The organism is Mycobacterium sp. GA-1841, from assembly GCF_001954135.1.
Lineage (GTDB): Bacteria > Actinomycetota > Actinomycetes > Mycobacteriales > Mycobacteriaceae > Mycobacterium.
Map to the genome: position 1 here is coordinate 1 of NZ_MBEQ01000094.1, position 54958 is coordinate 54958.

Sequence of the window (54958 nt, forward strand, 5' to 3'; positions counted from 1 at the left end):
GTTTTCACACTTTTTCCGAGGGCACCAACATTCGGGCCTGGCTGTTCAAGATTCTGACGAACACCTGGATCAACTCCTACCGCACGGCGCAGCGTCGGCCCGAGGAGGTGCTGACGGAATCGGTCACCGACGCCCAGCTGGCCGCGGCGCTGGCGGGTTCTCCGATCGAGTTGGCCTCGGCCGAGCTGGCCGCGCTGGAAGCCATGGGCGACGACGAGGTGCGCCACGCGATGGAGGCACTGCCCGATTTTCAGCGGGTCATCGTGTACTACGCCGACGTTGCGTGCTTCCGGTACAAGGAGATCGCCGAGCTCATGGATATTCCGGTGGGCACCGTGATGTCGCGGTTGCACCGGGCGCGTCGCAATCTACGGAAGCGGCTCGCCGAAGCTGCCGTTGCCAGAGGCTATTTGGGCTCCGGTCAGGACGACGGGACAGCGGCCTGATCCGTACTGGTGTCCCGGCCGATGCCACGATCGCGCGCCACGTCGGCGAGCAACTCGCGCAGCCGTTTACGCCCGCGGGCCAGTCGGGACATCACGGTGCCGACGGGAGTTCCCATCAGGGAGGCGATTTCGCGGTAGTGATAGCCCTCCACGTCGGCGAAGTACACGGTCATCCGGTTGGCCGCGGGGATCGCGTCGAGTGCGTCGGCGATGTCGTCGTCGCGCATCGCTTCGAGGGCTTCCACTTCGGCTGAGCGCAAGCCGGTGGACGTGTGCCGGCCCTCGGCGGACAACTGCCAATCGGCGAAGTCTTCGCAAAGGTGCTCGCTCACGGCCCGTTGGCGGGCACGGTAGCTGTTGATCCAGTTGTTGTACATGATCCGAAACAGCCACGCGCGCGCGTTGGATCCCGGGTGGAAGGTGTGAAAACCGCTGTAGGCCTTGAGAAGTGTCTCCTGCACGAGGTCTTCGGCGTCTGCGGCGTTGCGTGTGTATCGCCGTGCGGCCCCATAGAGTTGATCCAACAGCGGCAGCGCGTCGCGCTCGAACCGCTCCACCCGCCCGTCGTCGTTCATACCTGCAGCATCACATCTGAACGTAACTTGAGGTCAAGCGATTTTCGGACACGTGACTGCCGCGGCCGGACACTGACGGCAATGCAACGCACGCATCACGCCGTCACCTTAGGCTCATCGGTTATGAATCGACTCGATCGCTTCTTCGAGATTTCGGCCCGTGGTTCGACGGTCCCCTCCGAGATCCGCGGAGGCCTGGTCACCTTCATCGCGATGGCCTACATCATCGTGCTGAACCCGGTAGTCCTCTCCGGCTCGGCTGACGTCGACGGCAACAAACTCGAATTCGCCCAGGTGTCGGCCACCACCTGCCTGGCGGCCGGTGTGATGACGATTCTTTTCGGCATCGTCGCGCGGTTGCCGTTCGCGTTCGCCGCCGGCCTGGGCATCAACTCGTTTCTGGCCACCACCGTGGTGGGCACCCTCACCTGGCCCGAAGCCATGGGCCTGGTGGTCATCGACGGCATCATCATCGTCGCGCTGGCGGCCAGCGGTTTTCGTCGTCTCGTGTTCGACGCGGTCCCGATGCAACTCAAACTGGCGATCACCGCCGGTATCGGCTTGTTCATCCTGTTCATCGGCCTGGTCGACGCCGGATTCGTGGGCTCGACCGGGCTGCCGTCTCCCCCGGTCGGGCTGGGCACCGGCGGCGTCGGATCGATCAACACCGTGCCCACCGTCGTCTTCGTGTTCACCTTGCTGGTGACCGGCATCCTGGTGGCCCGGAAAGTCCGCGGCGGCATCCTGATCGGTCTGGTCACCGGCACCGTCGTGGCGGTGATCGTCGAGGCGATCTGGCATCTCGGGTCGGCACAGGACAAGCCCGGCGGCTGGGGGCTGTCGGTGCCGACCCTGTCCGGCTCACCGTTCGCGCTGCCGGACCTGTCCCTGGTCGGTGAGGTCAGCATGGGCAGCTTCAGCCGGATCGGCGCGCTGGCGGCGATGATGTTGGTGTTCACCCTGGTCTTCGCCAACTTCTTCGATGCCATGGGGACGATGACGGGACTGTCGCGTGAGGCCGGGCTGTCCGACTCCGAGGGGAACTTTCCGCGACTGCGCTCGGCACTGATCGTCGAGGGCGCCGGTGCCGTCGTCGGCGGGTCCGCCTCCGCCTCGTCGAACACCGTCTTCATCGAATCCGGCGCGGGTATCGAGGAGGGTTCGCGCACCGGCTTTGCCAACCTGATCACCGGGCTGCTGTTCCTGGCGGCCATGTTCGTCGCGCCGGTGGCCTCCATCGTGCCCACCGAGGTCGCCGCGGCCGCGCTGGTGATCGTCGGCGCGATGATGGTCTCGCAGCTGCGCCACATCGATCTCTCCGAGTTCTCAATGGCCCTGCCCGTGGTCCTCACCGTGGCGACGATGGCGTTCAGCTATTCGATCGCCAACGGCATCGGCGTGGGCTTCGTAGCCTGGGCCGTGCTGCGGTCGGCCGCAGGCAAGGCCCGTGAGGTCAGCCCACTGTTGTGGATCGTCGCGGCCGGCTTCATCCTGTACTTCGCCCGCGGCTGGATCGAGTCACTCATCGGCATGTAGGGGCCGGTAGCCTTCACGGTCATGGGGATGGCAGAAAAGTGAGCGCCGGCCTGTTCGGCTTGCTCGACGACATTGCCGCGTTGGCGCGGCTGGCCGCGGCGTCCATCGACGACATCGGCGCCGCGACGGGCAAGGCCACCGCCAAGGCGGCCGGTGTGGTGATCGACGACACCGCGGTGACACCGCAGTACGTCCACGGCATCACCGCCGACCGCGAGCTCCCCGTCATCAAGCGCATCGCGATCGGATCGCTGCGCAACAAGATCGTCTTCATCCTGCCGGCGGCATTGCTGCTGAGCCAGTTTGCGCCGTGGCTGCTGACCCCGATCCTGATGGTCGGCGCGACCTATCTCTGCTATGAGGGCGCCGAGAAGGTCTGGGGACGCTTCCTCGGCCACGGCGGGCACGGTTCGCACGGCGAGCCGGCCACGACCGTCGGCGGCGACGCCGAAAAGTACATGATCACCGGCGCGATCCGCACCGACTTCATCCTGTCCGCCGAGATCATGGTGATCGCGCTCAACGAGGTGGCCAACCAGACCTTCGTACCGCGACTGATCATCCTGGTCGTCGTCGCGCTGGTGATCACCGCGGCGGTGTACGGCGTGGTGGCCGGCATCGTGAAAATGGACGACATCGGCCTGTTGTTGGCCCAGCGCTCGTCGAAGGTTTCGCAGAAGATCGGCCGCGGCCTGGTGGCCGGGATGCCCAAGCTGCTGTCCGCGCTGTCCACCATCGGTACGGTCGCGATGCTCTGGGTCGGTGGACACATCCTGCTCGTGGGCACCGACACCTTGGGCTGGCATACCGTCTACGGCGTGGTTCACCATGCTGAAGAAGCCGTCCGTCACGCGGTGGGCGGCGGGTTCGGTGGCGTGCTGGCCTGGCTGACCAACACCGCGGCATCCGCGGTCATCGGTCTGGTGGTCGGCACCGTGGTCGTCGGGATCATGCATGTGCTGCCGTTCGGCAAGAAGAAAGACGCGCACTAGGCCCGTCGCAGGCCCGGCCGCAACCGCTCAGCGGCGATCTCGTGCCCGTCGCGCACATCGTCGATCAAGGACCGCGCCTGGCCGATCAGCCCGTCGACATCGACGTCGTGCGGCGCGGGTCTCGGTGTCTCACCGAGCCGTTCTGCCGCCCGCGCCAGCACCGTGAGCGCACCCGTGGGATTGCCGCGCTGAACATGGGTGATGCCCACCGCGAGCTGCGCCAATCCCTGCCACATCGCGCGGTGCGCATCCGGGGCCTGCTTCCACGCCACTTCCAGTACCTCGTGGGCGTTGAAGGCCAATCCGCCGTCGAGCAACTGTTGTGCGTAGGCAAGTGAGTCGTCGGGCGACAGCGTCAGATCGTCGGGGATGCGCGGTACCCCCTGGCTGCCATGCGGCAGCGGCCGGCCCAGTGCGTCGCGGGGCCGGCTGTTGCGGGCCTTGCCCGACTCGTCACGATCCCGATCGGTCATTTCTCGATTCTCCGCGACGCCGCGGTCGCCGCTTGCCTGCCCCGCGAATTCCATGAGCCGTCAAGAACATTTGTGTGCCTGGCGACTTCCCGTGCAATACTGAGCCCGGACGTTTTTGGTACGTCCGGATTCACAAGAGAGAAGTAAAATATGGCACAGGGAACTGTGAAATGGTTCAACGGCGAAAAGGGCTTCGGCTTCATCGCTCCTGACGGCGGCGCCGCTGACGTCTTCGTTCACTACTCTGAGATCACCGGAAGCGGATTCCGCTCCCTCGATGAGAACCAGCGCGTCGAGTTCGAGATCACCCAGGGTGCCAAGGGCCCCCAGGCAGTGGGAGTCACGGCGATCTGATCGCCCCCAAGATCTGACAGTGGGCTGGTACGGATGACTTCCGTACCAGCCCATCTGGTTTCAGACGACGTTTCGAGCGGCGGTCAGGCCGGTCACGATGACGGCGCATCGGCATGAGGCTGCGGTACCGCACGATCAGAGAAAACCGGTGCCTCCACCGGTTCGCTCGAGGCCTCGGCCACCGGCATCTGCAGCCGCTGGTCAGAGTGCGAAAATAATTCGGACGAATCCATAAAAGTGGTCCTTGCGAGGTGCGGAACTACCGCACAGGTATGAGAAACCAAGCGACGGATAATCACTGGCTGTCTTCGAATCTACACCCCGGTCAACTCAGCGCGACCGGCTGCCGGAGAACCGCGCGCCGACGTCAATCGCCGGCGACGCGCACCGCGGGCAAAATCAGTGTGTCGATGACATCCCGGATGAATGTCGCATCGACGCCCTGTCCACCGATCACCCGCATCAGGCACATCCCGGTCATCACGTCGGCTACCAGCGACCAGTCCTTCTCGGGCGACACCTCCCCGCGAGCGGCGGCCTGCACCAAGATTGCCGTCACCACTCGCCTGCCCTTGAGCAACATCAGATCGTCGAGGGCCGAGGCGAGATGGGGATCGTGGGTGGCCTCTACCGCGGCCCGGAGCACGAGGTCGTAGGAGAAGCGCTCCTCGTCGTTGCGCACCGCCCGCCGCACCAGTTCGTCGAAATCGCCTTCCAGACTGCCGGTGTCGGGCGCGTCGTCAGCCAGCAGGTCGGGCCGCCAGTACACCAGGGCATCGGTGATCAACGCCGCCTTCGAGCACCAGCGCCGGTAGATCGCCGCCTTTCCCACTCCGGCCCGCGCGGCGATGTCGTTCATGTTGGTGTTGACATAACCGTTCTCGGCCAACGCCGCCAACGCCGCGTCGAGGATGGCGGCGTCACGCGATCGGTCGAGACGTCCGTCGGTGCGCCGCCGCAACTTCGAGCGTGCGTCCGGCGAATGGTCCTGCTCAGCCATCACGTTCACGCGTTGTGCGGCGGAATCGGTGCGGTGTTGTCGTCGACAGCACCGACCGCCGCGGCCTGCTTCCGCTCACGTTCGAGGCGCCCCTGCCGGGTGATCTCAAAAGTGTTGAGCGGCCACCAGAACCAGCGGCCCAGCGCCGCCGCGATCGAGGGCGTCATGAACGAGCGCACGATCAGCGTGTCCACGACCAGGCCGATACCGATGGTCATACCGAGTTGGCCGACCACGCGCAGATCCGACACGATCATCGACATCATGGTGAAGGCGAACACCAGGCCGGCCGCGGTGACTACGCGTCCGGTCGCCCCGATCCCGCGGATGATCCCGGTATTGAGTCCGGCGTGTATCTCTTCTCTGAAGCGCGAGACCACCAGCAAGTTGTAGTCCGACCCGACTGCCAGCAGGATCACCATCGACAGCGGGATCACGATCCACTGCACGCCCAGGCCCAGGATGTCCTGCCAGAGCAGCACCGACAAACCACACGCGGTGCCCAGGGATGCGGCCACGGTGCCCACGATCACCAAGGCGGCCACCACACTTCGGGTGATGATCAACATGATGCTGAAAATGAGGATCATCGCCGCGATCACCACGATCATCAGATCGGTTACCACGCCATCCTGCATGTCGCTGTACATCGATGCCGTGCCGGCAAGCGAAACCTTCGCACTGGCCAGCGGGGTGCCCTTGAGAGCATCGGCGACAACACCTTTGAGGTCACGGACATGCTCGATGCCGTCCACCGAGGCCGGGTCGCCCTGGTGGGTGATGATCATCCTGACCGCCTTGCCGTCGGGCGACATGAACATCTTGACCGCACGATTGAAGTCAGGGTTTTCGAACACATCCGGCGGCAGGTAGAACATGTCGTCGTTCTTGGCCTGATCGAAGTACAGGCCAATCTCCGTCGCGCCCTTCGCCGCCTCCTGTTGCGCGGCCTGGGTGCCGGCCATGGTGCTGTGCGTCGCGATCATGAAATCGCGCATCCGCTTCATCGTCCCGATGGTGTCCTGCAGAACCGGCAGCATCTGCGGCAGCAGTTGGTCCAGCCGATCGAGATCTACTGTTAAGCCTTGAATTTGGTCAGACAGTTTATCGATACCGTCCAGCGCATCGAATATGGACCGCAGGGACCAGCAGACTGGAATGTCATAGCAGTGCGGTTCCCAATAGAAGTAGTTACGCAGCGGCCGAAAGAAGTCATCGAAATCCGAGATGCTGTCTCGCAGTTGCTTGGTCGTTTCCACCATCTCATGGGTCCGGCCCACCATGCTATGGGTGGTTTCGGTCATCTCCTTCGTAATGGCGTACATGCGTTCCATGCTGGCGACGGTCTTGCTCATCTCGTCGGCTTGTTCGAGCATCTGCGCGGAGTTGTCGTTGTTGAACTTGGCGGACTGCAGCGTGCTGGCGTTCTGCGCACCAAGCAGGAACGGGATCGAGCTGTGCTCGATCGGCGCACCCAAGGGCCGGGTGATGGTCTGCACCCGCTCGATGCCCCGCATGTGCATCACGTTCTTGGCGACCTTTTCGATGACGAGCATGTCCGACGGGGTACGCAGATCGTGATCGGCCTCGAGCATCAGCAACTCAGGGTTCATCCGGGCTTGTGAGAAGTGCCGATCAGCAACGCCCATGGCGAGGTTCGCCGGCATATCGGCGGGGGTGAACTGCTTGTCGTTGTACTGCGGTACGTAGGTCATCAGGGCGACGAAGCCGATGACGGCGATCACGCTGGTGACGAAGACGATCGGGATGGGCCAGCGCACCACCGACGTGCCGACCTTGCGCCACCCCGGTGACGCGATCTTGTGCTTGGGATCGAGCAGACCGAACTTCGACGCGATGGTCAGGACCGCAGGCGCCAATGTCAGTGCGGCGATGATGATCACCAGAACCGAGATGGCGCAGGGCAGACCCATGGTCTGGAAGTAGGGCAGCGTGGTCATGGTGAGGCACAGGCAGGCCCCGACGATCGTCAACCCGGAGCCGAGGATGACGTGCGATACGCCGCTGTAGGCCACATAGAACGCGTCTTCGCGCTCCAGGCCCTTCGATCTCTCCTCGTGATATCGACCCAGGAGGAAGATCACATAATCCGTGCCGGCAGCCAGGGCCAGCATGGTCACCATGCTCACCGCGTATGGGGTCAGACCGATGATGTTGAAGTATCCGGCGGTTGCTGTAACACCCTGTGCAGCAAACAATTCCAGAAGAATGACAACCATCGAAATGAGCAACGTGACGATGGAGCGGTAGATGGCGAGCAGCATCACGATGATGACGGCGACCGACACCAACTCCATTTTCGCCATACTTTGATGGCCTGCCACGCTGGTGTCGGCGTTGAGCACGCTGTTTCCGGCGACGTGGGCCGTGATGCCTGGCGGGGCGGGCACCGAGGCCACGATGTCACGCACGGCAGCGACGGACTCGTGACTCCTGCTGGTGCCCTGGTCCCCGGCCAGGAAGATCTGCACATAGGCGGACTTCCCGTCCACGCTCTGCGAGCCCGCCGCGGTCATCGGATCGCTCCAGAAGTCCTGGACATTCTGGACGTGCTCGGTATCGGCCTTCAGTTTGGCGACGATCTCGTCGTAGTACTTGTGCGCGGCCGCACCGACAGGTTCCTCGCTCTCCAGCACGACCATCGCTGAGGAGTCCGAATCGTACTGCTGGAACACCTTGCCGATGTTGAGCATCGCCTTGTACGAGTCCGAGGTGGTGGGACTCAGCGGCACCGACCGGGATGCCGCGACCTCGTCGAGCGACGGGACAAGAGCTCCCAGGGCAACCGTGAGCAGCACCCAGAACACGATGATCGGCAGTGAGAAGACCCGGACCATGTGGCCCAGGAAGGGACGATGGGGCTTCGAGTGCGCAGTGCCCATTCGCTCGCTCCTCTTCGCAGTGCTCATACGGATTTCACCAAGCAGTAGATGAACGGTTTGAAGGTGTCGGTGCTCGTCCGGTCATCGCGCACGTCGTCGTCGACAGTCACCCGGCAGCCAAGACCGCTAACGTCGCCCTCACCCTGCGCCATGATGTTGGCCGACATGGACGGCAGCGTCGTCACGATCGTGAAAGACCATGGCAGCGGCGCGTTTTCGATGAGATTCGGTTGACCGTACTCGTCGAGGTAGTTGATATTAGCCGTCCCCCCGGAGCCAGTGATCTCGTACTTGATGTGCTTCGGATTGAAGTTCTCGGTGATTCCGGAGCCCTCCGCCAAGTTCGGCCCCTGCTTATCGGTCTCCCGAATTCGAAGGATCGCGTACGCGCCCAGGCCGACGACGACCACCAGCACAATCGGTATCCACGCTTTCTTGAGCAACTTGAACACCGTTGCGCCTCCCCGACGTGCCACTTCACGAAAATTTACCCAGACGGAACCCCGGTTCCGCCCAAGAGGACGCTCCGTACTGTACTCGCCCGCTCTTCGATCGGCGATTCGGCTCTACCTGTTCAAGTACCGCTCGAGGCCGGCGATGACGATGTCGAGGTTGAAGTTGAAGTCGAAGTCTCCGGCCGCGACCACATCGATGCCACGCTGCGCGACGACGCCACCGAGCAGTGGAAAGTCGCTTGAAGCAAGATCTTTCAGAGCACGCTCGACCTCGGGCGTCTGATGATGCAGTCGCGATTGAGCCGATCCGAGGACATCGTGGGCAGCCGACATCGCCAGCCCGGCCACCAGGGTGAGCACCCGCCCGGCGTCGTCGACGTGGAATCCGGCCGCGGTCAGGGCCACGAGCACCTGCTCGGCGAGGGCCAGGCCGGCGGCACCTCCGGTACCGCTCAACCGGAAACTGGTCGCCGTCACGCCGAGTTTGAGAACCCCCTGACGAATGGCGCAGCCATAGGCCCGCAGGATCTCCTGCCAGCTCGCATCCTCGGGCAACTTGATCGCCCGTAACTCGTTTTCGAACAGGTCGGTCACGACCAGCTCGAGCAGACCATCGCGATCGCCGACGTAGTAGTGCAACGTCGTGCGGTCCACGCCGAGGGCATCGGCCACCGCCTGCATCGTCAACGCGCCCGGGGCGATGGCGCGTGCCGCGGCAACGATCTGCTTCTGATCGATCCGCGGTGGCCGGCCCCGTCCCCGACGTGGCGCGTTTTCGGTGCTCACGCAGCAAATTCTAGTTGTCCACGACAGAAACGACCGCGCACTCTTCCTTTTTTCTCACGGGCGTGGAAAACTGCCCGAAACCAAGGAAGGGAGCCACCGCCGTGTCGCAGACTTCTCCATACCGGGTGGTGCAGTGGACGACGGGAAACGTCGGCAAGAGTTCGGTGGCGGCCATCGTGAAGAACCCGACCTTGGAACTGGTGGGGTGCTACGCCTGGTCGCCGGACAAGGCCGGAAAGGATGTCGGTGAGCTCGTCGGCATCGAGCCCACGGGGATCACCGCCACCAATGACGTCCAGGCGCTGCTGGCCCTCAAACCCGATGTGGTGGTGTACAACCCGATGTGGATCGACGTCGACGAGCTGGTCGAGATCCTGTCGGCCGGCGTCAACGTCGTCGCGACCGCTTCCTTCATCACCGGACACAACCAGGGCGAGGGTCGCGACCGGATCGCCGAGGCCTGCCGCAAGGGCTCCTCGACGATGTTCGGGTCCGGTATCAGCCCCGGTTACGTCAACCAGCTGGCCATCGTCGCGGCCGGCATCTGCGACCGGGTGGACAAGATCACCGTCAACGAGGCCGCCGACACCACGTTCTACGATTCGCCGGACACCGAAAAGCCCGTCGGGTTCGGCCAGCCCATCGACCATCCCGATCTTCAGGCGATGACCGCACAGGGCACCGGGGTGTTCGGTGAGGCGGTGCGGATGATCGGCGATGCACTGGGCATCGAGTTCGACGAGGTCCGCTGCGACGCCGAATACGCCCAGACCACCGAGGATCTCGATCTCGGCTCGTGGACGATTCCGGCCGGCGGCGTCGCCGGGGTGTTCGTCAGCTGGAAGGGGATCGTCGGGGGTGTTACGCGGGTCGAGCTGACCCTGCGGTGGCGCAAAGGCCAGACCTTGCAACCTGATTGGCAGATCGATCAGGACGGCTGGGTGATCGAGGTCGCCGGACGCCCCACCGTGACGATGAAGGTCGGCTTCCTGCCGCCCCCGGACTTCGAGGCCACCACCCTGGAGGAGTTCATGGTGCTCGGCCACATCATGACCGCGACTCCCCCGATCAACGCGATCCCGGCTGTGGTCGATGCCGCGCCCGGTATCGTCACCTACAACGATCTGCCGTTGATCCTGCCGCGCGGAGTGGTGCCGGCAAGTTAGGCGGTCATACCCCGGCCGACACAATGTAACGACGAGCCTCGTATCGCTGACACTGTGCAAGGCTCCTAGCGGTTCTCCACACCTCAGGATTGGTCCATCCGTCGAACGCAACCGACGGCATCGATCAACGACGATTGGACAGAACCGTGGACTCGTTGCGCGCCAACCCCATTGAGCCGCAGATTCAAGACCTACAGGCCGGGGTCGTGGTACCCAACCGATTGCTGGACACCAAGGCGCTCGACGAACTGGCCGGTGACGCGATCGCGGTGAACCTGGACCGAGCCGGCACCGGCGACAGCCGGCTTCGTTTCGCTCTCGCCGCCGTCACCCCCGTCCCCCTGCGCCGGATGCTGCCCGCACTGCAGAGCCTGGACCTGGAGGTGCTCGAAGAGCAGGCCGACATCTGGACGCGACCGGACGGACAGGTGTGCCACGTCTACCACCTGGTGCTGCAGCCCGGCCCCGATGTGGCCGAGGCGCTGGCGGAGCAACAGGAAGGCGCGCTTGACCGGATCCGCGAGACGTTCCAGGCGATCTGGGCCGGCCGGATCGAAGCCGACGGGTTCAACGCACTGATCCTGCGAGCCTCGTTGAACTGGCGGCAGGTCAGTGCGCTGCGCAGCTACAGTCGCTATCTGCGCCAGCTGCCACTGCCGTACGGCCAGTCACGAATCCAGCGGGTGTTGCTGGACAATCCGCGCGCGGCCCAGGCCTTGCTGGCGTTGTTCGAGGCCCGGTTCGACCGCACCGGGCAGCCCGCCGACAGCGCTCCTCGCGTCGACCGCATGGCCGAGGCAGAACAGTTGGTGGCCGCCGAGATCGACCAGGTGCTGCACATTGATGCCGATCGCATCCTGCGCGCGTATCACAACCTGATCAGGGCCACCGTGCGCACCAATGCCTTTGCTCCCGACGCCCTCTCGGTCACGATGCCCTATCTGGTGCACAAGCTGGCGGCGCAGTCGATCGACGAGCTGCCCCAGCCTCGTCCGGTTTCCGAAATCTTCGTCTACTCACCGGAATTCGAAGGGTTGCACCTGCGCTTCGGGCTGGTCGCCCGCGGCGGGCTGCGCTGGTCGGACCGCCACGACGACTATCGGACCGAAGTCCTGGGGTTGGTCAAAGCACAGGCGGTCAAGAACGCGATGATCGTGCCCGCCGGCGCCAAAGGGGTGTTCGTCGTCAAGTCCCGCTCCACCGCGGGCGGCGAATCCGCGCGCGTCCAGGGCCTGCGGTGCTACCGGCAGTTCGTCGGCGCACTGCTCGACGTCGTCGACAAGGACCCCGACGTCGGCTCCGATGACCGCCCCCGCTTCAGCGGCGTGGTGTGCCACGACGGATCCGACCCCTATCTGGTGGTGGCCGCCGACAAGGGCACCGCGACATTCTCGGACTCGGCCAACGCGGTGGCGCTCGATCGCGCGTACTGGATGGGCGACGCGTTCGCCTCGGGCGGGTCGGCCGGCTACGACCACAAGACCATGGGCATCACCGCGCGGGGTGCGTGGGTCAGCGGCGACAGCCACCTCGCCGAGCTCGGTATCGACTCGAACGCCGACGAGTTCTCCGCGGTCGGAATCGGCGACATGAGCGGTGACGTCTTCGGCAACGGGATGCTGCTGCGGCGAGGCCTGCGGCTGGTGGCCGCATTCGATCATCGGCACATCTTCGTCGACCCCACCCCGGACACCGCGCTGGCCCGCAAGGAACGGCAACGGCTGTTCGAGCTGCCGCAGTCGTCGTGGGATGACTACGATCGTGCCTCGATCAGCCCCGGTGGCGGGGTGTGGCCGCGCACCGCCAAGACCATCACCACCACGCCGGAGATGCGCGCCGCGCTCGGCATCGCCGCCGATGCAGTGCGGGTGACCCCGAGCGAATTGATCGGCCACATCCTGCGGGCCCCAGTGGATCTGCTGTTCAACGGCGGCGTAGGCACCTACATCAAGGCCAGCGATGAGCAGCACGCCGATGTGGGCGACAAGGTCAACGATTCACTGCGGATCGATGCCGACAAGGTCCGATCCCGGGTCATCGTCGAAGGGGGGAATCTCGGCCTCTCGCAACGTGGCAGGATCGAGTTCGCCCACCGGGGCGGGTTGGTGAACACCGACGCCATCGACAACGCGGCGGGAGTGGACTGCTCCGACCACGAGGTCAACATCAAGATCCTGCTGAATACCGCCGTACAGTCCGGCGTCATCACCGGCACGGCCCGCAACCGCCTGCTCGCCGAGATGACCGATGAGGTGGCCCAGCTCGTCCTCGCCAACAACACGGCCCACAACCGCCTGCTCAGCGATGCCCGCTCGAATGCGGCTCAGATGGTCGATGTGCACGCCCGGATGACGGCCGATCTGGAAACCCGACGGGGGCTGCATCGCTCGCGCGAGAACCTGCCCAGCCCAGGGCAGTTCGCCGACCTGGCCAAGGACGGCCGGGGATTGACCTCCCCCCAGCTGGCCACCCTGATGGCGCACGTGAAGCTCGACCTCAAGGCCCAATTGCTCGCCGGTGAGATGTTCGACGACCCCTACTTCGTCGCCCCCCTCAACCAATACTTCCCGGCGGCGTTGCGGTACCAACTCGGCGAGCCGCTGCCCGAGCACCCGTTGCGCCGGGAGATCGTCACGACCGCGATCGTCAACCGCGTCCTGGCCACCTCGGGTGTGACGTTCGCCTTCCGCCTCGCGGAGGAAACTGGAGCCGCCGCAGGCGATGTCGTGCGGGCCCATGCGGTGGTATCCGAGGTGTTCGACCTGGACTCGCTGTGGTCGGACATCTACTCCGCGGGTCTGTCGCCGGAGCTGACCAACGCCATGATCATCGAAGGGCGCCGTCTGCTCGATCGGGCCACGCGATGGTTCGTGCTCAACCGGCCGCAACCGGTCGACGTCGAACAGGAGATCGCGCGTTTCGCCGACCGGGTGGCCCTGCTGCGGGGCCGGCTGGGATCCATGTTGCGCGGGCAGGAACGCGATACCGTCACCGCGGCGTACGACGATCTCGTCGTCCGCGGAGTTCCGGGACACATTGCCCGAAGGATCAGCGAATCCCTCTACGCATTCAGCCTTCTCGACATCATCGAGGGTTCACATCTGTGCGGTGAGGACGCCGCGGCACTGGCCGAGATCTACTTCGAGCTGTCCGACCGGCTCGGGGTGGACCGGCTGCTGCTGGCGGTGTCGTCGCTTCCCCGCGGCGGCCGCTGGCATGCGCTGGCGCGGCTCGCGCTTCGGGAGGATCTGTACCGCTCGTTGCGCGATCTCACCATCGACGTCACCACACTGGGCGCCGACGGCCCCGCCGGAGAACGGATCTCGGATTTCGAGGTCTGCAATCGTCCGCGGCTGGACCGGGCCAGGCGCACGCTGGACGAGTTCCTCGACGCCGACGAGCCTGATCTGGCGGCGCTGTCGGTGGCCACGGCACAACTGCGCAGACTGCATCGGTGAGCTAGCCGGCCGCCGGCGGAGACGCCAGACTGGATGCCGATATGACTACGCATCTGCATTGGCTCACCCACCCGGAGACCGACTCGGACGTTCCGACCGTCCGCCGGATCAATCTCGCCGCGTTCCCGACCCCAGAGGAGGCCGATCTCGTCGACACTCTCCGCGCCGATCCCGGATGGATCAACGGACTGTCGATGCTTGCGACGGCCGAGGACGGGGAACCGGCGGGCTACGCGTTGCTCACTCGGTGCCACATCGGCGACACCGCCGCGCTGTGCCTCGGACCGTGCGCAGTACTACCCGAGTATCAGCGCACCGGGGCCGGATCCGCAGCGATCGGTGCCGTTCTCGACGCGGCCAGGCAGCGGGGTGAACGCTTCGTGACCGTCCTCGGGCACGCGGCGTACTACCCGAGGTTCGGTTTCACCCGGGCCTCGATCCACGGGGTCGCGATGCGCGACGCGGTTCCCGACGATGCGCTCATGGTGCTCGCCCTCGACGGAAGTGCGATCCCCGCGGGCGTCATTCGGTACGCCGCACCGTTCGGTGACATCTGAGGACACCGAACCGCATGTTCATGCGCCGTTCGGTGCGGTCACGGTGGGTTCAGCGCCCACCGGGAAGTTGACCGAGTTGGCGATGAAGCACATCCGGTGGGCTTCGTGATGGAGTTCGGTGGCCTCACCGACCTGCTCTGGGTCGGTGATGGCCACCTCCGGCCGTAACGTGACCTCGGTGAAAACCCCGCTGCCTTCGGCGTTCTCGCTCATCGTCCCCGACGGACGATCACGGTAGGCGGTCACGGTGATGCCGTCGCGGGCGCACAACGCCAGGTACCACAGCATGTGGCACTGCGACAGGCTGACCACGAGTAGCTCCTCGGGGTTCCAGCGCTGCGGGTCGCCCCGGAAGGCCGGATCGGCGCTGCCCGCGATCACCGGCTTGCCCGGCTCGACACCCGTCACGTCGTGGTCGCGGGCATAGTCGCGGTAACCACTGGTCCCCGACCCCGTGTTACCGGTCCAGGTGACCACTGCCTCGTATCGGTGCGTCCGGTTCGCCATGCGCGCGACGGTATCAACTGACGGCGACGTCTTCGCGGTACACCATTGACACATTGGCACGGATAACTAGACTTTGTGCCATGTCTATTGGCAGCGCGGCCGACACAGACGTAGTACGACCGCAAGTGCTCGCTGATTTCCGCAGGCACTCCGGCAGCATCCTGGGCGGCGCCTTCGGTGCCGCGGCGTTCGACGAAGTGGCCCTGGTTCCCGTGGCCGCGGCGGTGGACCGCAGCGGCCGCTTCGAACGCAACTTCCTCGATCGCGGTGTGCGCAGCGGTTTTTCGGCATTCCTGGCCATCTGGGGTGACGCCGAGGACCGTGCCGCCGAGGGCCGCCGGCTACAGACCATGCACCGTGATGTCCGCGGGCACGGCAAGGACGATTTTGCCGACGTCCGCTACAGCGCGCTGAACCCGCAGCTGTGGAACTGGATCGCGATCAGCGGGATCTTCGTCGTCCTGCGCTCGTTCACCCCGGCGACGGGCATCACGATGAACGCTGCCGAGCACGAGGCCGCCTACGCCCAACTGCTCGACGCGTTTCGCTCCCTCGAACTCCCGGGCGCCTCGGCGAAGCTGCCGCAGACCTATGCCGAGGCCACCTGCTACTACGACGACATGGTGGAAAACCAGTTGTCGGACAACGAATTCCTGAGCCGGGTGACCGACGGGCTGACCCGGTTGCCGTTACCCACGCTGCTGCTCCCCGCACCCCTGCGGGCAGCGCTCACGCCGCCCTGGATGGTGGTTCGGCCGCTCGCCGGCCGGGTGATCAAGGTGTGCTCATTCGGAATCATGCATCCGGGGGTCCGCGAGCTCACCGGGTTCCACTGGCAATCCCGCCACGACCGCGAATTCGCCGTGTACACCCGGTTACTCCAGCTCGCCTGGCGCCTCCTGCCGGACCGCCTCCTGCTGGTGCCGCTGGCCTACAACCGGCTGCAATACGAGAAGCTGGTGCGCCTGCACCGGTCGGTGGGTCTGGATTCCTTCGCACCGCTGGGCTGCCCGGCGGCGGGCTGACACACTGGTATCGATGCCCCGCAGCAACGCCAGCCAGTCCGAACAGGAAGACGCCATCCTCAAGGCCGCCGCCGAGGAGGTGTCGCTCGTCGGGTTGGGCCGCGCCAGCCTCGATGTCATCGCCAAACAGGCCGGGGTCAGTCGCCGCACGCTCTACCGCCGGTTTCCCACCCGCGATGCCTTGATCACCGAACTCGGCCGGCGCACCTTCGACCTGGCGATGGACCGGTTGCACACCGTCGCAATCGATTCGGGCCCCAGCGAGGCCGCGGTCGCCGCCTTCTGCGAGGGCCTGCGGCTCCTGACCACCGAGCCGTTGATGCGCCGATTCCTGCGGCTGGACACCGATTTCACCGCGGTGGCCGGCGCGTACCACGAGGCCACGGTGTTTCTGCGCCATGCCTCGACCGCGATGGCGAAGGCGCTGCGGGCGGCCGGTGCCACCATGCCCGATGACGAGTTGCTCGCCGTGGCCGAACTGCACATCCGCCTGGCCTGCTCACTGGCCCAGGTGCCCTCGCCGGTGCTCGATGTCAACGACGACGCGGCGGTTCGCGCCTACGCGCGTCTGCATCTGGCACCGCTGGTGCACTAGCCCCGTCCGCTCGACTTCGGCCGACCCCGCAGCCCGACAGTCGCCGCGCGGACCGCGGCGGTGATCGCCTCGACCATCGGACTGTCCAGCTTCCAACACTGCCAGTACAACGGCACGTCCAGATACTGGTCGGTGATCCGGACGAAGGCGTCGTCGACGAGTTCCTCGGGATACATTCCCCAGCCCAGGCCTGCCCGTACCGCGGCGCCGAAGCCCTCCGCGGTCGGAATGTAATGCGTCGGCCTGACGATGTCCTTGCGGAACACTTTGCGCACCAACCGGTCCTGCAGGGCATCGTCCCGATTCCAGGCCAGTGACGGCGCCACCGACGCGGCCTCGCGGGTGAATCCGGCGGGCAGATGACGACGCACGTACTGCGCACTGGCCACCGGTACGTAGCGCATCGCCCCCAGTGGATACACCCGACAGCCCGGTACCGGCCGTCGCTCGGTGGTGACCGCGCCCATCACCACGCCTTCCCGTAACAGCCGTGCCGAAAGATCCTGATCCTCGATCCTGATGTCGAACAGGAACTCCGAGGCGCGGGTGAACACCCCGGTGAACCACGTCGCCATCGAATCGGCGTTGACCGCCAGCGCGATCCTGGTGCGCTGTGCCGACCCGCCACCCATCTCCGCGAGGGCCTCGGACTCCAGCAATGCCGTCTGCGCCGCCAGCCGCAGCAGCGGGATACCGGCAGATGTTGCGGTGCAAGGCTTTTCGCGCACCACGAGGACCTGACCGAGGCGTTGTTCGAGGGCCTTGATGCGTTGACTGACCGCCGACGGCGTCACATGCAGCCGCTGGGCGGCCGCATCGAAACTACCCAGCTCGACCACTGCGGCGAAAGCAGCCAGCTGGTGGCCGTCGATCTGCACGTGACGATCCTAATCGCGTCACGCTCACCTGGTCCCATGGTCGGTGCAGTTCTCCTACCACGGTCGTACGTCAAGATCAGAGCGCAGCGCGATGCGTCCTGACCTGCAGGCTTCATAGCGTCGAACCATGACACGAGCACAGCGTTCCCCCGCGATCTCGATAGCGAATTCGATGACAGGCGTCGCCCGTGGATGGTCCGGGAACGACGCCCTCGTCGCCCGGCCGGCCGGGTGGCGGCGCGCGATCGCCGCGATCCGCGCGGCACTGGCGGCCGCGCCACGTCCGCAGTGGAAACAGCCCTACTACCCACCGTTGCGGGAAGGTTTCATCGAGGACGCCGCGATGGCCCGAGAGATGTGGCGACTCTGAGGTGTTTGCGGGTTGCGAACATCCGGCCCCGAAAAATCCAACCCTGGTAGGAGGCGCGGCACCCGCTTGACCTTCTACGATCACACCATGCTCGGTGGCATCGCACGCGACATACGGGCGCACGTGCGCCGGCGGGGTAACGCCCTGCCGGTGGGCTACAACTGGGCCATCGTGTTGTCGTTCGACGCCACGGTGATCGGGGTCGGTGTGGTCGCCATGCTGCAGCGGCCGGGCGCAGACGCGCCTGCGGGCCTGCTGGCGCTGGCGGTCTGCGTCGCCCCGTTCGCGTTGTTCTACCTTGCCGGCATCGAGTTCAAGGCGCCGATCGTGTGGGCCACCTGGTCCGTCGGCGCGGCGGTGTTGTTGTTCGCCACCGCCACTCCCGTGGCCAATGATTTCGCTCCCCTGATCGCCGTGCTGATGGTCGGTGAGGTTGCTTCGCTGACCGGGGTATGGGGTGGATTTCTGGCATCGCTGTCGGGTGCCACCCTGCTGCTGATCGCCGCGGCACAGCACCGCCTCGACGCCCTGCCGCTCTACCTTGGCATCCTCGGGATGGGTTGGTTGGTCGGCTATCTCGTCCACACCCAACAGCAACTCATGCGGCAACAACACGAATCGCAGGCCGCGCTGGCCCGGCACGCCGCGGCCGACGAGCGCCGGCGGATCGCCCGCGAGGTGCACGACGTCATCGCGCACTCGCTCAGTGTGACCCTGCTGCATGTGACCGGCGCGCGGCGCGGGCTCCAACAGGACCGCGACATCGACGACGCCGTCGAGGCGTTGGAGCAGGCCGAACGGTTGGGCCGGCAAGCCATGGCCGACATCCGCCGTACGGTCGGGCTGCTCGACGGCGCCCCGATGGGAATGGCGCCTGAACCCGGGGTCGACGACATCGCAGGGCTACTGGACGATTTCGTTCGTGCCGGCTTGAACGTTCGTCACGAGGTCACCGGCCGCACCGAGGCCGTCACGCCCGCCGTCGGCCTGGCGTTGTACCGCATCGCCCAGGAGTCGTTGGCCAACATCGCCAAACACGCGCACGACGCAGAAGCCACTGTGCTCCTGCGCATTTCCCGCACGTCGGCGACGCTGACCGTCAGCAACCGGCTCCCGGTACCCGCCCTCGCCGGACAGCGCGACCTCGGCAGAGAAGGCCGCGGCGTGCGCGGCATGCGTCAGCGCGTCGAACTGCTCGGGGGCATCATCAGCGTCGGCCCCGACGACCACGGATGGTCGGTGCGCACGAACATCCCGTTGGACGACACCGATCAGGCACCTCGCGGGTGCCCCTTCGGGTCATGACCGGCCCGGCCACCGACGTCGCCGTAGTGCTGGTCGACGATCAGGATCTGGTGCGCTCCGGTCTGCGGCGGATCCTGCGGCGCAAAGACGGTTTCGCGATCGTCGCGGAATGTGCCGACGGGGACGAGGTTCCCGACGCCGTCGCTGCGCACCGCCCCGATGTCGTGGTGATGGATCTGCGGATGAAACGGGTCGACGGGATCGAGGCCACCCGCCAACTGACCGCCGACGGCGGACCTCCCGTGCTCGCACTGACCACCTTCAACGACGACGAGTTGCTCTCGGGTGCCCTGCGCGCCGGAGCCAGCGGATTCGTCCTCAAGGACTCCTCGGCCGAAGAGTTGATCCGGGCGGTGCGCGCCGTGGCCCAGGGCGACAGCTATCTCGACCCCGCGGTGACCGCCCGGGTGCTCAGCACCTACCGCAAATCGGCCGAGCCCCGCCGCAGCGCTGCCGTCGGTGATCTCACCGCGCGCGAACTCGACGTGTTGACGTTGATCGCCAAGGGACGGTCGAACACGGAGATCGCCGAGGAGCTGAGCATCTCCGGACTCACGGTCAAGAGCCACATCGGCCACATCTTCATCAAGCTCGACCTCCGTGACCGCGCCGCCGCGATCATCCACGCCTACGACACCGGACTGGTCGCACCTCAGTGATCGGGTTCACACCGTCCTTGTAAGGTAGATAGCCAGTCGTAGTTGTTGTACAACCTGCGCAAACGTGACGAGCAGCCGAGTGCGGCGCATTGACCGAGGGGGAACCATGAACGAAGTGCTGGCCCGCGCCGGCATCTTCCAAGGGGTGTCGCCCGATGCCGTGGCCGCGCTCGTCAAGCAGTTGGAGCCGGTGACGTTCCGCCGCGGCCAGGTGGTGTTCGTCGAGGGCGAGCCCGGTGACACGTTGTACATCATCACCGCAGGCAAGGTGAAGATCGGCCGCAAGTCCGCCGACGGACGCGACAGCCTGATCACGCTGATGGGCCCGTCGGACATGTTCGGCGAGTTGGCGATCTTCGATCCCGGCCCGCGCACGTCGACGGTGACCGCGCTGACCGAGGTGAAAACGGTCGTGATGAGCCGGGTGGTGCTGCGGGGGTGGATCGCCGATCGGCCCGAGATCGCCGAGCAGCTGTTGCGCGTGCTGGCCCGGCGGTTGCGTCGCACCAATGACAATTTGTCCGACCTCATCTTCACCGATGTGCCGGGCCGGGTGGCCAAGCAGCTGCTCTACCTCGCGCAGCGGTTCGGCAGCCGGGACGGCACCGCGCTACGGGTCGATCACGAGCTGACCCAGGAAGAGATCGCCCAGCTGGTGGGGTCCTCGCGCGAGACCGTCAACAAGGCGCTGTCGGACTTCGCCCAGCGCGGTTGGATCCGGGTCCAGGGCCGCAGCATTCTGATCGACAACGCCGAGCGGTTGGCCAAACGCGCACACTGAGAACGTGAGCAGCCATACATTGTTAGTGCCCTAACTATTAGGCTACTTTCTGAGGATGACCACGGCGTCTGCCGCTCCTCCCATCCCGGCGAATGAGGCCGACCCGCTCGCCCTCGAGCGCCAGGTGTGCTTCGCGCTGGCCGTCAGCAACCGAGCCGTGTTGGCCGTGTACCGCCCGCTGCTCGAACCCCTCGGCCTGACCCATCCGCAATACCTCGTGATGCTGGCGCTGTGGGATCACCTGCGGTCCGACGCCGGAGGCACCCCGCCGCTGTCGGTCAAGCAGATCGCCGCCGCCTTGCAGCTCGATTCGGCGACGCTGTCCCCGATGCTCAAACGGCTCGAAACTCTCGGCCTGCTCACCCGCAGCCGCCGGGCCGGCGATGAGCGTGCGACCGACGTCGTCCTCACCGAAGCCGGCGTCGCCCTGCGCGAGCGGGCATTGGCCATCCCGCCGGCCGTCGTCGCGCGGCTGGGCGTCGACCTCGCCGAACTCGAAGAACTGCACCGAGTGCTGACCCGCATCAATTCGGCCGCGCTTGCGGCCAACTCGCTCACCGACTGACAACAGGAGCCCTCATGGCCGGCCAGAAAACCAAGGACCGCCCCAATCCCTTTCAGTACCTCGCGTATTGCTACGGCAAGCGGCTGCCGGATTCGATGCGTGACTGGGTCGCTCACGACCTCGCCGATCACGGCGCGGTGCGCCGACACCTCATCCGGATGGCGATCCCGCCGCTGTTCGTGCTCGCGCCGCTGTGGCTGCTGCCCGCCTCCCTGTACGTCCACATCGAGATGACCGTGCCGATCTACATCTGGGCCATCTTGATGGCGCTCGCGCTCAACAAGATCTGGCGACGGCACCGGCTGGCCCAGCACGGCCTGGACCCCAACCTGGTCGACGAGATCAAGTACAAGAAGAACCAGCGGATGCACGAGGACTACGTCCGGCGGTTCGGACCACGCCCGGAATCCTCGAAGTACCAGTCCAACAGCAGTCCGTTCTAGCGTTCAGCCTGGCCATACCCCTTGCATGCAAGCTTGCATGCAAGGGGTATGGTGGTTTTCCGTGGATGAGAAGTCGAGCAACAGCCAACGCGTCTACCGGATGACCAAGGACCAGATCCTGTCCGGGGAAGTCCGCGGCGGCCAGCTGCTCAGCGAAGTAGAGGTGGCCACGCAGCTCGGCGTCAGCCGCACGCCGGTGCACGAGGCGTTTCTGCGGCTGGCCGCCGAGGACTTCCTCGATCTGGTGCCCCGTCGCGGCGCCGTCGTCGTCCCCGTCTCCGCCCAGGAGGCCACCGACCTGCTGGAGATGCGCCTGGCGTTGGAGACCGCGGCGGTGCGCCGCCTCTGCCGGACACCGGAATCGATCGATGCGCTGTTCGGTGAACTGACCGAGTTGGTCGAGCGGCAGCGGCACGGCGCGGCGATCGGTGACGCCGATCAGTTCGCCGCCGCCGACGATGCCTTTCACCGCCGGATCGTCCAGGTCGCGGGCAACACCATCGCCGGGCGCTTCTACGGTTCGCTCAGCGACCGGCAGCGTCGGATGATGGCCGACGCCGCCCGTTCGGACTCCGCGCGGCTGACCGAACTGATCGGCGAACATGCCGAGTTGGCCGACACCATCGGCCGGCGTGATGTGGCCGGTTTCGAGGCGGCACTGCTGGCCCATTTGGAAGCCACCTACCGGGTGGTGCTGGCATGACCGCTGTCGCAACAGAATTCGAGTACCACGCGCCACAACGGCACCGCATGCCGCCGTGGCTCGCGGTGGCCATCGCGGTCTTCTGCATCGGGTGGGGCGGAAACCAGTTCACCCCACTGCTGATCGCCTATGCGCAGCATTCGGGCTACACGCGGGTCGATGTCGACATCTTGCTGGGCGCCTACGTGCTCGGCCTGATCCCGGGCCTGTTGATCGCCTCGACACTGTCAGATCGCCACGGTCGGCGAAATGTCATGGCCGCCGGCGTGATCAGTGCTGCCCTGGGCAGCGTGGTCCTGGCGATCGGCGATTACTGGGGCTTTGGGCCCCTGTTCGTCGGCCGGCTGTTCAGCGGCGTGGCCGTCGGGATCGCGATGGCAGTGGGCTCGGCCTGGATCGCCGAACTGTCCCGACCGCCCTATGACGACGCGTCTTCCGGTGCCGGTGCCCGTCGCGCGTCGATCTGCCTGTCGTTGGGCTTCGGGGTCGGGCCGCTGTGCGCGGGGCTGCTCACCGTGTACGCGCCGCTGCCGCTCGTGCTGACGTACCTCGTGCACGCTGCGCTGTGCGTGCCGGTGCTGTGGGCGGTGTGGAATCGCACCGTCGAGACGCGCGTCCATACAACCGACCGACCGTTCCTCGACGGCCTCAAAGTGCCCGCAGCCGCACACCGCCGGTTCCTGCATGTCGTTGTGCCCATGGCGCCGTGGATCTTTGGCTCAGCGGCCGTCGCCTACGCCGTGGTGCCGGCTCTGGTCGCCGATCGGCTCGGCTCCTGGGCACTGCTCTACACCGTGGGACTGACCGTGCTGACGCTGGGCTGCGGCGTGCTGATCCAACCGGTCGCACGACGCCTCGACGACGTCTCCAGCTCGCGCGCCGTGGTGGTGTCGATGGCCTTGATGACGCTGGGCATCTTCGCCGCGGTGGCCACCGCCGTCACCGGATCGCCAATCATCGCCGCACTCGTGGCGATGCTGCTCGGCAGCGCGTACGGCATCGCGATCGTCTCGGGACTCCTTGAAATCCAACGCATCTCACCGCCCGACGAGCTGGCCGGCATCTCCGGGGTGTACTACTCGCTGGCCTATCTGGGGTTCCTGCTGCCGGCGGTGTTGGCCGCGCTGGCGCACTGGTTCAGCTACCCGGTGATGCTCTCCGCGGTCGGGGTGTTGGCGGTTGTCTGCACCGCGGTCTGTGCGTCGGGATGGGCCAAACACCTGTCGCCGCGCACACCCGCCCGCCGGGTGAGGTAATCGATCTGCAGATAGATCGCGTAGAGCACCAGCGGCGGCAGGACGATGAAGGGGACGTTCTCGCCGATGAACTTGAAACAGAAGCCGAACGCACCTTGCCCGATGTTCTCGAACCCCGCGCCCACCTCGCTCAGAAAGTAGACCGCGGTGCTGCTCGTCAGTACCGCGATGCCGGCGAACGCCACCCACAGGCACCGGATTCGCGACTCGACGGACAGGTTTGAGCGCACGAGCCTGGTCCACATCACGAACACGGTCGCCCCGGTGGTCACGCCCACGACCTCCAGCGCGAAGATCCACGGATTGCCGCTGACGTAGCGGGTGTCGGCCAGACCGTACTGCCACCACAGCCACTTCCATCCGGGGTCGTCGGTGGGTGCCCACAGCCCGAGGGGATGTCCGATCAGGAACACCAACTCGTAGCCGATCTGGCTTCCGGCGGTGAAGGGAATGTAGAACAGCGTGAGTTCCGCTGCCTTGCTGACGCGGGTGCGCGTCTCCCCCGGCGCGCTCCACAGGATCACGAACGGCAACAACATGACCGGGATACCGAAGACCAGGTTGGCAATGACGTCCACCGTGAACGTGGGCGGGATGAGATGCACGCTGACCGCGACGGTCAGGAGCACGAACATCGCGCCGACGAACAAGCCGGTGGCGGTGTAGATCCGCAGCCGGTGTGGGGCCCACGGCTTGGCGAAGTCGATGTCAGGGTCGAGCACCGTCGTCATCGCAGCCACCTTCGTCAATGTCAACTACTTGTGATTGTGGGCAGCCTATACCGCGGCGCCGTCGGGTCACGGGTTATTACGTGTCAGGCTCCCGGCGCCGGGCTACCGTCGGTCTGGTGACGGCGTCAGGATCGCGACTCACCCGGCTGCGCGCCGTCGGCACCGTGTTGCTCATGCTTACCGCGGTCACGTCATGCGGACAGCCGACGCCCCCACCGTCAGCCACAAACGCACCGGTGACGACAACGACCACCACGACCGCTGCGGCCACGACGGAAGCCGTCGTCCCCGGTGCAGGTGATTTCACGGCGATCCCCCGGCTCGTCGACGACGCCATCGCCGCACATCGGTTGCCCGGCGCGGTCATCCAGATCGGGCATGCCGGCCACATCGTCTTCCGGCAGGCGTTCGGCTCGCGCAAACTGCCCGGCGAGCCCGGCCTCGACGGGGTGCCGGCGCCCGCGGAGCCGATGACCGAGGACACGATCTTCGATCTGGCCTCGTTGTCGAAGAGCATCGCGACGACGACGGCGTTCATGCAGCTCTACGATCAGGGCAAGGTGCAGCTCGATGAACCCGTGCAGACCTACCTGCCGGACTTCAATCCGACCGGTGACCCGCGTCGCGCGCAGGTCACGATTCGGATGGTGCTCACCCACACCTCAGGCATCGCAGGTGATTTGAGCCTGGACGGCCCGTGGGGTCTCGACAAGGCCGACAAAGCCGAGGGAATTCACCGCGCGCTCGGGGCGTGGGTGGTGTTCGAACCTGGCGAGCAGTTCCACTATTCCGATATCGGCTTCATCCTGATCGGCGCGATCATCGAGAAGATCACGGGCCAAACGCTGGACACCTATGTGCAGGGCAACGTCTTCACACCACTCGGCATGACCGACACGCATTACCTTCCCGCGGCCAAAGCCTGTGGGCCGCATCAGATCCGGGGCAACGCAATCGCCTTCGATCCGCACGCAGCCGAGGCCGAGGAGTGTCCGTCGGGCACGTGGAGCACCGATCTGCTGCGACGCGTCGCACCGACCGCGCTCGACGAGGACACCCCGGGCCTCAACCCCGACTACGGATATCCGCTTCGCGGCACCGTGCACGACCCGACGGCGCGCCGCATGGGCGGGGTGGCCGGCAGCGCCGGGGTGTTCTCGACAGTCGACGACCTGGGCCGGTTCGCCCGCGCCCTGCTCGATCGTCGTGCCGGCCGGCCGAGCCCGTTTCCGCTGAAACAGCCGACCGTGGAGTTGATGACGACGCCCCAGCAGCCCGGGCATACCAAGGATCTACGGGGCTTCGGCTGGGATATCGACACCGCTCATTCCGCGCCGCGCGGGCAGATCTTCCCGATCGGGAGTTTCGGCCACACCGGCTTCACCGGGGTCACGCTGTGGATGGATCCGGGGTCGGACACGTACGTGGTCGTCTTGGCGAATGTGATACATCAGCGCGGCGGCCCGCCGATCGTCGGGTTGAGCGGTGACATCGCCACCGAGGCCGCCCGGGCGCTGCATCTGTACGGCCACTGAACGCCGGGTCAGTACTTGCGATCGCCTTCACTGTCATCGAAGAACGCCCAGTCACCGTCGGCCGAGAGCACCTCCATGCGCCAGCCCAGCTCGGGCTCGGCCTTCTGGTCGACAAACCAGGCGTGGGCGTCGTCGGCGCTCTCGATGTCCTTCGTGTCGACGACTTCGCCCTTGGGATTGAGAACTCGATAGGTAGCCATCTCGTAGGCGTTCCCTCAGACCCGTCGTTCGAATCACCGCACGCGCGGATAGAGGCCGGCCAGGGCGGGTAGTCAACGGCCATGTCCAGCGCAGACAAGTCCCGTGACAAGGCGCCCGACGAGGCCAAGGAACCTCCGGGCCCGGCCGATCACGGGCGCGAAGGTGGGATGGCCACGCGAGAGATCGCGCCGGAGCTCACCGAACCTGGCGATCGCGACGACTCCGGCTGAGCGCAGCGGTGATGTGATCGGCCACGAGCTCGGCTGTCTGAAGTGTCTCGGCATCCTCGGCCGGTGCGTACCGATCGGCGGCCGCGTCGTATCGAGCCCCCGCGATCGTGGCGTGGTCGGCCGGCAGCTCCACGAGGCGGGCGGGCCAGCCGACGTGCTCGAGGTCCGCGGCGAACGTGCGGCTCACGGTTATCGGCACCACGTCGTCGTTGACGCCGTGCAGCAGAGTGAAGGGTGCGCCGATGTGCTCGGCGGAAAGGCTCGGGCCCAGCTGCTGACCCGAGATCGGATCGGCGACCATGAAGGCACCGGCCAGGCATACCGTGTGGGAGACCTCGACCCCGAGATGGGTGGCGTGAACGGTCAGTCCGGCGGCCGCGGCACCGCCCATCGACCACCCCACCACGGCGAGACGTTCTGAGCCGGTGCCCCACGAACAGGCGTATTCGACCGACCGCAGCAGGTCGGCGCGGCCACGGTCGTCAGCGTGGGAATTCCAATCGGGGACGACGACGCCGAATCCGCGCCCGGCGATCAGCTCGGCCAACGGCCGCAGGGCCGCGCGGGAATCGGTCTGCATGCCGTGCCACATCAACACCGCGGGCGCCGCGGCGTCACCGAACACATCGGCCGCCCGCCCCGGCGCATACTGCACGGTCATACCCACGGCGAATGGCGCCGATCAGGCGCAGTCGACGCAGACCGGGTTGTCCGCACCGCCGCGGGCCAGGCGATGGCTGTGCTGCACCAGAAAACAGCTCGAACAGGTGAACTCGTCGGCCTGCTTGGGCACCACCCGAACGGTGAACTCTTCACCGGAAAGGTCGGCACCGGGAAGTTCGAAGTCGTCGAGGGCGTCGGCCTCGTCGACGTCGATCACCGCGGTCGCGGCGTCGTTTCCTCGACCGGCCAGCGCTTCCAAGGACTCATCGACGGAATCCTCGGTGTCCTTCTGGCGGGGTGCGTCGTAGTCGGTGGGCATTTGTCGTCCTCTCGGTCGCTGCTGGGTCTTGACCCAACGTCGGCGATCGGAGGTTCATTCCCACGCGGCCGCAGCGTGAAACCCGTCAGTCGACTTTCGGGCAGTAGAACTGCGGGCTGTTGCGGTATTCGACCGGCGGCAGGTTACGCGCCGGGGTCTGCACCAGGGGCGCGTCCACCGGAAGCCGGCCGGATGCGCGATCCAGCGCCGATCGTTTGCGCGGATGCATCAGTGCCCGCTTGGGGCCGTACTTGGAGACCAGCGTGATGACGTTGCACAGGCGGTCGTGCCACCACTGCTGGCGCGGAGACCAGGTGTAGCCCATCAGTTCGCGCACCGGCTCGTCATAGAGCGCCACGGTCATGAATGTCAGGAAACGCTGCATGACCTTGAGGTTCAGCGCCCACAGCCAATCCTGGATCCATTCCAGCGACGGATGCTTGGGCATGGTCGAAAGGTCCATCACCTCGCGGGCCGCCCAATTGTTCTCCAGGACGTTGCGGCACATGTGGTCCCAGTACTCCTGGAATGCTTCCCAGCTCTCGGGCACGGGCCGCATGCTCATGCCGTACATGCGGTACCACGTGACGTGCTCGTCGAACAGTTGCCGCTTGTCGGCCTCGGTCAGGCCACCGGCGAATTTCTCGGCGGCGAGCAGGGTCGATTTGAAGAATGTCGCGTGCGCCCAATAGAAGACGTCGGGGTTCAGCGCGCTGTACCGGCGGCCCTGGTCGTCGACGCCTTTGATACCGAGGTGGTAGTCACGCACCTCGGCGCCCGTCTGCGGCGCACGGTAACCGTCGAACACCACCCCACCGATCGGGTAGATCGACCGCATCAGCCGCGGGATGCGCTCCAGGAAGAAGATCGAGTGCTCTTTGACCGCGGCGCCCAGCTGCGGATGCATGTTCTGCATCGAGCCGGCCCAGGTGCCCTGGAACAGGCCCGTCCATTGACCGAAGTACTTCCAGGTCAGCGAGTCGGGGCCGAGAGGAACCGGAGGCGCGTCATAGCCGCCGGAACTCACCGGGCACCCCGCACTCATCACCGCATCGTCGGCCGCCGGGCAGGTATCCGACATTTCTTGTGTCACGGGCGCGCACTCCAGTCAGGTCGACCATTTGGACAACACATGTTGTCATTAGCGAGTGTAGGAGTCCGCGGCAGTGCGGTCAACGATGGTGTGGCCCCCGGGCTTCGCCACCGATCTCTACGCGAGGGTCGTTTACCTGGCCGATCAACGACCCTGACGTAAGAAACCGCGCGCCGATCAGCCAGCAGCCGGCTCCATCGCCCGCTGCTCGGCCAGCACCAGCTGTCGTCGGATCAAATACAACGGAAACGCCACGCTCACGGCGATGACACCACTGAGCACCACATAGATCCACACCTTCGGAATTCCGATCCGGCGGGCCTCGACGACCATGAACACGATGGCCGCCAGAGCGAACAGCATCAGGTCGTTGGTGAGCGAGGACGACCCGTAGTTGGCGTAGCCACTGCGGAAGAAGTCGATCAGACTCGTACTTTCGGAGCGGAAGAACGCGATGTTGTTCCACCAGGTCGCGATCAGTGCCACGACTGCCACCACGGCGTAGACGGCGCACAGAATTTTGTCGTTTCGCGTCAGCACGCACCGAACTTATGACGTCAGACGGCGCTGCCGGGGCCATTTGTCCGATCAGAGGTGAGTGAGTACTCTCTCACCGTGCCGTCCGGACGTGACCGACTCTTGGCCACAGCGTTGAAGCTGTTCGCCGCCAAGGGCTACGCCGCGACGTCAGTGGCCGAGATCCAACAGGCCGCCGGACTGGCGCCGGGATCGGGTGCGCTCTACAAACATTTCGGCTCCAAGCGCGAACTGCTGGAGGCCGCGGTCGCCCACCGGATCGACGGCATCGTGGCCGCCCGCGAGCAGTACGACGCCGGTCGGCCCGAGAACGCCGAAGAGGCCGTCCGCAGCGCCGGACAGTTGATCTGGGCGAACCTGACCGAGAGCGAGGAGCTGCTGCGGGTCATGCTGCGCGAGCCCGACGAACTCGGCGAACTCGACGAGAAGACCTGGCAGGTCATCACCGACAACGCCTATCAACGGTTCGCCGACGAACTCATCGCCGCCAACCGCGCCGGCCGCACCAAGATCCCCGACCCCGAAGCCACCGCCGCCGTCGCGATCTCCGCACTGTCGTATGCCGCGACGCTACGGGCACTGACCGGCCGCTTCCCCGGCAACGTCGACCACGACCGCTTCTTCCAATCCTGGGTCGCCCAGACCGTCAGCATGATCGAACAACACCGCCCGTAAACCGCCATCCACCAACCCTTTTCAGGAGCCGATGTGACGTTTTCCCTGCAGCTGAGCGACGACGTGATCGAGGTGCGCGACTGGGTGCACCAGTTCGCCGCCGAGGTGGTGCGCCCCGCCGCCGCGGAATGGGACGAGCGCGAGGAAACCCCGTGGCCGGTCATCCAGGAGGCCGCCAAGGTGGGGCTGTACTCTCCCGAGCTGTTCGCCCAGCAGGCCACCGAACCCTCCGGCCTGGGCATGCTGACGGTATTCGAGGAGTTGTTCTGGGGTGACGCCGGTATCGCGCTGTCGATCCTGGGCACCGGCCTGGCCGCAGCGGCCTTGGCGGGCAATGGAACTCCGGAACAGGTCGGCCAGTGGCTGCTGCCGATGTTCGGCACCGCCGATGAGCCCAAGCTCGGCGCCTTCTGTTCGTCCGAACCCGACGCGGGTTCGGATGTCGGCGCCATCCGCACCCGGGCTCGCTTCGACGAGGCCACCCGCGAGTGGGTGCTCAACGGCACCAAGACCTGGGCCACCAACGGCGGCATCGCCGACGTCCACATCGTGGTGGCCTCGGTGTATCCCGAGCTCGGCTCCCGCGGTCAGGCCACCTTCATCGTCCCGCCGGGCACCCATGGGCTGTCCCAGGGCCAGAAGTTCAAGAAGCACGGCATCCGGGCCTCGCACACCGCCGAAGTGGTGCTCGACAACGTCCGGCTGTCCGAGGACCTGATCCTGGGCGGGCGGGACAAGTTCGAGGCGCGGATCGCGCGGGTGAAGTCCGGCGCCTCGGCCGGTGGGCAGGCTGCGATGAAGACGTTCGAACGCACCCGGCCCACCGTCGGCGCGATGGCGGTCGGCGTGGCCCGGGCCGCCTACGAGTACGCCCTGGACTACGCCTGCCAGCGTGAGCAATTCGGCCGCAAGATCGGCGAATTCCAGGCCGTCGCGTTCAAGCTCGCCGACATGAAGAGCCGCATCGACGCCGCCCGGATGCTGGTCTGGCGCGCGGGCTGGATGGCCCGCAACAACCAGCCCTTCGACAACGCCGAGGGTTCGATGGCCAAGCTGGTGGCCAGTGAGACCGCGGTCTACGTGACCGACGAGGCGATCCAGATCCTCGGCGGCAACGGCTACACCCGCGATTACCCGGTGGAGCGGATGCACCGCGACGCGAAGATCTTCACGATCTTCGAGGGCACCAGTGAGATCCAACGGCTGGTGATCTCCCGGGCGCTCACCGGGTTGTCGATCCGGTAGGCGGTCCGATAGTCGGTCCGGCGGCTATTTCCCGGTGCGCTCGCGGTGCTTGCACCCGGGCCAGCAGCACGGCCGCCGCTGTCCTTCCTCCAGCTCCTCCTGGGTGCGGCGGATCCGCCGCTCCCGGGTGGCCTGCTGTTTGGCGTCGTCGACCCAGCAGATGAACTCGTTGCGCGCCAGCGGCGTGATGTCTTTCCACGCTGCCAACGCCGTCGAGTTTCCGATCAGGGCCTCACGCAGATCCGCCGGCAACTTGTGGACCACCCCGCCGGGCACGCGTTGACCAGTCATGGAGTCAGCGTAGGTGGCATATCTCAGCAACACACTTGCGACACGACATTGCCCTTACCGTGACCTTAAGACGGTCTTATTTTTCTTAGAGTTGGTGTACGGTAGGGGCTCAGGGCGGTTGTGAGCACGGGCACACCACCGTGTTTCCCAGGTCGAATCCACGACCGGCCGCCTCGGCAGTGACGGAAGGAACCCGACATGCAGCCTGCAGCAGCCACCCGGATCGCCCTGGTCACCGGCGCTTCGCGCGGTATCGGCGCCGACGTCGCACAGCGCCTCGCCGGTCCCGACACTCACGTCGTCGTCAACTACCGGGAGAAGGCCAACCGCGCCGACGAGGTCGTCGACGCCATCCACCGGGCCGGCGGTCGCGCCTCCACGATCGGGGCCGACATCTCCGATGAATCGGCCGCGGCCGCGATGATCGAGCAGATCGGTCGGGAGTTCGGCCGGCTCGATGCCCTGGTGCTCAATGCCTCGACCGGGCTGGGCCTCGGCGTCGATCCGGGATACGCGATGCGGCTCAACCGCGACGCCCAGCGCCGGCTGGCCAAGCTGGCGCTGCCCTTGATGCCGGCCGGCGGGCAGATCGTGTTCGTCACCAGCCACCAGGCCCACTTCTTCCCCAACAAGGCGGTGCCGAAGGGTTACGCGGCGGTCGCCGCCAGCAAGCGGGCCGGAGAGACCGCGCTGTATGCGATGCGCCCCGAATTCGACCGCCGCGGAATCGATTTCACGGTGGTCTCCGGTGAAGTGCTGTCCGACCGGCAGCTGGCCACCGCGATCGCCCATGCCGCCTCGGCGCCGTACCCGTCGGGGATCGTCTACGTCGGGGGTCCGCACTACCTGGCCCAGATGTCGGCCTGACGCCGACGCCCGTTTCACACCACCGCTTTCCACACCAGGGCGGCTCCGACGCGCCGGGCACGACCCCGCGGTAGAAATCGACGCGCACCAGAGGGTTCACAACGCCTCGACGAGGTACTACATTCCGTAGTAGTCGACTCTCAGGGGGCAGGATGCGGTGGCGCGGGGTAAGTCATGTCGAGTTCGCCGTGTTGGACTACGACACATCGATCGAGTTCTACGACGCCATGTTGGGTTGGCTCGGCTACCACAGCTTCTCCTCGCTCAACATGGAGTACCAGTCGATCTACTACATGACGCGATTCGTCAACCCGCACAGTTACATCGGCATCCAGCCGGCACGCACCGGGGACAGACTCACCCACACCGACCAGGCCGTCGGGATCAACCACATCGCGCTGTGGGCACGAAACCGCAAGGAAGTAGACCGGTTTCACCGCGACTTTCTCGTCGCCAGGAACATCCCGGTCACCGACGAGCCCAAGGACTACCCGCAGTACTGGCCCGGCTACTACGCGGTGTTCTTCGACGACCCACTCAACGGCATCCATTGGGAACTGGCCTGGGTGCCGAGAATACCCAGCCCCCAACAGGTATGGAAGTTCTACCGCACGATGCGGGCCTTCGGTAAGCAGCGTCCGGACCTGGCCCGCACCGTCCCCGGCATCGCACTGCAAGCCAGGCGGACGTTACCCGGCAAGTGAACCGGGTTACCCCAACGCCACACCCAACTCCTGGGCGAACACCTTGATCATGTGTTGGACCGCAATTTCGTTGCGGCCGATCAACATATGGTCGTGTTGGCCGTGCCGGACGCCTTCACCGCATTGCGGCAGCATGGCGAAATCCTCGTCGCGCACCGCGGCGTGCACCCCTTCGTAGACCGCGTCGTAGCCGGCGCGCATGTCGTCGGTGGTGGCCGGAATCCGACCCATCCAGCTGTGCCGCACCGTGCAGCGGGTCGGTTCACCCTCGGGCAACATGTCGATGATCTCCACGCCGACGGGGCTGTTGGCCAGGATCAGGTTGGGATACACCCAGTAGATGACGCCCATGTTGGCCGACGGGTCGAACGAGCCACTCGGATCGTCGACGAGATTCTTGATCCAGGTGAACGGGAAGCCGATGCGGTGGTGCTTGCCGAATTCGTCGTAGACCGCCGTGTTCGGCAGGGTGTTCTGACCGATCAGGCTTTCACCGTGGACGAATGGGAAGTGGTAGCCCTCCGCGAACGCCTCCAGCGCCCCCTTCCACGACACCTGCGAGGAGAATTCTCGGTCGGTGTGATAGCCGTAGTTCTGGTAATTCCATTGCGCCAGTTCGTTGTCCAACGGGCCCAGGTGTGCGTCGAGGTCGATGGTGGCGTCGGCGGTCAGCACCGCCCAGATGAACCCGTGACGTTCCTCCGAGGGCAGTTCCACTAAGCCGTACTCCGCCGTGTCGATCGTGTCGAAGCCCGCTTTGCCCGGCACCATGAAGAGCTCACCGGTGTTGCGGTAGGTCCAGGCGTGATACGGGCAGACGAACCGTGATGCGTTGCCGGAACCACAGGCCGGCATGGCGCCACGGTGGCGGCAGTAGTTGAGAAAGACGTGCGCGGCGCCGGTGCGGTCCCGGGTCACCAACAGCGAGTCCCCGAGCACGGAGCGGACGACGAAGTCGTTGTTGGCCGGGATCTGAGCCGACGGCACGATCGCCAACGGCACCCGGCGCAGGATCTGGGATTCCTCGATCTCGGTGATCTTGGGATCGCGGTAGTAGTGCAACGGCACCTTCAACACCGCCTCGGCCATATCCGTCGTTCCGTCCACGGCATGGCGCAGGGCGCGGCGGGTCAGTTCCTCATCGGTGCTCGCGACCGGGCTGCTGATCATCGCCTGACCATACAATGAAGCCACATTGTATTGTCAAGATTCGCTCCGCATCCATGCGACGATCGTCGAATGCGCAGGCACGGCTGGTCGGGCGACATTCCCGCCGACGACGACGAGGCGGCCCGGCGCATCATCGACGCGGCGCGTCAGGTCATCGACGCCCGCGGCACCGTGAGCGTGTCGGAAGTGGCGCAGTCCCTCGGCGTGACCCGCCAGACCATCTATCGCTACTACCCCACCCAGGAAAGCCTGATGGCCGCCACCGCCATGTCTGCGGTGGACGGCTTTCTCGACCGGCTGGCCGCGAAACTCGGCTCGATCACCGATCCGAGCGAGGCCGTCGTCGAGGGAATCGCCTACACCGTCGAGCAGATTCCGCACGATCGGCACCTGAGCTTGGTGCTGCAGCCAGGAAAAGCCAGCGCCTTCACCGCCGGGGTCACCTCAGACGTTGCGGTCGAATTCGGTAAATCGATCGTCCAGCGTTTCGACATCGACTGGCCTGCGGCCGGCTTCGACGGTCACAAGCTCGACGAACTGGTCGAGTTCATGCTGCGGACCCTGCAGTCGTTCATCATCGACCCCGGTGGCCCGGCCCGTCGGGACGCCGGCCTACGCACCTTCCTGCGGGATTGGATCGCGCCCGCCGTCGCCGCACAGGCACGCGCGTCCTCACCCCCGGCAAAGTAGGCACTGCGTCGACTACCCGGCTCTGCGCAGGCGATTGTTTATCGGTTCCCCACGCGGGTTAGCCAAGGGGTCGCGCTCAATTGCCGATAGAAGGGAGTACGCCCATGACCATCAAACCTTTGACCCTGTCATCTGTACTGGCCGGATGCGCGGCCGCGGCGGTGCTGGCATTCGCACCCGCAGCAGCCGCTGAGCCCAATCAATGTCAGAGTGGCGGGACCGGTCCGAATTCCGCCGGCCCACCGACGTGTGAGACGTCGGGACCGGCGATCACCGCCACGCCTCCGGTGCAGGGCGGACCCAACACCGGCAACGGCCCCTACGGCCCGTGGGGTAACACGCCCCCGGTCGGATAACCGCCAGGCGGGACTATTTCACGTGGGGCGCAAGTAGTTCCGCCCAAGCGTTGGTCATCTTGTCGTACTCGTCTTCGCAACCGTCGGCACGGTCCTGAGGTAGCAGTCCCTGGCTGATCACGTCAGCATTGGCGACCGGATCGGATCCGTAGATCCAGCACTCGAAGTTGTACGTGCGCGCCGCGTCCAGAGTGTGCACGTCGGCGAACAGCGACTCATCCGGCTGGCCGCCCTGTTGGGCGTAGATGCGGTATTCGCGGGCCTGGTCTTTGGCGGCCTGGACATAGTCCGGATCGACATTGCCCTCGTCATCGGGGCCGAGCAGCACCGAGGCCGCGAGCTGATCGGCGACGTCTTCCTCGCGACCGGTGGCGGGCAGTTGGTAGACGTCGATGGCCATGTGGCCGAGCTCGTGGAAGAACGAGGCGATCACGACACGGCGGGCGGTGTCCTCCGGGTCGGGGTCGCCGGCCTCACCAAAGATCTCGACGCTTTCGTTGACGTCCTCGTAGCACATCGTCATCTCTTGATCGTCAGAACTCCAGTAGTCGTTCGCCTCGTCACACTGCGCGCCGACCAGCGGAATGTCATACGGCAATTTGTACGTATCCGTGACGTCGTCGGCGAGCTGTTCGAGCACCTGGGTCTTCTGCATCAGGTCACGACCTTTGACAGCTTCGGGGGTGGTGGCGTCCTCGTACCGCACCACCATGCGGCCGGTGGCCGGGGCGGCGTTGGGTAACTCGACAGCGGCACTCGAGGCAGGCGGCTCCGGGTCTGCGGGCGCTGCGGCGTCTTTCGAGCTACAACCGGCAGCCAGGACAACGACTGCGCAGACCACCGTGGAACAGAACCATCGGGGCACGGTGCATCCTTTCGTGGAAGACGGCGATGACCGTGCCGTCTGTTTCGCTGAGTCACCAGCAATTTCGTCACGCTAGCCGATAACGACGCAGGTGATGGGCGCTATGACGCGGTGTGACCGGCTCGCACCAACAAATCCACGTGGAGAATTCGTCTGACGATAAGGTTGATCAGCCCAGGCGAACAGGAAGCCCCATGAAGCAGATTGCCCGTACATCGGTCGTGGATGCCGTTGTCGCGCAGCTTCGTGAGCGGATCCACAACGGCAGCTGGCCCGTCGGGAGCAAGATTCCCACCGAGGTGAGGCTCATCGAGATGCTCGGTGTCAGTCGGCCCTCGGTCCGCGAAGCGGTCCGGTCCCTCGTCCAACTCGGGTTGCTCGAAACCCGCCAAGGCGACGGTACGTATGTCCTCGCCAAAGATGAAGTCAGACTGGTCCTACAGAATGCCATTCGTGGCGCCGATGCTGACGAGGTGACGGCGGTGCGGCGGTGTCTGGATGTCTTGGCGGCTTCTCAGGCTGCCCTCCGCCGGACCGATGACGACCTGACCGAGCTGCGTTGTGCCCTCGACGGCAGACAGGCCGCAGTGCCCGCCGGTGACATCGAGGCGTTCGTCGAGCATGACGTCACATTCCACCTCAGCATTGCGCAGATTTCACGAAACCGCCTGCTGGCCAGCATCTACCAGAGTTTCGAAGGTGCGCTGCGAGATTCCATCCGACATGCGAACTCGCCGGTGATCGTCGACGATCGCGACGGGATACTGCACGAACGGCTCCTACTGGCTATCAAGCAAGGCGACGAATCGGCTGCGACAGCGGCCGCATCGGGGATTTTCGAAAGCGGACGGGAAAGCGGGCCTGTTGCCGGTTGATTCGGCAACAGACCCGCCCCGTGTTCGTCAGCGGACGATCGACGTCACTCGCTGTCGTTCTTCTTCGTCCGCTCGCTGCGCTGCTTCTTCTCTTGCTTGGCAGGCTTCGCGGCGCCGACGGCCTTCTTCACTCCGTCGCGGGCCTTCTTGACAAGCGAGCTCACCGCGCGTTTGTCCGGCTTGCCTGCCTTGCCCTGCGTCTTCTTCGCGGAGTCGACGGCATCGGCGCTCTTCACGGGCAGGTTACTCGCCGCCCTGTCTTCGGCCGGGGTGTTCGCCGCGGCGTCGGCCGCAGCCGCGGGCTTGTCGGTCACTGCCGTCTTCTTGGCGTCGGACTCAGCCGACGAATCCTCTTGGGCGACAGTGCCTCCGGCGATCTTGCCGGCGACAGCATCCGAGAGGGTGGCGCCCAGGCCGGACACCTTGCCCAGCCCACCGCCACTGACGAGCTCCGCGATGTTCTTCAGCGGGTTGGCCTTGGGATCGGCCGGGGCCGACGGGACGCCCGGAATCCCACCGTTGAAGAACGCCTGCTCGATCCCGGCCTCCAGGGCCTTGACGACATCGGCCGGCACCCGGCTCCAATCGACGTCGGGCATGGTGCCGAACCCGACCGGGTTGCCCGAGTCGTCAAAGGTGCGCTCGTATCCGTTCTCCTGGTCGACATCGGTGTAGCCCAGGTTGACCAGGATCTTCAGCGCGGGCTCAAGTGCGTCGGCGATCGGATTGGTGAAGTTGGTGCCCAGCGCCAAGTTGACCGCATCGGTCGGCAACCGCAGCGGCTCAAGCAGCGGCAGACCGTTCGCGCCGATCGTGACGTACTTGTTCACCGCTGCCGGGGCGTTGCCGAGAGTGAGCTGGATGCCGGTCTTGGTGTCGATCGCGCCCAGCGCACCGTCCATGATCGGGTTGATGATGTCGTCGAGCGTCGTGCCGCGCAGCATGTAGGTCGGGAACGCCACCGAGGCCGCGGAGTTGGCCAGCGCCAAGGGGTTTGCCCAGGCCGGGAAGTCCGACAGCGCGAAGTACTCCACCGTGCCGTCGACCTTGATCGGGAAGAGCACCGCCTTGCGCACCTTACCGTCGGCCACTCCGTAATCGGTCCGCTGCGATACCACGTCCTCGGTGACCGTGCTGAACCCGAACATCTGGGCCACCGGATCAAACCGTGCGAACAGGCCGCCATTGGCCCGGCCCGGGTTGAACAGCATGATCATCGGCAGGATGGTCTTGTTGTTGTTGGGGTCCTGGCTCTTGAACTCGTCGACCACCAGTTGGTAAGCCTGGCCGGCGTTGTACGCACCCAGTCCCATGCTGACCAGTGTCGGTACGCGCCAATTGGCGTTGGTGACCTTGAGAGGGCTGGTGATCTTCACGCCCCACGGAGTGTCGGTGATCGCGTCGGCGATGTCCTTCGGGGTGCTGGCTGCCCAGTTGGGGTTGCCACCCAGCGCCCGCAGCGCGCCGAAGAGCGGGCCGGTCATGATGACGTTGAAGCCGTCACCGGAGATCGGCATGTCCTCACCCATCATCCCGGTGACCAGGCCACTGAGATCGATGCCTGCCGACTTCAGCAGCTCGCCGAGACCCAGTTGCGCCGGGTCGAAATCCTTGAGACTGATCTTGTCGGGGTTGATGCCGAGTTCGGCGAGCGCTTCTGGAATGTCAAAGATGATCCGCGGTGTGGTGCTCGCGGCAGTCAGACCGACTCCGTAGTCGGACACGACATGGCGCGCCGACGCATTGCTGCTCGCGGCGTTGGCAACCGAGGCGTTGGCGGTCGGCCCCAAGCCGACAGCAACGGCTGTGGCGGTGGCGATTCCCGCCATCGCAAGCTTTTTCTTGCGGACTGTGTGACGCCGAGTCATCTCTCATCCCTTCAACCGGCGACGTGATTGCGAAACGGAAGGTAGCGGAACTCTGGGCAAACTCTCAGGTTGCGTGAAAACAGAGAACGAAACTTGCGGACACCGGCTTCATCTGCATCGACGTGGGCTTTTGGCTATGAGCCCAACCACAGTCGGCCGGCAACGTGTGTTGCCGCACACCAGCTGGGAACTTGCTGAAAGCGGCAAGTGCATCCATCACGGCCAGAAAGCGGGCCGAGAGTACTCATTCATCCGGTCGCCTGGCTGCCTGACAACTAGATATGTCAGTGACCCGGCAACGTGACGTATTCAGATCCCGGCGGTATCCCGTTCACATCCAGAATCAGCCTCGACACCGGCTTGCCCAAAGCTTTAACCGGACGGACTTTTAGCAGGTAGACGCCCTATATTCGTCATATGATATGTTCACGGACCGTCAAAGGAGCGTGGATGCAGCGGATAGCCCGGGTGTCTCTTGTCGACTCCGTCGTGGCCCGCTTGCGCGATCAGATCAGCAGTGGCGCATGGCCGGTCGGCGTCAAAATCCCCACCGAAGCCGAACTGGGCGAGACCCTCGGAGTGAGCCGACCATCGATTCGCGAGGCGCTCCGATCCCTGGTCCATCTCGGTCTGATCGAAACTCGGCAAGGCGACGGCACCTACGTTATCGCCGACGACCAGACCGCAGTAGCGATGCGGCAGGCCGTTGCCGACGCCGACGATCACGACGCCGCGGTCGTGCACCGCTCCCTTGAGTTGCTTGCGGCACGCGAGGCTGCGAGTCGCCGCACCACACAAGACCTCGCCGCCCTTCGCGGTCATCTCGATGCCCGCCGCGCGGCCCACACCAGAAACGACATGGCGGCGTTCGTTCACCACGACGTGGCATTCCATGTCGGCCTGGCGGGAGCGACGCAGAATGCGCTGTTGGCCAGGCTGTACCGCAGTTTCGAGGAGACCCTGCGCGATGCGGTGACAGCGTCCGGCGCAGAAGCGTTCAGTGACGACCCCCGAGGTGATTTTCACGAGCAACTGTTCTGGGCCGTCCAGCGTGGTGACCAACGTTCGGCGATCCGGGCGGCCAGCGGAGCCCTCGACGCGCACTGACACCGCGACCGCCGGCCGAGATCTGTTCGTCGGTCGCCCGTTTCGGCCGTTGTCGTAGGCTCGTAACGTGGTCGACCTCTCCTATGTCATCGCCGGATCCGAAGCGACCGGCGGCGCCGGTCTGCAAGCAGACCTGCGGACCTTTCAGCAGTTCGGCACCTATGGCGTAGGCACCGTGACCTGCATCGTGTCGTTCGATCCGAAGGCGAACTGGGTGCACCGCTTCGTGCCAGTCGATCCGCAGGTGGTCGCCGACCAGATCGAGGCGGCGACATCGGCGTACGACCTCGACGTCGTCAAGATCGGCATGCTCGGCACTCCCGCCACCATCGACGTCGTCGCCGAGGGCCTCGCCCGCCAGCCCTGGCGGCACGTCGTCGTCGACCCGGTCCTGATCTGCAAAGGCCAGGAGCCCGGTGCCGCCCTCGACACCGACACCGCACTGCGCCGGCAGATCCTGCCGCTTGCCACGGTGACCACCCCAAATCTGTTCGAGGCCCGCACCCTGTCCGGGATGCAGGACATCTCCTCGGTCGACGATCTCGTGGAGGCCGCCCGACGCATCGCCGACCTCGGGCCGGCTTGCGTCGTGGTGAAAGGCGGAGTGGAGTTCCCCGGCGACGACGCCGTCGACGTGGTCTTCGACGGTAACGACATCGAAATCCTGCGCGCACCAAAGGTCGGGCAGGCGCGCGTCGCCGGTGCGGGCTGCACGCTGGCCGCCGCGATCACCGCAGCCCTGGCCAAGGGCTCGGACGTCGTCGATGCGGTACGCCTGGCCAAGGACTTCACCACCGCCGGCATCATCGACCGGATCGGTGGCAACGCCCCCTTCGACACCGTGTGGCAGGGCGCGGGCGGCACAGCGTAAGTTCCACCTGACCGCAGGTCACCCTTGTAGCTTCGGAATTGCAGGCAAGCACGAGCGAACAAGGAGGAAGACCAATGACGAATCGTTCAGGAAGTGCGTTCTCCAGACGCACGTTCATCCGCGGCGCCGCGTTCACGGTGCCCGCCATCGGAGTTGCGGCACTTGCACCGGCGGCCCTGGCGGCACCACAGGAGTGCGGTGACCCGTCCGGAAAAGTCGGTAATTGCGCAGCCCAGCTGCCGCAGGAGTTCACCGCCACCAGCTTCAGCACGACAGCGATCGTGGGCGGCACAAACTACTCAATCCTGTTCAGTACCAACATCCGCCGAGGCCCGGTCATCCCGCCGGGGGCCACCGGTTATCGCATCAAGAGCATCAGTGTCTCGGGCACCAAGAAGGACGGCACGCCGTTCTACCTCACCCCCGGAATCGGGGAGGTCGGTCCCCGGATTCTCAACGCCCGATCGGGATCATCGCTGGGCTTCGCCCTGGACGTGCCGTGGGACGCGAACCAGCTCGTGCGGTCGTTCCTCTACACCTACGACGTCGAGTTCCTCACCGGCCTGACCGGAATTCAGACCTGCCGGTACACCACGACGATGACGCTGGCCGACAACGGGATGACACTCGGGGGTGTCGGCTCCGTCAACTTCTCCACCCCGATGCTCGCCGAATGCGAGACGGCTCCCCCGCCGCAGTAGGGCTACCGGCCGGCGTTGCGGGTCAGGTCGATCGCGTACTGGCTGACGAAGGTGCCGGCGGACGCCTCGCCGGGACCACACGCGCCGTCGGACTCACCGGGACGCTTGACCCAGAGGAAGGCGTCGACGTTGCCGTTCCCGGTGGCCGTGGTCGGCGCAGCACCGAGCGCCCGGCCACTGGGGTTGCACCAGTACATCTCGCCCTCGGCCGGTCCGGCGCCGTTGCGCGACGTGTCGATGACGTAGGGCTTGCCGCCGGTCATGCCGGAAATGGCGTCGCCATAACCCATTTCCTCTTCGGTGGTGAAGAAGTTGGCGGTGTTTAGGCTGAAGCCGCGGGCCTTGGCGACCCCGACCCGGTTCAGCCGGTTGGCCATCTCGTCGGCGGCCGTCCAGCGGGAGTGCCCCGCGTCGACGTAGACCGCGGTGCCCGGGTTGCGGGTGAGGGTGTCGACCGCGTAGCTCATGAGGTTGTAGCGTTCCTCGCGCTGATCACCCGATAGGCAGTCGGCCATGGCCAGCGCGTCGGGTTCGAGGATGACCGCGGCTGGCCCGCCCCCGATGGCGGCGGCGACACCGTCGATCCAGCCCTTGTAGGCCGCGGCCGAGCCGAAGCCACCGGCGGCGTAGCTCCCGCAGTCACGGTGCGGGAGCGCGTAGAGCGCCAGAATCGGCATGGTGCCGGCGGCCTGCGCCGCGGCGATGTACTTGGCATCCACCGCGGGGCTGGAGATGTTGTCCATCCAGTAGGCCGTCGGAGTGTTGGCGATGGCCTGCAACTCGGGGCTCGGATTGCCCTGTGCGGCGCGCATGGCCTTCGACGACGGGTTGACGTAGAACGACTGGCCCTCGAGCGGGTTGCCATCACTGACCAGGCGCACCGCCGACGTCGGTTGCGTGGTGACCAGACCCACGCCGACAACGGAGGCGACGGTCAGAACAGGAGCGAGCAGGCGCCCGACGGCGCTGATGGCTGAGGACATCACCTCAGGGAAAGTAATGGCGCGACGCGTCGAAAGCCAGTCACCGGTTCTCGGAATCGGCCAACGCTCGGGTGTAGAAGCTCATCCGCTCACGTAACTGCCCGGAGTCAATGCCGAACTCTTCGGGCTGATAGCGATGCTTGCCCCTACCGTCGCGGGGTTGGCTGCGGTGCTGCTCGGCGAGCATTCCAGCGATGTCCGGCCGGCACAACCAAGGTCAATGATCGCGGTTGGCCCGACCGCCGGTGGTGCAGAACTGATACCACTGCTCGTCCCATGCAGCGTCACGTCGTCGGTTCAGTGCAACGCGCAGCATTGAGATCGTGGCCAGGCACACCAGCGCGGTGGCCGCCCACAGGGCCAAACCCACACTGATGGCGGAGCCCTGCACTTCTGCATCACTTTTGGGCGGTTTGCTCACCGCGCCCGTTTTGTCGAGCCACACCGTGATCCGGTCGCCGATCTGCACTGGCTCAGCGGTGGAGACGAAGGCCGTCTGCTCCTGAAATGCCGAAGTCCAGCGCACGCCGACGCGTCGGGGCGCGTGCGGAACGCGGGAGGGAGCGGTGGTGCCAAGCTGGGTGACACTGGCCTCGACCGGATGAACCGACTTGGCGTATTCCACATTTCGAGCGGCGTTGTCGGCGTATGCGGCCCGGCCCACCAGCACCGCGGCCGGCACCGCGATGATCAGTGCGACGACGCCGAGCAAAATGACTGCGGCGTCGATGCGGTCGTGTCGTCGGACGAGGGCGCCGCTCCCGAAAGCGCGCAATATCCATGGCCGACGCATGGACGTCGACGCACTCACGCGCATGTCAACACCGGCGTTACGACCACATGAATGATTTTGACACCGGGTGTCATTACAGGGCAATGCCCAACATCACGGGGGGACCAACTTCACATTTCCGCGTGCGGTCGCGACGCACCACGCAGGAGCGGCCCCGCTCCGTTGTCTCAGGCCGGGCCTCGGAGGGAATCTCTCGGTCTCCGGCTCAGACATGATGGAGAACATGACTGCGAATGAGACGAGAGCCGGCTCTGCGATGCGGACGGCGATGGCGGTGACGCTCGCGCTGCTGCTCGCGGTACTGACCTGGAGCGGCACCGGACGCGCTTCGGCTGCTGAAGCGTCACCGGCCGGCGATGCCCTCTCCCTCGGCGATCCGGCCGCGCCCGGCCAGATCGAGCTGTACCTGGACCCACTGTGCCCCTACAGCGGAAAGATGGTCCGTGACCAAGGCGCCGAAATCGGCCGGCGCATCGAGGCCGGCCAGCTCCACATCAACCTGCGGCTGGTCAATTTCCTCGAAAAATATTCGGCCAGTGGCACTTACGACACCCGTGCGATCTACGCGGCTTACGCCGTCGCCGACCACTCCCGGTCGAGCGAAATAACGTGGCGGTTCATCGAGCAGATCTTCTCCGCGGAACAACAACCGAAGGAGAAGGGTCCGATCGATCTGAGCAACGATCAGCTCGCCGGGCTGGCCGACCACGTCGGCGCTCCGCCGGCGGCGCAGAACATGATCAAGCTCGGGCTTCCGATTCCCTACGACGCCGGCGCGATCGCGGCGAACAATCTCCCGCTGCTGCGCAGCTTCCCTGAATCCGGGGTGCCGCTGGTGGTCATCGATGGCGAATCGGTCGACGGCAACTCCGACTGGCTGGACCGGCTTCCCGCCTGATAGACCGATCCGGCCTGCGCGACCTACCCATCACACGTCGCCACACCCTCGCGTTGGAGTTCACCGCACTTCCCCACAAAGATCCGTTCGACCCGATCCTGGTCGCCCAGGCCGCCGTGGAACGGCTCACCTTGCTCAGTGCGGATGCGAAGCTCTTGACGGCCTTACCGGACGTGATCGACGCCCGAATGTGAGTCCATCTGGCCGACGTCTCGGGTGAATTTGCACTGTGACCTGCACCACTGCTGGTCTCATCGGCCGACCATCGCGTTTTGTGGAAACCGACAATCGTTAACATCAAGGCGCTACTCATCCGAGGGCCAGCCCACACGACCCACAGGACGCTTGATTTGAACTCGCCAGAACTCGCCCATTGGAATGCCCAGGAAGCACTCGCGGAGGCGATGATCCCTCTCATCGGCACCCTGCACCGGGCGAAGGGCGTGACAGTGCTCCTGCACAGCCGGTCGCTGGTGAACAAGTCGGTGATCTCCATCCTGCGGACCCATCGTTTCGCCCGACAGGTCGGCGGCGAGGAGCTGTCGGTCGAAGAGACCTTTCCGTTCCTGCAGGCCCTGGCCAACCTCGATCTCGGCCCCTCGAAGATCGACCTTGGGCTGCTGGTCATGGCCTACCACGCCAGCGACCGTCAGCTGTCGATCCCGGAGTTCACCGCGCAGATCCTCGACCAGGTGACCGGTGAGAACAAGACCGAGCCGCAAGGCCCCCGGGATGTGGTGCTCTACGGGTTCGGTCGCATCGGCCGGCTTGTCGCACGCCTGCTCATCGAGAAAGCCGGCTCGGGCAACGGCCTGAACCTGCGCGCCGTCGTGATCCGCAGCAACGGAGAGGGCGACCTGGCCAAGCGGGCGTCATTGCTGCGCCGCGACTCAGTCCACGGCCAGTTCAACGGCTCGATCAAGGTCGACAATCAGAACAACTGCCTCATCGCCAACGGCAACGTCATCAAGTTCATCCACAGCGATGACCCGGCGTCGGTCGACTACACCGAGTACGGCATCAACAACGCGATCCTGATCGACAACACCGGCAAGTGGCGCGACCGCGACGGCCTGTCGAAGCATCTGCGTCCCGGCATCGCCAAGGTTTTGCTGACCGCACCGGGCAAGGGCGACGTGCCCAACATCGTGCACGGGGTCAACCACCGGTCGCTCGATCTCACCCAGCAGATCTACTCCTGCGCTTCGTGCACCACCAACGCGATCGTTCCGCCGCTGAAGGCCATGGACGACAAGTTCGGCATCGAGCGTTGCCACGTGGAGACCGTGCACTCGTTCACCAACGACCAGAACCTGCTGGACAATTACCACAAGGCCGACCGCCGCGGCCGGTCCGCGCCGTTCAACCTGGTGCTCACCGAGACCGGTGCGGCCTCCGCTGTCGCCAAGGCGATGCCGGAGCTGAAAGCCAAGATCAGTGGCAGCTCGATTCGCGTCCCCACCCCGGATGTGTCGGTGGCGATCCTCAACATGCAGCTGCACCAGGCGACCACCAAGGAAGAAACCCTGGAGTACCTGCGCCAGGCGTCGCTGTCGGGACCGTTGAGCCGCAACCTCGACTACACCGCGGCAACCGATGCGGTCTCGAGCGATTTCATCGGCTCCCGCGCGGCCAGCATCATCGACGCCAACGCGACGATCGTCGACGAGGACAACGTGATCCTCTACGTCTGGTACGACAACGAATTCGGCTATTCGTCGCAGGTGGTGCGGACAGTCCAGTACCTGTCGGGCATCGAGTACCCGACCTATCCGCAGATCTGACCTGATCGCCGACGCACAGCCGATTGGCAGCTGTGACGGCGTTTCAGGCGCGCAGGCCCGGGTATCGCCGCCCGCATGGGATTACAAGTAACAGAAGTGCAAAAGTGCCTGGCCGGATTCGACTACCCCGGATCGGCGCAGAACCTGGCTGACCATGCCAAGCAGAACGGTGCCGGCGATGATGTGGTCCAAGCCCTCGGCGGGCTGTCCGGCGAGTTCGATGGGCCCGATGCCGTGATGAAGGCCCTCGGGTCCACCGATTCCCTCGGCGGCTGAGCGTTACGTCGTCGGAATGTCCGGGTCGTCGTCGGCAGGCGGCTCGGGGTCTCGCCATTCCTCGACCCGGCTCGACCGGTTGCCCTGCAGGGTGCCGCGCAACTCGCTCTTGAGCGCATCGTCCTCGCGAGGACTGTGCTTGGAGCTTTCGCGTTCCATGGTCATACCCCCTTACGGGATCACGCGCTTACGGGATCACTCGATGGTTCCCGGGGCGCCGGTTCCGGCACCGTTCGTCCACTGCGCCGACGCTTCGCGCCCGAACACCACACCGAGTCCGACCATCACCACAGCCAGGCCGAAATGCAACCAGTTGTCGGCGGTGTTGACCGGGATGAAGTTTGCGGAGCTCCCCCGGTCGATCACCAGGCCGTACAACCAGAGCACGGCGTAGATGAGACCGCCGCCGATCAGGTACGCCCGCGCCGCGCCCGCGCGGCGCGCCATCACCAAACCGACAGCGCCGAACGCCAGATGCACGAGGTTGTGCAGTACGGAGACGGCGAACACGCCCAACAACATCGCGCCGGAATGGTGCCCGGCCCAGGTCAGGTCGCCGTAGTTGGTGGTGATGCCCGGGATGAAGCCCAGGATGCCGACGATGAAAAACAGGATTGCCACCGCCGTTGCGGTCACCTGCAACGGGGTCGCGTGACCGGCGCGCCCCGCCCGTGGTGGAGTTGGTTTCGACATGATGCACACCCCTTCGCCAGAGGAGCCTCGTCGGCTCCGCGCAACGGGTACCCCGGGCATTGCTGTCCCACACGCCGCGCCTTTGATCCGGGTCGGCACCCATCGCGTGTCCAGCGGCTGGTCGACGTCGGCGTGCCGCGAAATGGGAGCAGCTGCCGTGCTGCCCGACTATGCGCGACTTCTCAGCGACTATCGCCGCACAAGCACCAAGGGCACCTTTGGTCACGCGCACACTATTTACTCACGTCACGTGAGCGTTCAACTGCCACATATGTCACGGATTTGGCGATGTCCAGCTATCAGCGACAGAGTCGCTCGCAACCGGGCATAGGACAGATGAGACGCACGAGGCTGAGGGTGCCGGAGTGACGAAAGCCCGAAGCGGCGATGGGATTGGTGAGGTGCAACGGCACCCGTGTGGCGATTGTCGCTCGATTGTCGCTAACAGGCGGGCACATCGAATATCCCCTACGAACCGTGACTGATGCGATCACAGGTCCCGTGCCGACCGCAGGCCCGGGCAAAACCCGCGATCATGCACCGAGATTCGAAATCTCCGAATCCAGCTTGGCCGCTTCCTCGGCCATCTGCTGCTCGGACAGTTGCACTCCATCGGTCTGACCGATGAGGTCCGACTTGGAGACCACCCGGAGCGCGCCACGGTAATCATCCGTGTCGAGGCGTCCGGCCGGCACCACATCGGTGTGACCCTGAATCAACACCAGAACCGCATCAGCCTCATCCGAGGCCAATAAGCGCCGTACGTCGTCAGCCGAGATCGTCATCAGTCGTCCTCACCGTCGTGCGTTGTTCGCCAGCCCATAGCTATGCCCGCTCGCCAAAGTTCCTAAGCCCTGTAGCGCGGGGCGGCCACCCAGGCGTTGCACGACGACACTCGTAGCTTGGGCCGCCAGCCGGCCGGCCCCGATCGGATCAGCTCCGCGGACGAGCCCGGCGATGAGGCCGGCCATGAATGCGTCGCCGGCACCGGTACGGTCGACCACCGGTGCCGACGAATGCGGAAAGAGCTTGCTGCCGCCGGGCCACGCCAAGAGATCGCCGACACCGCGGATGGCCAGCGCCACCAACTCCGGTCCACGGTCCAGAAGGCGCGAGGCCAGGGCAGCCCCTTTGGACTCGGTGTCGATCGACTCGCCGGCGAGACCTTCGGCCTCCGCGGCGTCAGCACGAAACACCGTGAGTAGCCCGAGAAGCTCACGGTCGTGGTCGAGATCGATCGCTCCGTCGGCGACCACTCGGACATTTGCGTCATGAGCCCGCCTGGCCGCCGCCAGTAGCGCATCATGAGGCTGCTGAAGCTGCAGGGACACAGTGTGAGCCTGGGCGATCTGTGCGCCGGCCTGGTCGATGTCCTCGACCGTGAGCAGGGCCTCGGGTGGAACATGCTCGAACAGTTGACGATTGGCGTCGTCATCGACGACATCGACGAGCAGTGCCGTCTGTCCCCGCCTGACGACATGCGTGGTGCTTATCCCGTCCGCCTGCGCCTGCTGCACAACGGCCGTGCCGGCGTCGTCCTGTCCGACCACCCCGACCAATCCGACCCTGACACCGAGTTGAGCCAACCCCACGGCCTGGTTGGCACCCTTACCACCCAACATTTCGCGACGTTCGGTGATCGTCGCGGAGCCGCCGGGCGCGGGTAACCGGCGCATCCGCACCGCGACGTCTCGGCCGATCTGCCCAATCACCAGGACGTCGAGGCCGACTACCACGCGGTCTACGGATTGGCCGGCGGTTGATCCCAGCTTCCCGGTGCGGCCGGTCCCGCCGGTGGCGCCAACCCGAGGCGGCCGGCAGCAAAGTCGACACCCTGGTTGACCAAACTGTCGTAGCCACTAGAGGTGTGCGCCGCGAAATTGAGACCGTCCGAGCAGACGAAATCCTCCGGGGCGCAGACCTTGAGGGTCTTGTCCACGTACTGCTGGCCGATGACCACCGGCGGTTCACCCAGGAAGTTCATCGCCCGGATGTTCGGTGTCCCGTAGAGCACGACGGCGGCCACCTTGTCGGCGACTTCCGGCGCCAACGGTTTGGGCACCGTCGCGGGATCGACGCCATCGGGGACGGCGGCGGAGGTGACGAAGCCCATGACCGCCGCTCCTTGCGAATATCCGCCGAGCACCATCTTGGTATCGGGGCAGTCGGCGGCCATCTTGGTGACGTGCGCGCCGGCATCGCGGATGCCGTCAACGCCCGTGGTCCACTGATCGGTGGCCGGATAGTTGACCGGGTAGACACCGAAAGTCTTGTCGCCCACGCGATGTCGGAGAGAATCGACAAACGCCTGCCCGGTCGGGCCTACGCCGGGAGGTTCACCGGTGCCGCGGGCGAACACCACCTCCACGTCAGGGCAGGGCTGCGCGGAGGCCAACGGCGCCGAACTGGCGAACACCACCCCCATTCCTGCGATCACGGCGGTACCGATCAGACCAATGAGCCGTTCAATCACGTTGGCTTCCTCTGCTAGTTCGATGTCATCGGCTATTCGGGAGCTTGTGTACCGACGCCAACGCCGCGGTGAGCGACTCACAGGTCGGAAACGTTTGACTGTGGCCGCAGACGGCCAGCATTCGCGATGCCGCGTGACCGACCACCAGCGCCCAGCGCACGTCAACCTCGGCGCAGCGGGCATTGATCGTGCGCAGAGCCGCCAGACCGGCCGTGCCCATGAATTCCAGCGTGGTCAAGTCCAGAACCAGCCATTCACACCACGCCATCTGGAGAAACTGATCGACGAGTTGGTCGGCATTGGCGGCATCGACGTCACCGATGACCCGGATCAGGGCGCCGGTGCGACCGCACTGTTTCGTGAAATAGACGTGGCCGTCCTCGCGCCGTGCACCGGCGATCCGGACGGCTTCCTCGGCCCGTCGCCGCTCAACTGTGACCGGAACCGACATCGGCGACCCCCTCAGACGACGATTCGCGCTGCTGGGCTGTGCAGGGGACCGGCAGCCACGTCCTGGCATTTCCGTGGTGGCTGTGGTCTCAACCTTGCAGACAAAAAGTACTCCCACCCGAAGTCCTCGGCAACCGTTATCTCTGACAACGCAAGGGGCGGTGGCGCTCGCGCCGGATGGGCAATATGAACAACGGCGCGTCATGACGAACGCCGACCGCGCCGCGGCCGACAGCCACCGAAATCGTTCACCGGCCAAGAACCTTCTCGCAGCCGTTTGAACTGCGGCGATACCGGGCATTAACCACGGGCAGTATTGACCCCTTCACCGTTGAGAGGCCGATGTGACAACCGCATACACCCCGGAGCCCAATTCGATCGGCAACATCGTCGTCGCCGACGGTGTTTACGCCCCGCAAGAAGACTCCCAGCTGTTGATCGAAGTGATGGAGAAATCCGGCCTCGCGGTAGGCCGGTCCGTTGCGGATCTGTGCACCGGCAGTGGCGTGGTGGCGGTCAACGCGGCCGGCCAGGGGGCATCGGCCGTCGCGGCCTTCGATATCTGTCAGCGCGCCGTGCGGTGTGCCCGGTCCAATGCCCTGGCCCACAACGTCGCCGTCGACGTGCATCTGGGGTCCTGGGCCAGGGCCGCCGAGTTCGGCCCTTTCGACCTGATCACCTGCAACCCGCCGTACGTTCCCCACGACCCGGACGACGCGGCGCTGTCGGCGGTGACCGGTCCGGCGCGCGCGTGGGATGCCGGTCACGACGGGCGAATGGTTCTCGACCCGCTGTGCGCCGCGGTGCCCGACCTGCTCGCCGACCGCGGCAGCCTGCTGCTTGTGCAGTCGGAATTCGCCAACCCTCGCAAGACTTTGGCGGATCTGTCCGCTGCTGGCCTCGACGCCGATATCGTTGCCTGGCAGTGGATTCCATTCGGTCCGGTGCTGAATGCCCGAGCGGAGTGGCTAGAAGAAACCGGGCGCCTGGAGACTGCCCGGCGCGAAGAGGAACTGCTGGTGATCCGGGCGGACAAGCCATGAGTGACACCGACCGCCGCATTGTTCGGCCGGTGCCGGGGGGCCCTGTGATGGTGCAGGGCCCCGTCCGCATAGAGATGCCAGACGGCACGGTGGTGGATTCCGACCGCTTCATGGTGGCCATCTGCGCGTGCCGGCGCAGCAAGGATTACCCGCTGTGCGACACCAGTCATCGGCGTGGGGGCCGGGTCAAAGACCGTGGCACCGACGCCGAGGCATCAGCTCAGCGGACGACGTAGCGAGGACTGGCCTTCGGCCCACCGGCCCATCATGTGATCGGCCAGGCGGTCCTCGACCAGAGCATGGGCCCGAATCCCGAACACCACATCGGCATCAAGGTGAGGCTCGCGAGCCACCAGATCACCCACCACGTCGGTGCGCACCACCTGCTCGTGCACCGCGTCGGCTTCGACATGTTCGGCGTAGAAGCCGACGCACTCCTGCGGAGCACCGAGGCGCTGTAGGGCCTCCACCAGCCGTCGCGAACCCGGCGAGGAGGTGATCTCGGTGGAGGCGAAGTGCCCGACCGCGGCGCCGCGCAGATTGCGATGTAACCCGAACAACGACATCAGGTTCACGGCGGCCAGCGATTCGGCCGGCACGTCGTCGATATAGCCGAGGTAGCGCGAGTCCAGCCCGGCCGCATCCATCAGGCCGGCGAACAACTGCTGGTGCAGGCGCGGCCCGCGGCCGCCGCCGAACTCATCGAATTCCACCGCGACGAATGACGCCTTGGCCTGCCCCGTCAGCCGCGGGATCGCCCAGGCGTGCGGATCACCCTCTTTGAGGTGATACAGCGAGCGGTGCACGAAGTACTCGCGCATCTGCTCCCAGGTACCCTTGTCGCGCAGGTGATATGACAGACCTTCACCGTCGACCGGCTCGATCGAGATCTTCTCCATCTCGGCCAACGCGGTGTCCTCGGGATCGATGTCACCGACGGCGTCCCGCACCTCCGTCAGAAACTCCCTCTCCAACTTCCCCCGCAGATGCAGCAGGCCGGCGTCCCACTCCCAGCCGGCATCCACGCCGGCGAAGCCGCGGTAGTGCAGCTCGTAGCAGACATACAGGGCCAGGTGCAGGTCGAGACCGAACGGGTCGGCATCGGCCAGCGACGCCTCGACGCGGGACAGGTGATTACAGGGCACCCGCTCGCTCAACAATCTGATGACGGCAGCTGACAACGGACCGCGAGGATCGGGCAGAGTGGGTTCCAGGAGGATCGGCGCAGATGTCACGACGCCATAGATACCCAGTTCAGCGGTGCATTAATCCAGCCATCGCTGTGGGCCCCTCCGATCACCGGCCAACTCATCGCGGTCGACGGCGGATTGCTCATGCTCGGTTCATGGGTGCCCGGTCATTAACGAGGGCCATTCGGTTTTTGATGTCCAGTCGCTCGAAGATTCACGACACCCTGGTGATTGTGAGCGGCATTTCGATGGTGAGCCAGAGGTTGACACCGCATCCTCCACTCGGGCCGATGGTGCGGTCGTAACCTTTGAAGCTTTCGGGCTCGTCGGAGGCTCGCCAGAAGCGGAACGACTGTTCGCCGGCAGTGGTACTGCCGTCGGGGCACGGTTGCCAATTCTCGATGCGGTGCCCGGTGTACCACTGACCGGATTGGCAACGGAGCTCACTGCTCCAACCTTGTTCACTGATGACCGAGCCGGAGCAATGCATGACGTCGTCGCATTGTGACGTAGCAGTCCAGGCGGTGACAACGGTGGCTTCATCGTGATACACCTCGCGGGTTTTGGCCCATCGCCCGTCCGAAGTCACCGTGAACGCTCCGTTGATCGGCCGGTCACACGACAGGGCGTGGGCCACGGACGCGGTCGTGATGCTCGCCGTCACTGTGGCGGCCAGGATGGTCAATGACGCGGTGGCACGTGCCAGGAGCATGGCAGTCTTCCCTTGGAATCCGTTGAGCAGCGCTGTGTCTGGACGGTCATGCCGGCAGGACCAGTTCCTTCCATGTGGGCACGTGATCGGCGGTAACAAGGTTGTGTTGCTCGTAGACGTGTCCGTTGGGTGCCATGTACTTTCCGGTGCCGGGGTCATAGCGGGAAAAGGCCACCGGTGGGCTCGCCTCGGGCATCACTGGCCGCGGTGGCGGACTGGGTGGGCCTTGGCCCGGCAGAACGAGCGTGCCCTCGGCAGGGCCGTCCAGATGGTCATTCTGGGCTATCCGCCAGTCCGGCGGTACCCCTTGACCGACCAGGTTGGGGTCGAAAGGGTGAGGGCCGAGAGCGTGCTGACGTTGCGCGAGCGGTTCGAAGGGCTTGTCGCTGTCGCATTCCTCGACTGTCGGTGCGCGTTTTCCGGGGTGACCCATGCAGGGGTAGTTGCGGGCACCGCGTACGGCGATGGGTGCGTCTTGAGGCAATTTGCAATACAGACCATCAGGGGTATCGGCTGGAGTGGTGTCGGCCGGTGGCCGCCATTGATCGGGCGGCAGGTAGCCGACGGTGCACGGTGATGGGTCTGCCAGCGTGAGTCGGAAGTCGCCGAGTCCTTTACCAACGTAGTTGTTGTTCGGCCCAGCACCGATGAACATGGCGGTCAGCGGTGGCAACAACACAAGGATCTGTTCCAACGCCGGGTGATAGGTCACACCGACCTGCCCGATCGAGGTGAGGTTGGCCAGAAGTAGCGGGAGTGTCGGTCTGGCTTGTTCGAAGAGCCGGGTGGCTTCATCGAAGGCCGCGGGACCTCGCTCCAGCAGCCCGCGGATTTCAGGATCGTTCGTGACCAGTTGCGTAGTGACTCCGGTCAGGCTGTGCGCCCACAAGCGAATGGCATCCGATGTCTGGACCTGTGAATCGAGCAGCGGTTGGCTGTCTTCGACGAGTTGGCGGGTCTGTTCTGCAGACGCCCGAAGATGGCCAGTGACCCGTGATGCTGAATCGAACAGGGAGCCAAGGTCATAATCAGCGCCTTCGAGGCCCCGTGAGGTTTCGTTGAGTAACTGAGTCAGTGGGTCTTTGGGGATGCTGCCCAGCAGGGCACCGAGCTGATCGAGCATCGGTCCCACCTGTTGGGGGATGGTGGTGTCGCGGGCTGCGATCACGGAACCGTCGCGCAAATAGGGTCCGACATCGGTGCGTGGTCGGAGTTCCACGTACTGCTCACCGATCGCCGAGACGCTGCGTACCTGCGCCTGTAGATTGGCTGGAATTCTCGGTGAGCTTTGCAGTGAGAGTTGTGCAGTGGCGCCAGGCGCGGTGGGTCGGATGGCGATCACCTTGCCGATTTGGCTGCCGCGGTAGGTGACGTTGCTGAACCGGTACAGGCCACCGGCGCCCGGCAGCTCCAACGTGACGGTGATGCGCCCGATTCCGAGCAGGGTCGGAATTTGCATGTAGGAGAATGCCATTACGGCGACACCGATGACTGATGCCACGGTGAAAATGATCAGCTGGGCGCGGATGAAACGTGTCAGCATCAACAGCCCCCGATAGCTCCGTTGGTCGGTGGTGGCGTGCCGGGGATTCTTGGTGGGGGCGGTCCGACACCATCAGGCAGTCCTGTCGGGTTCGGGATCATCGGTGGGGCTACGCCAACTCCGAGGGGATTGTTGCTGTAGTAGGCGTCGTAGCCGGGATCGCCGGGCGCCGGAACGAGTGTCAATCCCTCTTTCCCCCAACGTGTTCCGAGGAGCATACCGCCCTTGAGCCGGTTGACCGTGAGATCTAGGGTGGCGAACAAGTTGATGTAGTCTCCACGCACCGCGCGGTCGATGAAGTCCTGGGTGAGCGGATAACTGGACAGAAAAGCCAACCCTCGGTCCAGATCGGGTCCGACGTTGGCCAGGCTGCACAGCGTGGGTTCCAGGTTGCGCAGGTTCGCGACAAGGTCGGATTGGGTGTCGCCGACCACCTGTGTGGCGGTGTCAGCAAAAACGCCGAGCTCACGCAGCGCAGTGGTAAACGTCGGTTGCTGCCGGATGAGGATGTCCAGTGCACCGGGCATGGTGTGGAGTGCGCGCACGAGCACCTCTTTCTGCGCACCGAATGTGTCGGTGAGGCGGTCCACGGCGTGCATTGCTTCGACGACGTCGCTGCGCTGCGCGTCGAAGGTGCCCACGAGTCGGTCTAGCCGCCCGAGCAGATCACGCAGCTGCGGTTCATGTCCCGACAGTGCGGTGTTCATGTTGTGGATGATGTCGCCGATTTGGCTGAGA

66 protein-coding genes (1 of these 66 cut by a window edge) are annotated in these 54958 nt (G+C 65.4%); 35 read left to right on the top strand and 31 right to left on the bottom strand.

Features of this window, described 5'->3' with window-relative positions:
• On the top strand, window positions 1–446 hold a 446-nt coding region (locus A5740_RS21705), incomplete at its 5' end, for a sigma-70 family RNA polymerase sigma factor (protein WP_076197461.1).
• Here A5740_RS21705 and A5740_RS21710 read toward each other — a convergent pair.
• Window positions 422–1021, bottom strand: coding sequence for a sigma-70 family RNA polymerase sigma factor (locus tag A5740_RS21710; RefSeq protein WP_076197469.1), 600 nt, complete (start codon window positions 1019–1021; stop codon window positions 422–424). The two genes, A5740_RS21705 and A5740_RS21710, sit on opposite strands and share 25 nt — an antisense overlap.
• Window positions 1022–1144: 123 nt before the next feature.
• Between A5740_RS21710 and A5740_RS21715 the strand changes: the two genes are divergently transcribed.
• Both A5740_RS21715 and A5740_RS21720 read left to right on the top strand, forming a co-directional pair.
• Window positions 1145–2557: an NCS2 family permease gene (locus A5740_RS21715; protein WP_076197470.1), complete on the top strand. Its 1413-nt coding sequence runs from the start codon at window positions 1145–1147 to the stop codon at window positions 2555–2557.
• 38 nt (window positions 2558–2595) lie between these two features.
• Entirely contained in the window at window positions 2596–3549 is a 954-nt protein-coding gene (locus A5740_RS21720; RefSeq protein ID WP_076197471.1) for a DUF808 domain-containing protein, read from the top strand.
• Here the strand turns inward: A5740_RS21720 and A5740_RS21725 are convergent.
• Entirely contained in the window at window positions 3546–4022 is a 477-nt protein-coding gene (locus tag A5740_RS21725; RefSeq protein WP_076197706.1) for a DUF309 domain-containing protein, read from the bottom strand. The two genes, A5740_RS21720 and A5740_RS21725, sit on opposite strands and share 4 nt — an antisense overlap.
• A 150-nt stretch (window positions 4023–4172) precedes the next feature.
• On the opposite strand from A5740_RS21725, the gene A5740_RS21730 reads away from it, so the two are divergent.
• Entirely contained in the window at window positions 4173–4376 is a 204-nt protein-coding gene (locus A5740_RS21730) for a cold-shock protein (RefSeq protein WP_067764348.1), read from the top strand.
• 367 nt (window positions 4377–4743) lie between these two features.
• Here the strand turns inward: A5740_RS21730 and A5740_RS21735 are convergent, their stop codons facing one another.
• The 4 genes from A5740_RS21735 to A5740_RS21750 form a co-directional block, all read right to left on the bottom strand.
• Complete coding sequence (locus A5740_RS21735; RefSeq protein ID WP_076197708.1) at window positions 4744–5376, bottom strand: TetR/AcrR family transcriptional regulator; 633 nt, start codon at window positions 5374–5376, stop codon at window positions 4744–4746.
• 5 nt (window positions 5377–5381) lie between these two features.
• Complete coding sequence (locus tag A5740_RS21740; RefSeq protein ID WP_076197472.1) at window positions 5382–8279, bottom strand: RND family transporter; 2898 nt, start codon at window positions 8277–8279, stop codon at window positions 5382–5384.
• 23 nt (window positions 8280–8302) lie between these two features.
• The gene (locus A5740_RS21745) at window positions 8303–8722 is read right to left on the bottom strand and encodes an MmpS family transport accessory protein (RefSeq protein WP_139335297.1); all 420 of its coding nucleotides are present in this window, start codon (window positions 8720–8722) and stop codon (window positions 8303–8305) included.
• A 123-nt stretch (window positions 8723–8845) separates the two neighbouring features.
• Complete coding sequence (locus A5740_RS21750; protein ID WP_076197474.1) at window positions 8846–9520, bottom strand: TetR/AcrR family transcriptional regulator; 675 nt, start codon at window positions 9518–9520, stop codon at window positions 8846–8848.
• 101 nt (window positions 9521–9621) lie between these two features.
• Between A5740_RS21750 and A5740_RS21755 the strand changes: the two genes are divergently transcribed.
• From A5740_RS21755 to A5740_RS21765, 3 genes are all read left to right on the top strand, one after another.
• Window positions 9622–10686, top strand: coding sequence for a dihydrodipicolinate reductase (locus A5740_RS21755; RefSeq protein ID WP_076197475.1), 1065 nt, complete (start codon window positions 9622–9624; stop codon window positions 10684–10686).
• Between the two features lie 146 nt (window positions 10687–10832).
• The gene (locus A5740_RS21760; RefSeq protein WP_254849289.1) at window positions 10833–14144 is read left to right on the top strand and encodes an NAD-glutamate dehydrogenase domain-containing protein; all 3312 of its coding nucleotides are present in this window, start codon (window positions 10833–10835) and stop codon (window positions 14142–14144) included.
• A gap of 41 nt (window positions 14145–14185) precedes the next feature.
• A complete protein-coding gene (locus A5740_RS21765) occupies window positions 14186–14701 on the top strand; it encodes a GNAT family N-acetyltransferase (protein ID WP_076197477.1) in 516 nt (171 codons plus the stop codon).
• Window positions 14702–14719: 18 nt separating this feature from the next.
• Here the strand turns inward: A5740_RS21765 and A5740_RS21770 are convergent, their stop codons facing one another.
• Window positions 14720–15208: an OsmC family protein gene (locus A5740_RS21770; protein ID WP_076197479.1), complete on the bottom strand. Its 489-nt coding sequence runs from the start codon at window positions 15206–15208 to the stop codon at window positions 14720–14722.
• 80 nt (window positions 15209–15288) lie between these two features.
• Between A5740_RS21770 and A5740_RS21775 the strand changes: the two genes are divergently transcribed.
• Together A5740_RS21775 and A5740_RS21780 are read left to right on the top strand one after the other, a co-directional pair.
• Entirely contained in the window at window positions 15289–16233 is a 945-nt protein-coding gene (locus A5740_RS21775; RefSeq protein ID WP_076197481.1) for an oxygenase MpaB family protein, read from the top strand.
• A 13-nt stretch (window positions 16234–16246) separates the two neighbouring features.
• On the top strand, window positions 16247–16828 hold the full coding sequence (locus A5740_RS21780; protein WP_076197483.1) for a TetR/AcrR family transcriptional regulator: 582 nt from the start codon (window positions 16247–16249) through the stop codon (window positions 16826–16828).
• On the opposite strand, the gene A5740_RS21785 is transcribed toward A5740_RS21780, so the two are convergent.
• The gene (locus A5740_RS21785; RefSeq protein WP_076197485.1) at window positions 16825–17706 is read right to left on the bottom strand and encodes a LysR family transcriptional regulator ArgP; all 882 of its coding nucleotides are present in this window, start codon (window positions 17704–17706) and stop codon (window positions 16825–16827) included. The two genes, A5740_RS21780 and A5740_RS21785, sit on opposite strands and share 4 nt — an antisense overlap.
• A 127-nt stretch (window positions 17707–17833) precedes the next feature.
• On the opposite strand from A5740_RS21785, the gene A5740_RS21790 reads away from it, so the two are divergent.
• The 8 genes from A5740_RS21790 to A5740_RS21825 all read left to right on the top strand — a co-directional run bounded on the left by A5740_RS21790 (window position 17834) and on the right by A5740_RS21825 (window position 23788).
• The gene (locus A5740_RS21790; protein ID WP_139335286.1) at window positions 17834–18076 is read left to right on the top strand and encodes a hypothetical protein; all 243 of its coding nucleotides are present in this window, start codon (window positions 17834–17836) and stop codon (window positions 18074–18076) included.
• Between the two features lie 87 nt (window positions 18077–18163).
• A complete protein-coding gene (locus tag A5740_RS21795) occupies window positions 18164–19381 on the top strand; it encodes a histidine kinase (protein WP_076197712.1) in 1218 nt (405 codons plus the stop codon).
• Window positions 19378–20040 carry a response regulator transcription factor gene (locus tag A5740_RS21800; RefSeq protein ID WP_076197489.1) on the top strand — a complete coding sequence of 221 codons (663 nt, stop codon included), beginning with the start codon at window positions 19378–19380 and terminating at the stop codon, window positions 20038–20040. The genes A5740_RS21795 and A5740_RS21800 overlap by 4 nt, the downstream gene beginning before the upstream one ends.
• Window positions 20041–20146: 106 nt before the next feature.
• Complete coding sequence (locus A5740_RS21805) at window positions 20147–20821, top strand: Crp/Fnr family transcriptional regulator (protein WP_076197491.1); 675 nt, start codon at window positions 20147–20149, stop codon at window positions 20819–20821.
• A 55-nt stretch (window positions 20822–20876) separates the two neighbouring features.
• A complete protein-coding gene (locus A5740_RS21810; protein WP_076197493.1) occupies window positions 20877–21386 on the top strand; it encodes a MarR family winged helix-turn-helix transcriptional regulator in 510 nt (169 codons plus the stop codon).
• Between the two features lie 14 nt (window positions 21387–21400).
• Entirely contained in the window at window positions 21401–21829 is a 429-nt protein-coding gene (locus A5740_RS21815; protein ID WP_076197495.1) for a DUF5313 domain-containing protein, read from the top strand.
• A gap of 61 nt (window positions 21830–21890) precedes the next feature.
• Window positions 21891–22532: a GntR family transcriptional regulator gene (locus A5740_RS21820; RefSeq protein ID WP_254849290.1), complete on the top strand. Its 642-nt coding sequence runs from the start codon at window positions 21891–21893 to the stop codon at window positions 22530–22532.
• Window positions 22529–23788: an MFS transporter gene (locus A5740_RS21825; protein WP_076197499.1), complete on the top strand. Its 1260-nt coding sequence runs from the start codon at window positions 22529–22531 to the stop codon at window positions 23786–23788. The genes A5740_RS21820 and A5740_RS21825 overlap by 4 nt, the downstream gene beginning before the upstream one ends.
• Here the strand turns inward: A5740_RS21825 and A5740_RS21830 are convergent.
• Window positions 23674–24519: an emopamil-binding protein gene (locus tag A5740_RS21830; protein WP_139335287.1), complete on the bottom strand. Its 846-nt coding sequence runs from the start codon at window positions 24517–24519 to the stop codon at window positions 23674–23676. The genes A5740_RS21825 and A5740_RS21830 overlap by 115 nt on opposite strands.
• Window positions 24520–24635: 116 nt before the next feature.
• Between A5740_RS21830 and A5740_RS21835 the strand changes: the two genes are divergently transcribed.
• Window positions 24636–26054 (top strand): serine hydrolase, encoded by a 1419-nt coding sequence (locus A5740_RS21835; protein WP_076197501.1) that lies wholly within the window; start codon window positions 24636–24638, stop codon window positions 26052–26054.
• A gap of 8 nt (window positions 26055–26062) precedes the next feature.
• On the opposite strand, the gene A5740_RS21840 is transcribed toward A5740_RS21835, so the two are convergent.
• Window positions 26063–26254: a hypothetical protein gene (locus tag A5740_RS21840; RefSeq protein WP_039313160.1), complete on the bottom strand. Its 192-nt coding sequence runs from the start codon at window positions 26252–26254 to the stop codon at window positions 26063–26065.
• 81 nt (window positions 26255–26335) lie between these two features.
• Here A5740_RS21840 and A5740_RS28825 point away from each other — a divergent pair, with 81 nt between their 5' ends.
• A complete protein-coding gene (locus tag A5740_RS28825; RefSeq protein ID WP_175616319.1) occupies window positions 26336–26485 on the top strand; it encodes a hypothetical protein in 150 nt (49 codons plus the stop codon).
• On the opposite strand, the gene A5740_RS21845 is transcribed toward A5740_RS28825, so the two are convergent.
• The 4 genes from A5740_RS21845 to A5740_RS21860 form a co-directional block, all read right to left on the bottom strand.
• A complete protein-coding gene (locus tag A5740_RS21845; protein WP_076197503.1) occupies window positions 26451–27146 on the bottom strand; it encodes a S9 family peptidase in 696 nt (231 codons plus the stop codon). The two genes, A5740_RS28825 and A5740_RS21845, sit on opposite strands and share 35 nt — an antisense overlap.
• 21 nt (window positions 27147–27167) lie before the next feature.
• Window positions 27168–27467, bottom strand: coding sequence for a DUF4193 domain-containing protein (locus tag A5740_RS21850; protein ID WP_076197505.1), 300 nt, complete (start codon window positions 27465–27467; stop codon window positions 27168–27170).
• A gap of 85 nt (window positions 27468–27552) precedes the next feature.
• Window positions 27553–28548 carry an oxygenase MpaB family protein gene (locus A5740_RS21855; RefSeq protein ID WP_076197507.1) on the bottom strand — a complete coding sequence of 332 codons (996 nt, stop codon included), beginning with the start codon at window positions 28546–28548 and terminating at the stop codon, window positions 27553–27555.
• A gap of 189 nt (window positions 28549–28737) precedes the next feature.
• The gene (locus A5740_RS21860) at window positions 28738–29100 is read right to left on the bottom strand and encodes a DUF2834 domain-containing protein (RefSeq protein WP_254849291.1); all 363 of its coding nucleotides are present in this window, start codon (window positions 29098–29100) and stop codon (window positions 28738–28740) included.
• A 75-nt stretch (window positions 29101–29175) separates the two neighbouring features.
• Between A5740_RS21860 and A5740_RS21865 the strand changes: the two genes are divergently transcribed.
• The gene (locus A5740_RS21865; protein ID WP_139335289.1) at window positions 29176–29772 is read left to right on the top strand and encodes a TetR/AcrR family transcriptional regulator; all 597 of its coding nucleotides are present in this window, start codon (window positions 29176–29178) and stop codon (window positions 29770–29772) included.
• A 33-nt stretch (window positions 29773–29805) separates the two neighbouring features.
• Window positions 29806–31017 carry an acyl-CoA dehydrogenase family protein gene (locus tag A5740_RS21870; protein WP_076197511.1) on the top strand — a complete coding sequence of 404 codons (1212 nt, stop codon included), beginning with the start codon at window positions 29806–29808 and terminating at the stop codon, window positions 31015–31017.
• 24 nt (window positions 31018–31041) lie between these two features.
• On the opposite strand, the gene A5740_RS21875 is transcribed toward A5740_RS21870, so the two are convergent.
• Window positions 31042–31308 (bottom strand): YdeI/OmpD-associated family protein, encoded by a 267-nt coding sequence (locus A5740_RS21875; RefSeq protein WP_076197513.1) that lies wholly within the window; start codon window positions 31306–31308, stop codon window positions 31042–31044.
• 198 nt (window positions 31309–31506) lie between these two features.
• On the opposite strand from A5740_RS21875, the gene A5740_RS21880 reads away from it, so the two are divergent.
• A complete protein-coding gene (locus A5740_RS21880; protein ID WP_076197515.1) occupies window positions 31507–32175 on the top strand; it encodes an SDR family oxidoreductase in 669 nt (222 codons plus the stop codon).
• 152 nt (window positions 32176–32327) lie between these two features.
• Window positions 32328–32879: a VOC family protein gene (locus tag A5740_RS21885; protein WP_076197517.1), complete on the top strand. Its 552-nt coding sequence runs from the start codon at window positions 32328–32330 to the stop codon at window positions 32877–32879.
• A 6-nt stretch (window positions 32880–32885) separates the two neighbouring features.
• Here A5740_RS21885 and A5740_RS21890 read toward each other — a convergent pair whose 3' ends face one another.
• On the bottom strand, window positions 32886–34049 hold the full coding sequence (locus A5740_RS21890) for an SRPBCC family protein (protein WP_076197519.1): 1164 nt from the start codon (window positions 34047–34049) through the stop codon (window positions 32886–32888).
• A 69-nt stretch (window positions 34050–34118) separates the two neighbouring features.
• On the opposite strand from A5740_RS21890, the gene A5740_RS21895 reads away from it, so the two are divergent.
• Together A5740_RS21895 and A5740_RS21900 are read left to right on the top strand one after the other, a co-directional pair.
• Complete coding sequence (locus A5740_RS21895) at window positions 34119–34739, top strand: TetR/AcrR family transcriptional regulator (RefSeq protein ID WP_076197521.1); 621 nt, start codon at window positions 34119–34121, stop codon at window positions 34737–34739.
• A 104-nt stretch (window positions 34740–34843) separates the two neighbouring features.
• Complete coding sequence (locus tag A5740_RS21900) at window positions 34844–35095, top strand: hypothetical protein (RefSeq protein WP_076197523.1); 252 nt, start codon at window positions 34844–34846, stop codon at window positions 35093–35095.
• A 13-nt stretch (window positions 35096–35108) separates the two neighbouring features.
• On the opposite strand, the gene A5740_RS21905 is transcribed toward A5740_RS21900, so the two are convergent.
• Window positions 35109–35807 (bottom strand): DUF4344 domain-containing metallopeptidase, encoded by a 699-nt coding sequence (locus A5740_RS21905; protein WP_371454789.1) that lies wholly within the window; start codon window positions 35805–35807, stop codon window positions 35109–35111.
• A gap of 266 nt (window positions 35808–36073) precedes the next feature.
• On the opposite strand from A5740_RS21905, the gene A5740_RS21910 reads away from it, so the two are divergent.
• Window positions 36074–36835 (top strand): FadR/GntR family transcriptional regulator, encoded by a 762-nt coding sequence (locus A5740_RS21910; protein WP_139335290.1) that lies wholly within the window; start codon window positions 36074–36076, stop codon window positions 36833–36835.
• A 44-nt stretch (window positions 36836–36879) separates the two neighbouring features.
• Here the strand turns inward: A5740_RS21910 and A5740_RS21915 are convergent, their stop codons facing one another.
• Window positions 36880–38703, bottom strand: coding sequence for a PE-PPE domain-containing protein (locus tag A5740_RS21915; RefSeq protein WP_083654319.1), 1824 nt, complete (start codon window positions 38701–38703; stop codon window positions 36880–36882).
• A 450-nt stretch (window positions 38704–39153) separates the two neighbouring features.
• Between A5740_RS21915 and A5740_RS21920 the strand changes: the two genes are divergently transcribed.
• The 3 genes from A5740_RS21920 to A5740_RS21930 all read left to right on the top strand — a co-directional run bounded on the left by A5740_RS21920 (window position 39154) and on the right by A5740_RS21930 (window position 41382).
• A complete protein-coding gene (locus tag A5740_RS21920; protein ID WP_076197531.1) occupies window positions 39154–39810 on the top strand; it encodes a FadR/GntR family transcriptional regulator in 657 nt (218 codons plus the stop codon).
• A 67-nt stretch (window positions 39811–39877) separates the two neighbouring features.
• Entirely contained in the window at window positions 39878–40681 is an 804-nt protein-coding gene (thiD, locus tag A5740_RS21925; RefSeq protein ID WP_076197533.1) for a bifunctional hydroxymethylpyrimidine kinase/phosphomethylpyrimidine kinase, read from the top strand.
• Between the two features lie 74 nt (window positions 40682–40755).
• The gene (locus A5740_RS21930) at window positions 40756–41382 is read left to right on the top strand and encodes a hypothetical protein (RefSeq protein ID WP_076197535.1); all 627 of its coding nucleotides are present in this window, start codon (window positions 40756–40758) and stop codon (window positions 41380–41382) included.
• Window positions 41383–41384: 2 nt separating this feature from the next.
• On the opposite strand, the gene A5740_RS21935 is transcribed toward A5740_RS21930, so the two are convergent.
• The 3 genes from A5740_RS21935 to A5740_RS21940 are packed head-to-tail and all read right to left on the bottom strand — an operon-like array spanning window position 41385 to window position 43182.
• Window positions 41385–42365 carry a glycoside hydrolase family 6 protein gene (locus A5740_RS21935; RefSeq protein ID WP_076197537.1) on the bottom strand — a complete coding sequence of 327 codons (981 nt, stop codon included), beginning with the start codon at window positions 42363–42365 and terminating at the stop codon, window positions 41385–41387.
• Between the two features lie 40 nt (window positions 42366–42405).
• Window positions 42406–42552 (bottom strand): hypothetical protein, encoded by a 147-nt coding sequence (locus A5740_RS28545; protein ID WP_175616320.1) that lies wholly within the window; start codon window positions 42550–42552, stop codon window positions 42406–42408.
• A 30-nt stretch (window positions 42553–42582) separates the two neighbouring features.
• The gene (locus A5740_RS21940) at window positions 42583–43182 is read right to left on the bottom strand and encodes a hypothetical protein (protein WP_139335291.1); all 600 of its coding nucleotides are present in this window, start codon (window positions 43180–43182) and stop codon (window positions 42583–42585) included.
• 232 nt (window positions 43183–43414) lie between these two features.
• On the opposite strand from A5740_RS21940, the gene A5740_RS21945 reads away from it, so the two are divergent.
• From A5740_RS21945 to A5740_RS21960, 4 genes are all read left to right on the top strand, one after another.
• Window positions 43415–44056: a thioredoxin domain-containing protein gene (locus A5740_RS21945; RefSeq protein ID WP_076197541.1), complete on the top strand. Its 642-nt coding sequence runs from the start codon at window positions 43415–43417 to the stop codon at window positions 44054–44056.
• Between the two features lie 53 nt (window positions 44057–44109).
• Window positions 44110–44250, top strand: a complete 141-nt coding sequence (locus tag A5740_RS21950) for a hypothetical protein (protein WP_175616321.1) — start codon at window positions 44110–44112, stop codon at window positions 44248–44250.
• Between the two features lie 156 nt (window positions 44251–44406).
• Complete coding sequence (locus tag A5740_RS21955) at window positions 44407–45840, top strand: glyceraldehyde-3-phosphate dehydrogenase (protein WP_076197543.1); 1434 nt, start codon at window positions 44407–44409, stop codon at window positions 45838–45840.
• A gap of 75 nt (window positions 45841–45915) precedes the next feature.
• The gene (locus A5740_RS21960) at window positions 45916–46116 is read left to right on the top strand and encodes a DUF2795 domain-containing protein (protein WP_076197545.1); all 201 of its coding nucleotides are present in this window, start codon (window positions 45916–45918) and stop codon (window positions 46114–46116) included.
• Window positions 46117–46119: 3 nt separating this feature from the next.
• Here the strand turns inward: A5740_RS21960 and A5740_RS28830 are convergent, their stop codons facing one another.
• The 6 genes from A5740_RS28830 to A5740_RS28550 form a co-directional block, all read right to left on the bottom strand.
• A complete protein-coding gene (locus tag A5740_RS28830; protein ID WP_175616322.1) occupies window positions 46120–46275 on the bottom strand; it encodes a hypothetical protein in 156 nt (51 codons plus the stop codon).
• A 36-nt stretch (window positions 46276–46311) separates the two neighbouring features.
• Window positions 46312–46809 carry a DUF4383 domain-containing protein gene (locus A5740_RS21965; protein ID WP_076197547.1) on the bottom strand — a complete coding sequence of 166 codons (498 nt, stop codon included), beginning with the start codon at window positions 46807–46809 and terminating at the stop codon, window positions 46312–46314.
• Between the two features lie 533 nt (window positions 46810–47342).
• On the bottom strand, window positions 47343–47594 hold the full coding sequence (locus A5740_RS21970; RefSeq protein ID WP_076197549.1) for a hypothetical protein: 252 nt from the start codon (window positions 47592–47594) through the stop codon (window positions 47343–47345).
• A 9-nt stretch (window positions 47595–47603) separates the two neighbouring features.
• Window positions 47604–48545, bottom strand: a complete 942-nt coding sequence (locus A5740_RS21975; RefSeq protein ID WP_254849292.1) for a PfkB family carbohydrate kinase — start codon at window positions 48543–48545, stop codon at window positions 47604–47606.
• Between the two features lie 5 nt (window positions 48546–48550).
• Window positions 48551–49234 (bottom strand): cutinase family protein, encoded by a 684-nt coding sequence (locus A5740_RS21980; protein WP_083654346.1) that lies wholly within the window; start codon window positions 49232–49234, stop codon window positions 48551–48553.
• A gap of 73 nt (window positions 49235–49307) precedes the next feature.
• Complete coding sequence (locus tag A5740_RS28550; protein WP_139335292.1) at window positions 49308–49733, bottom strand: STAS domain-containing protein; 426 nt, start codon at window positions 49731–49733, stop codon at window positions 49308–49310.
• A gap of 343 nt (window positions 49734–50076) precedes the next feature.
• Between A5740_RS28550 and A5740_RS21990 the strand changes: the two genes are divergently transcribed.
• Entirely contained in the window at window positions 50077–50775 is a 699-nt protein-coding gene (locus A5740_RS21990) for a HemK2/MTQ2 family protein methyltransferase (RefSeq protein WP_076197553.1), read from the top strand.
• On the top strand, window positions 50772–51011 hold the full coding sequence (locus A5740_RS21995) for a CDGSH iron-sulfur domain-containing protein (RefSeq protein ID WP_076197555.1): 240 nt from the start codon (window positions 50772–50774) through the stop codon (window positions 51009–51011). Before A5740_RS21990 ends, A5740_RS21995 begins: the two co-directional genes overlap by 4 nt.
• Here A5740_RS21995 and A5740_RS22000 read toward each other — a convergent pair.
• The 4 genes from A5740_RS22000 to A5740_RS22015 all read right to left on the bottom strand — a co-directional run.
• Window positions 50991–52010, bottom strand: coding sequence for an iron-containing redox enzyme family protein (locus A5740_RS22000; RefSeq protein WP_076197557.1), 1020 nt, complete (start codon window positions 52008–52010; stop codon window positions 50991–50993). The genes A5740_RS21995 and A5740_RS22000 overlap by 21 nt on opposite strands.
• A 169-nt stretch (window positions 52011–52179) precedes the next feature.
• Window positions 52180–52650 (bottom strand): hypothetical protein, encoded by a 471-nt coding sequence (locus A5740_RS22005; protein WP_139335293.1) that lies wholly within the window; start codon window positions 52648–52650, stop codon window positions 52180–52182.
• 73 nt (window positions 52651–52723) lie between these two features.
• Window positions 52724–54220, bottom strand: coding sequence for an MCE family protein (locus A5740_RS22010; RefSeq protein WP_076197561.1), 1497 nt, complete (start codon window positions 54218–54220; stop codon window positions 52724–52726).
• Window positions 54220–54958: the 3' portion of an MCE family protein gene (locus A5740_RS22015; RefSeq protein ID WP_076197563.1), read on the bottom strand. The gene runs 482 nt beyond the window's last position; only the last 739 of its 1221 coding nucleotides appear in the window; the start codon falls outside the window, past its right edge — the gene reads right to left on this strand; its stop codon occupies window positions 54220–54222. The genes A5740_RS22010 and A5740_RS22015 overlap by 1 nt, the downstream gene beginning before the upstream one ends.

Coding starts and splice junctions, on each gene's coding strand:
- A5740_RS28550 (WP_139335292.1), bottom strand. CDS start 49,733: ATGTCGGTTCCGGTCACAGTTGAGCGGCGACGGGCCGAGGAAGCCGTC.
- A5740_RS21725 (WP_076197706.1), bottom strand. CDS start 4,022: ATGACCGATCGGGATCGTGACGAGTCGGGCAAGGCCCGCAACAGCCGG.
- A5740_RS21775 (WP_076197481.1), top strand. CDS start 15,289: ATGTCTATTGGCAGCGCGGCCGACACAGACGTAGTACGACCGCAAGTG.
- A5740_RS21735 (WP_076197708.1), bottom strand. CDS start 5,376: ATGGCTGAGCAGGACCATTCGCCGGACGCACGCTCGAAGTTGCGGCGG.
- A5740_RS21830 (WP_139335287.1), bottom strand. CDS start 24,519: ATGACGACGGTGCTCGACCCTGACATCGACTTCGCCAAGCCGTGGGCC.
- A5740_RS21855 (WP_076197507.1), bottom strand. CDS start 28,548: ATGTCGGATACCTGCCCGGCGGCCGACGATGCGGTGATGAGTGCGGGG.
- A5740_RS21885 (WP_076197517.1), top strand. CDS start 32,328: ATGCGGTGGCGCGGGGTAAGTCATGTCGAGTTCGCCGTGTTGGACTAC.
- A5740_RS21850 (WP_076197505.1), bottom strand. CDS start 27,467: ATGCCCACCGACTACGACGCACCCCGCCAGAAGGACACCGAGGATTCC.
- A5740_RS28825 (WP_175616319.1), top strand. CDS start 26,336: ATGTCCAGCGCAGACAAGTCCCGTGACAAGGCGCCCGACGAGGCCAAG.
- A5740_RS21880 (WP_076197515.1), top strand. CDS start 31,507: ATGCAGCCTGCAGCAGCCACCCGGATCGCCCTGGTCACCGGCGCTTCG.
- A5740_RS21995 (WP_076197555.1), top strand. CDS start 50,772: ATGAGTGACACCGACCGCCGCATTGTTCGGCCGGTGCCGGGGGGCCCT.
- A5740_RS21930 (WP_076197535.1), top strand. CDS start 40,756: ATGACGAATCGTTCAGGAAGTGCGTTCTCCAGACGCACGTTCATCCGC.
- A5740_RS21890 (WP_076197519.1), bottom strand. CDS start 34,049: ATGATCAGCAGCCCGGTCGCGAGCACCGATGAGGAACTGACCCGCCGC.
- A5740_RS21935 (WP_076197537.1), bottom strand. CDS start 42,365: ATGTCCTCAGCCATCAGCGCCGTCGGGCGCCTGCTCGCTCCTGTTCTG.
- A5740_RS21900 (WP_076197523.1), top strand. CDS start 34,844: ATGACCATCAAACCTTTGACCCTGTCATCTGTACTGGCCGGATGCGCG.
- A5740_RS22010 (WP_076197561.1), bottom strand. CDS start 54,220: ATGCTGACACGTTTCATCCGCGCCCAGCTGATCATTTTCACCGTGGCA.
- A5740_RS21810 (WP_076197493.1), top strand. CDS start 20,877: ATGACCACGGCGTCTGCCGCTCCTCCCATCCCGGCGAATGAGGCCGAC.
- A5740_RS21875 (WP_076197513.1), bottom strand. CDS start 31,308: ATGACTGGTCAACGCGTGCCCGGCGGGGTGGTCCACAAGTTGCCGGCG.
- A5740_RS21825 (WP_076197499.1), top strand. CDS start 22,529: ATGACCGCTGTCGCAACAGAATTCGAGTACCACGCGCCACAACGGCAC.
- A5740_RS21740 (WP_076197472.1), bottom strand. CDS start 8,279: ATGGGCACTGCGCACTCGAAGCCCCATCGTCCCTTCCTGGGCCACATG.
- A5740_RS21965 (WP_076197547.1), bottom strand. CDS start 46,809: ATGTCGAAACCAACTCCACCACGGGCGGGGCGCGCCGGTCACGCGACC.
- A5740_RS21895 (WP_076197521.1), top strand. CDS start 34,119: ATGCGCAGGCACGGCTGGTCGGGCGACATTCCCGCCGACGACGACGAG.
- A5740_RS28830 (WP_175616322.1), bottom strand. CDS start 46,275: ATGGAACGCGAAAGCTCCAAGCACAGTCCTCGCGAGGACGATGCGCTC.
- A5740_RS28545 (WP_175616320.1), bottom strand. CDS start 42,552: ATGCTCGCCGAGCAGCACCGCAGCCAACCCCGCGACGGTAGGGGCAAG.
- A5740_RS21945 (WP_076197541.1), top strand. CDS start 43,415: ATGCGGACGGCGATGGCGGTGACGCTCGCGCTGCTGCTCGCGGTACTG.
- A5740_RS21970 (WP_076197549.1), bottom strand. CDS start 47,594: ATGACGATCTCGGCTGACGACGTACGGCGCTTATTGGCCTCGGATGAG.
- A5740_RS21800 (WP_076197489.1), top strand. CDS start 19,378: ATGACCGGCCCGGCCACCGACGTCGCCGTAGTGCTGGTCGACGATCAG.
- A5740_RS21770 (WP_076197479.1), bottom strand. CDS start 15,208: ATGGCGAACCGGACGCACCGATACGAGGCAGTGGTCACCTGGACCGGT.
- A5740_RS21780 (WP_076197483.1), top strand. CDS start 16,247: ATGCCCCGCAGCAACGCCAGCCAGTCCGAACAGGAAGACGCCATCCTC.
- A5740_RS21960 (WP_076197545.1), top strand. CDS start 45,916: ATGGGATTACAAGTAACAGAAGTGCAAAAGTGCCTGGCCGGATTCGAC.
- A5740_RS21715 (WP_076197470.1), top strand. CDS start 1,145: ATGAATCGACTCGATCGCTTCTTCGAGATTTCGGCCCGTGGTTCGACG.
- A5740_RS21905 (WP_371454789.1), bottom strand. CDS start 35,807: ATGGTGGTGCGGTACGAGGACGCCACCACCCCCGAAGCTGTCAAAGGT.
- A5740_RS21730 (WP_067764348.1), top strand. CDS start 4,173: ATGGCACAGGGAACTGTGAAATGGTTCAACGGCGAAAAGGGCTTCGGC.
- A5740_RS21710 (WP_076197469.1), bottom strand. CDS start 1,021: ATGAACGACGACGGGCGGGTGGAGCGGTTCGAGCGCGACGCGCTGCCG.
- A5740_RS21845 (WP_076197503.1), bottom strand. CDS start 27,146: ATGACCGTGCAGTATGCGCCGGGGCGGGCGGCCGATGTGTTCGGTGAC.
- A5740_RS21805 (WP_076197491.1), top strand. CDS start 20,147: ATGAACGAAGTGCTGGCCCGCGCCGGCATCTTCCAAGGGGTGTCGCCC.
- A5740_RS21840 (WP_039313160.1), bottom strand. CDS start 26,254: ATGGCTACCTATCGAGTTCTCAATCCCAAGGGCGAAGTCGTCGACACG.
- A5740_RS21920 (WP_076197531.1), top strand. CDS start 39,154: ATGCAGCGGATAGCCCGGGTGTCTCTTGTCGACTCCGTCGTGGCCCGC.
- A5740_RS21980 (WP_083654346.1), bottom strand. CDS start 49,234: ATGGGGGTGGTGTTCGCCAGTTCGGCGCCGTTGGCCTCCGCGCAGCCC.
- A5740_RS21815 (WP_076197495.1), top strand. CDS start 21,401: ATGGCCGGCCAGAAAACCAAGGACCGCCCCAATCCCTTTCAGTACCTC.
- A5740_RS21915 (WP_083654319.1), bottom strand. CDS start 38,703: ATGACTCGGCGTCACACAGTCCGCAAGAAAAAGCTTGCGATGGCGGGA.
- A5740_RS21795 (WP_076197712.1), top strand. CDS start 18,164: ATGCTCGGTGGCATCGCACGCGACATACGGGCGCACGTGCGCCGGCGG.
- A5740_RS21940 (WP_139335291.1), bottom strand. CDS start 43,182: ATGCGCGTGAGTGCGTCGACGTCCATGCGTCGGCCATGGATATTGCGC.
- A5740_RS21790 (WP_139335286.1), top strand. CDS start 17,834: ATGACACGAGCACAGCGTTCCCCCGCGATCTCGATAGCGAATTCGATG.
- A5740_RS21765 (WP_076197477.1), top strand. CDS start 14,186: ATGACTACGCATCTGCATTGGCTCACCCACCCGGAGACCGACTCGGAC.